Origin of the sequence: Phytobacter sp. MRY16-398, assembly GCF_003925915.1 — a bacterium.
Lineage (GTDB): Bacteria > Pseudomonadota > Gammaproteobacteria > Enterobacterales > Enterobacteriaceae > Phytobacter > Phytobacter diazotrophicus.
Genome location: NZ_AP018756.1, coordinates 4,874,816 through 4,932,486, shown reverse-complemented (window position 1 = coordinate 4,932,486; position 57,671 = coordinate 4,874,816). Strand labels below are relative to the sequence as shown.

The window sequence follows — 57,671 nt, the reverse complement described above, 5'->3', positions numbered from 1 at the left end:
ATGAATACACAACAACTGGCGAAACTGCGTTCAATCGTGCCCGAGATGCGTCGCGTCCGGCACATTCACTTTGTCGGCATTGGCGGTGCTGGCATGGGCGGTATTGCCGAAGTTTTGGCTAACGAAGGTTATCAAATCAGCGGTTCTGATTTGGCGCCGAATCCGGTAACGCAGCAGTTGGCGTCGCTTGGCGCGACAATCTATTTCAACCATCGCCCGGAGAACGTTAGCGATGCGAGTGTTGTCGTTGTGTCCAGCGCGATTGCAGCGGATAACCCGGAAATCGTAGCCGCGAATGAAGCGCGCATCCCGGTGATTCGCCGTGCCGAAATGCTGGCAGAGCTGATGCGCTTTCGCCACGGTATCGCTATCGCCGGTACGCATGGCAAAACGACAACCACGGCTATGGTTGCCAGTATTTACGCCGAAGGTGGGCTTGATCCTACCTTCGTGAATGGCGGTCTGGTGAAAGCGGCAGGCGTACATGCGCGTCTGGGCAACAGCCGTTATCTGATTGCGGAAGCAGACGAGAGTGATGCGTCATTCCTCCATCTGCAACCGATGGTGGCGATTGTCACCAATATCGAAGCTGACCATATGGACACCTACCAGGGTGACTTCGAGAATTTAAAAACGACGTTTATCAACTTCCTGCACAACCTGCCGTTCTATGGTCGCGCGGTGATGTGCGTTGACGATCCGGTTATTCGCGAATTATTACCGCGAGTGGGTCGTCAGCTCACCACATACGGCTTTAGCCAGGATGCGGATGTACGCATTGAAAACTATCAACAGAAAGGCGCGCAAGGGCATTTCACCCTGATTCGCCAGGACAAGCCGGAACTGCATGTCACGCTCAATGCGCCGGGCCGCCATAATGCGCTTAATGCAGCGGCTGCGGTCGCGGTGGCGACTGAGGAAGGCATCGATGACGAAGATATTCTGAGCGCGCTGGAGAGCTTCCAGGGCACCGGTCGTCGTTTTGATTTCCTGGGTGAGTTTCCGCTGGAACCCGTTAACGGTAAACCAGGGACTGCCATGCTGGTGGATGATTACGGTCATCACCCGACGGAAGTGGATGCCACCATTAAAGCGGCACGCGCGGGCTGGCCGGATAAAAATCTGGTGATGGTCTTCCAGCCGCATCGCTTTACCCGTACGCGCGATCTGTATGACGATTTTGCCAATGTTCTGACCCAGGTCGATTCGCTGCTGATGCTGGATGTTTACTCTGCGGGCGAAACGCCGATTCCGGGAGCGGACAGCCGTTCCCTGTGCCGTACCATTCGCGGCCGTGGAAAAATCGACCCGATTCTGGTGTCCGATCCGGCTCAAACCGCGGCAATGCTGGCTCCGGTTCTGACCGGTAATGATTTGATACTGATTCAGGGCGCAGGCAATGTCGGTAAGATTGCGCGTCAACTGGCGGAAGTGAAACTCAAGCCGCAACAGGAGGACGAGCGCAATGGCTGATAAAGTCGCGGTCCTGCTGGGCGGGGTTTCTGCTGAGCGTGAGGTGTCATTAAACTCCGGCGCTGCGGTGCTTGCGGGTTTACGTGAGGGGGGCGTTGATGCCCACCCGATTGACCCGCGTGATGTGGATGTCACTCGCCTGAAAGCGATGGGCTTCGATAAGGCATTCATTGCGCTGCACGGGCGTGGCGGCGAAGACGGTACGCTGCAAGGATTGCTGGAGATAACAGGGGTGCCCTATACCGGCAGCGGTGTTATGGCGTCGGCAATCTCAATGGATAAATTGCGCAGTAAATTGCTCTGGCAAGGTGCAGGGTTACCGGTCGCCCCGTGGGTTGCATTAACACGCAGCGAATTTGAATCGGGACTCAATAACGACGTTATTCAGCGCATTGATGCGTTAGGTTTACCGGTTATCGTTAAACCGAGCCGTGAAGGCTCAAGTGTCGGGATGTCAAAAGTTGAAGAATCTGGTGCGTTAACGGCTGCGTTAGCGCTTGCCTTTCAACATGATGATGAAGTTCTTATCGAAAAATGGCTAAGTGGACCCGAATTTACAGTTGCCATGCTCGGAAAAGAAATTTTACCGTCAATTCGCATTCAGCCCGCTGGAACCTTCTATGATTATGAGGCGAAGTATCTCTCTGATGAGACAAAATATTTCTGTCCGTCAGGTCTGGAAGCAGAAGATGAGGCCAATTTACAAAACCTGGTACTGAAAGCCTGGCGTGCGCTGGGATGTCGGGGCTGGGGAAGAATTGACGCTATGTTAGACAGTGATGGGCAGTTTTATCTGCTGGAAGCCAATACCGCGCCGGGTATGACGAGTCATAGCCTGGTCCCGATGGCAGCGCGACAGGCGGGGTTAACCTTCTCGCAGTTGGTCGTGCGAATTCTGGAACTGGCGGAGTGATATGTCTCAGGCTGCGCTGAACACGAGAAATCGCGATGTCGAGGAAATGCCTTCCTCCCGTCGTAATAATGGAACGCGTCTTGCAGGAATCCTGTTCCTGCTGACGGTGTTGTGTACCGTGTTGGCTAGCGGCTGGGTAGTCCTGGGCTGGATGGAAGATGCGCAACGTTTACCGTTGTCGAAGCTGGTGCTGACAGGCGATCGTCATTACACCCGCAACGACGACATTCGCCAGTCAATTCTGGCGCTTGGCGCACCCGGCACGTTTATGACGCAGGATGTCAATATTATCCAGAGCCAGATTGAACGTCTGCCCTGGATAAAGCAGGCGAGTGTCAGAAAGCAATGGCCTGATGAATTGAAGATTCATCTGGTTGAATATGTGCCCATAGCACGTTGGAATGATCAGCATATGGTGGACATGGACGGTAATTCGTTCAGCGTTCCTGCGGATCGAACCAGCAAGCAGGTTTTACCCATGCTGTATGGCCCGGAAGGGAGTGAGAGCGAAGTTTTACAGGGCTTCCATGACATGGGGCAGGTGCTGGCGAAGGATAAATTCACGTTGAAAGAGGCGGCGATGACTGCCCGGCGGTCGTGGCAGGTGACGCTAAATAACGATATTAAGCTCAACCTCGGCCGTGGCGATACGATGAAACGCCTGGCGCGCTTTGTCGAACTGTATCCGGTTCTGCAACAGCAGGCGCAGGCGGATCACAAAGAAATCAGTTACGTGGATTTACGCTATGACTCTGGCGCGGCGGTAGGTTGGAAGCCGGCCCCAGTTCAGGACCCTAATCAGCAACAGAATCAGGCACAGGCAGAACAATAATGATCAAGGCGACGGACAGAAAACTGGTAGTAGGACTGGAGATTGGTACCGCGAAGGTAGCCGCTTTGGTAGGGGAAGTTCTGCCCGACGGTATGATCAATATCATCGGAGTGGGAAGCTGCCCGTCCCGTGGTATGGATAAAGGTGGCGTTAACGACCTGGAGTCTGTGGTGAAATGCGTTCAGCGCGCCATCGATCAGGCCGAATTGATGGCAGATTGCCAGATTTCCTCTGTTTATCTGGCGTTATCGGGTAAACATATTAGCTGCCAGAATGAAATTGGTATGGTGCCGATTTCAGAAGAGGAAGTGACGCAGGAAGATGTAGAAAATGTGGTGCACACGGCGAAATCGGTGCGTGTGCGTGATGAACACCGCGTTCTGCATGTCATTCCTCAGGAATATGCCATTGATTACCAGGAAGGTATCAAAAACCCGGTAGGTCTTTCGGGTGTGCGTATGCAGGCGAAAGTACATCTGATCACTTGCCATAACGATATGGCGAAAAACATTGTTAAAGCCGTGGAACGTTGTGGTCTGAAAGTTGACCAACTTATTTTCGCCGGACTGGCGTCCAGTTATTCCGTATTGACGGAAGATGAACGTGAGCTGGGTGTCTGCGTTGTAGACATCGGTGGTGGTACAATGGACATGGCCGTTTATACAGGCGGAGCGCTGCGCCATACGAAAGTGATCCCGTATGCGGGGAATGTCGTGACCAGCGATATCGCTTATGCGTTCGGTACGCCACCCAGCGATGCAGAAGCCATTAAAGTTCGCCATGGTTGCGCACTGGGCTCCATTGTAGGTAAAGACGAAAGCGTCGAAGTACCGAGTGTAGGTGGGCGTCCACCGCGCAGTTTGCAGCGCCAGACGCTGGCCGACGTGATTGAGCCGCGTTATACCGAGTTGCTCAATCTGGTGAATGATGAGATTTTGCAGTTACAAGAGCAGCTTCGTCAGCAAGGGGTGAAACATCATCTGGCGGCGGGGATTGTGTTAACGGGCGGAGCAGCGCAAATTGAAGGTCTTGCGGCCTGTGCTCAGCGCGTATTCCATACGCAGGTGCGTATTGGTGCGCCGCTCAATATTACAGGTTTAACGGATTACGCCCAGGAGCCGTACTACTCAACGGCGGTGGGATTGCTGCACTACGGGAAAGAAACCCATCTCAGTGGTGAAGCAGAAGTGGAAAAACGTGCATCAGTCGGCTCGTGGTTTAAACGAATCAACAGCTGGCTGCGTAAAGAATTTTAATTTTCAGAGACCGAAAACATTAGCGGTCTCAGGCGACAGGCACAAAACGGAGAGAAATTATGTTTGAACCTATGGAACTGACCAACGACGCGGTGATTAAAGTCATCGGCGTCGGTGGCGGCGGCGGTAATGCCGTTGAACACATGGTGCGCGAGCGCATTGAGGGTGTTGAATTCTTCGCAGTGAATACCGATGCGCAAGCGTTGCGTAAGACTGCGGTGGGTCAGACCATTCAGATCGGTGGTGGTATCACCAAAGGTCTGGGCGCTGGGGCTAACCCGGAAGTCGGTCGTAATGCGGCTGAAGAAGACCGTGAAGCACTGCGCGCTGCGCTTGATGGTGCAGACATGGTCTTTATCGCAGCGGGTATGGGCGGCGGCACCGGCACGGGTGCGGCACCGGTCGTTGCAGAAGTGGCTAAAGATTTGGGTATCCTGACGGTTGCTGTCGTGACCAAGCCTTTCAATTTTGAAGGCAAGAAGCGTATGGCATTTGCTGAACAGGGTATCGCCGAGCTGTCCAAACATGTGGACTCGCTGATTACAATCCCGAACGATAAACTGCTGAAAGTTCTCGGTCGTGGTATCTCTCTGCTGGATGCATTCGGTGCGGCTAACGACGTACTGAAAGGCGCGGTGCAGGGTATCGCCGAACTGATTACCCGTCCGGGTCTGATGAACGTCGACTTTGCTGACGTGCGTACCGTGATGTCCGAAATGGGCTATGCCATGATGGGTTCTGGTGTCGCGAGAGGCGAAGACCGCGCGGAAGAAGCTGCGGAAATGGCGATCTCCTCTCCGCTGCTGGAAGATATCGATCTGTCTGGTGCGCGCGGCGTGCTGGTTAACATCACCGCGGGCTTCGACCTGCGTCTCGATGAGTTCGAAACGGTGGGTAACACTATTCGTGCATTCGCTTCTGACAATGCTACTGTTGTTATTGGTACATCGTTGGATCCGGATATGAATGATGAGCTGCGTGTGACTGTTGTTGCAACCGGTATTGGTATGGACAAACGTCCGGAAATTACTCTGGTGACCAACAAACAGCAGCAGCAACCGGTGATGGACCGCTACCAGCAGCATGGTATGTCGACGATGCAGCAGGAGCAGAAACCTCAATCTAAAGTGGTCAACGACAATACGCCGCAGACGACTAAGGAACCGGATTACCTGGATATTCCAGCGTTTTTGCGTAAGCAAGCTGATTAAGAATACGCTGGAAGTTGGGCATCTTCGCTCTTTGTGCTAAACTGCCCCACCGATTGTGTAGTACACTTCGGTTGGATAGTTAATTAGGCGAGATTATACGATGATCAAACAAAGGACACTTAAACGTATCGTTCAGGCGACTGGTGTCGGTTTACATACCGGCAAGAAAGTCACACTGACGTTGCGCCCTGCGCCGGCCAACACCGGGGTCATCTATCGTCGCACTGACTTGAATCCACCGGTAGATTTCCCGGCTGATGCTAAATCTGTGCGTGATACAATGCTCTGTACGTGTCTGGTGAACGAGCATGACGTGCGGATTTCAACCGTAGAGCACCTTAATGCTGCTCTGGCCGGTCTGGGTATCGACAACATTATTGTTGAGGTCGATGCGCCGGAAATCCCGATTATGGATGGTAGTGCTGCACCGTTCGTTTATCTTCTGCTGGACGCAGGCATCGAAGAGCTGCGCAGTGCGAAGAAATTCGTGCGAATCAAAGAGACGGTCCGCGTTGAAGACGGTGATAAATGGGCAGAGTTTAAACCGTTTAACGGTTTCTCTCTCGATTTCACCATCGACTTTAACCACCCGGCCATTGATGCCAGCACCCAGCGTTACGCGATGAACTTTTCTGCCGACGCGTTTATGCGCCAGATTAGCCGCGCGCGTACCTTCGGTTTCATGCGTGATATCGAATATCTGCAGTCCCGTGGTTTGTGCCTGGGCGGTAGCTTCGATTGTGCCATCGTTGTTGACGATTATCGCGTATTGAACGAAGACGGCCTGCGTTTTGAAGACGAATTCGTTCGTCACAAAATGCTCGACGCGATTGGTGACTTGTTCATGTGTGGTCACAATATCATCGGTGCGTTTACCGCATATAAATCTGGTCACGCGCTGAACAACAAACTGTTGCAGGCGGTCCTGGCGAAACAGGAAGCCTGGGAATTTGTGACCTTCGAAGACGATGCGGAACTGCCATTGGCGTTCAAAGCACCGACGATGGTTCTGGCGTAATACCAGACAATAAGTAAGACCTGAATTCGACTGGTCCGCCTGGCACACTCTCTCCTGCCAGGAGTGCCAGTCGTTTTTTATTTTAAAATCTGTACTTTTGCCTCGCTTTGGTTCATGAAGATTGTTTTTACCATTCAATGAGCGCGATCGCTGCTTTCCTGGCCGTTTTTATCCCTCAGAGCGCCTTATAATCGCTGTCCTCCCGCTGCATTAATGGTAATATCTTTGCGCAAAATAACGCGTACCGAAGTAAAAAACGGGCAACAGTGATTTTTTTGGTGGACTGAGTGAGCGGAATTCTGACGCGCTGGCGACAATTTGGCAGACGTTATTTCTGGCCGCATCTCTTATTAGGGATGGTCGCGGCAAGCTTTGGCATGCCTGCGCTCAGCAACAGCAACCACACTGAACCGGCCAAAGCGACGACGCGTAATCATGAAGGCGCTGGCAGCGTCAACTTCACCAACCTCGCGTTGCTTGAAGGAACTCGTCGCCCAAGCTTCACTGTTGATTACTGGCATCAGCATGCTATCCGTACCGTTATTCGACATCTCTCTTTTGCGATGGCACCGCAGGCATTACCCGTCGTGGAAGAACCGCTGCCTTTGCAGGCGCATCATCTCGCTCTGCTGGATACGCTCAGTGCACTGCTGACCCAGGAGCAGAGGCCGGCAGCAAGTGTTAGCCAGACATTTGATACTGATTTCCCCACCCATTCCGCGTTTAGCGTCCGGGCCTGGATTAGCCAGGTACAGGGCATCCGTGCGGGACCTCAACGCCTTAGCTGAAAAATTTATCCTTCAACTAATTTTGTGACTCCGCAGAGCGGGGCGTTTGAGATTTTATTATGCTTATCAAATTATTAACAAAAGTATTCGGTAGTCGTAACGATCGTACACTGCGTCGTATGCGCAAAGCAGTCGGCATCATCAATGCGATGGAGCCGGAAATGGAAAAGCTGTCAGACGACGAACTGAAAGCAAAAACAGCGGAATTTCGTGGCCGTCTGGAAAAAGGCGAAACGGTTGAAAGCCTGATCCCGGAAGCGTTTGCCGTCGTGCGCGAAGCCAGTAAACGTGTCTTCGGTATGCGCCACTTCGACGTCCAGTTACTCGGCGGCATGGTATTGAATGAACGCTGCATCGCAGAGATGCGTACCGGTGAAGGTAAAACGCTGACCGCGACGCTGCCTGCTTATGTGAACGCGCTGAGCGGCAAAGGTGTCCACGTGGTCACCGTGAACGACTATCTGGCGCAACGTGACGCCGAAAACAACCGTCCGCTGTTCGAATTCCTGGGCATGACCGTCGGTATCAACCTGCCGGGGATGCCGTCTGTGGCGAAGCGTGAAGCGTATGCCGCAGATATCACCTACGGTACTAACAACGAATACGGTTTTGACTACCTGCGCGACAACATGGCGTTCAGCCCTGAAGAACGCGTACAGCGCAAACTGCATTATGCGCTGGTGGATGAGGTGGACTCCATCCTCATTGATGAAGCACGTACACCGCTGATCATTTCCGGCCCGGCTGAAGACAGCTCGGAAATGTACAAAAAAGTGAACAAAATCATCCCGCATCTGATTCGTCAGGAGAAGGAAGATTCCGATACTTTCCAGGGCGAAGGCCACTTCTCCGTTGATGAGAAGGCGCGTCAGGTTAACCTGACCGAACGTGGTCTGGTGCTGATTGAAGAACTGCTGGTTAAAGAAGGCATCATGGATGAAGGCGAGTCACTGTACTCGCCGGGTAACATTATGCTGATGCACCATGTTACCGCAGCGCTGCGCGCGCACGCTTTGTTCACCCGTGACGTGGATTACATTGTTAAAGACGGCGAAGTTATTATCGTCGATGAACACACTGGTCGTACCATGCAGGGTCGCCGCTGGTCTGATGGTCTGCACCAGGCTGTGGAAGCCAAAGAAGGTGTGGATATTCAGAACGAAAACCAGACGCTGGCTTCTATTACCTTCCAGAACTACTTCCGTCTGTACGAGAAACTGGCGGGGATGACCGGTACTGCGGATACCGAAGCATTCGAGTTCAGTTCTATTTATAAACTCGACACCGTGGTGGTGCCGACCAACCGTCCGATGATCCGTAAAGATATGCCGGATCTGGTCTACATGACCGAGGCGGAAAAAATTCAGGCGATTATCGAAGATATTCGTGAGCGTACCGCCGCAGGCCAGCCGGTGCTGGTGGGTACGATCTCCATTGAGAAATCCGAAGTGGTTTCAAATGAGCTGACGAAAGCGGGTATCAAACACAACGTACTGAACGCGAAATTCCACGCCAAAGAAGCAGATATCGTTGCTCAGGCGGGTTATACCGCAGCGGTAACGATCGCAACTAACATGGCTGGTCGTGGTACCGATATTGTGTTGGGTGGTAGCTGGCAGGCAGAAGTCGCCGAGCTGACCGACCCGACGCCGGAGCAGATCGCGAAGATCAAAGCGGACTGGCAGGTGCGTCATGATGCCGTTCTGGCTGCGGGCGGCCTGCATATCATTGGTACCGAGCGTCACGAATCACGCCGTATCGATAACCAGTTGCGTGGCCGTTCTGGTCGTCAGGGTGACCCGGGCTCATCCCGCTTCTACCTGTCGATGGAAGATGCGCTGATGCGTATTTTTGCCTCCGATCGTGTTTCGAGCATGATGCGTAAACTGGGTATGAAACCGGGCGAAGCGATTGAACACCCATGGGTGACCAAGGCGATTGCCAACGCGCAACGTAAAGTGGAAAGCCGCAACTTCGATATCCGTAAACAGCTGCTGGAATATGATGACGTGGCGAACGATCAGCGTCGCGCAATCTACACCCAGCGTAACGAACTGTTGGATGTCTCTGATGTGAGCGAGACCATTAACAGCATTCGTGAGGATGTGTTCAAAGCGACTATCGACGCTCACATCCCACCGCAGTCGCTGGAAGAAATGTGGGATATTCCTGGTTTGCAGGAACGCCTGAAAAATGATTTCGACCTCGATCTGCCGATTGCTGAGTGGCTGGATAAAGAGCCGGAATTGCATGAAGAGACCCTGCGTGAGCGTATCCTTGCTCAGGCAGTTGAAGTCTATGCTCGCAAAGAAGAGGTTGTTGGCGCGGAGATGATGCGCCACTTCGAAAAAGGCGTCATGCTGCAAACGCTGGACTCATTGTGGAAAGAGCACCTGGCGGCGATGGACTATCTGCGTCAGGGGATCCATTTACGTGGCTATGCGCAAAAAGATCCGAAGCAGGAGTACAAGCGCGAATCTTTCTCTATGTTCGCCGCGATGCTGGAGTCGCTGAAATATGAAGTGATCAGCACCCTGAGTAAAGTTCAGGTACGTATGCCGGAAGAAGTTGAAGCAATGGAGCAGCAGCGCCGCGAAGAAGCAGAGCGTCTGGCGCAGATGCAGCAACTTAGCCACCGTGATGATGAATCTGAGGCGGCGGCAGCACTGGCTGCACAAACTGGCGATCGTAAAGTCGGTCGCAACGACCCTTGTCCTTGCGGGTCAGGTAAAAAATACAAACAGTGCCATGGCCGTCTGAGCTAAGGCACGAATAAATAAAGAAAGGCGCAGATATCTGCGCCTTTTTTATGGAGTAACGACAATGAAAATACTGCAAATCGCCGTCGGAATTATTCGCAATCCACAGGGAGAAATCTTTATTACCCAGCGCGCAGCCGATGCGCATATGGCGAATAAATGGGAATTTCCTGGCGGCAAGATCGAAGAAGGTGAAACACCTGAACAAGCGGTTATCCGTGAGCTGCACGAAGAAGTGGGTATCAAAGCTGGTGCGGCCAGCCTGTTCGATAAACTGGAATATCGCTTCCCGGATCGCCACATTACGCTCTGGTTTTATCTTGTTGAGCAGTGGGAAGGGGAACCGTGGGGAAAAGAAGGGCAGCCTGGGCGTTGGGTCCATCAGACTCAACTGCTGGCAGATGAGTTCCCACCCGCTAATGAGCCAGTCATCTCAAAACTGGCAAACGCCTGATGGCGCAAAGTGTGGCGGGGCTTCCCGCCACCTTGTCATTTACTGCTGTTCTTCACTCCAGTCGTCACTGTCGGAAAGATCCCCTGCACTCGGGATGCGCTTTTCTTCCGCAGCCCATTCACCCAGGTCTATTAACTGGCAGCGTTTTGAACAGAACGGGCGAAACGGGCTGGTTTCGCTCCATATCACGCTTTTGCCGCAGGTCGGGCAATTAACACGCGTTGCGTCTGACATCATTTCTCCTTAACAACAAGCCAGTTCGAAATCCAGGCGTTCCGGGATGATGCCATTTTCACTATCGAGCGGCAGGAAACGAATGGCGAAACGACTTTTATGCCCCGAAATCTGTGGGAATAACTGGCTGTCTAAATCCAGGTGCAGGCGAAGCAGATCGGCATCTTCACCATTATCCTGGTAAAAACCGTTCAGACTGGTTTGCTTACGGAACGGAGCTGAGTTGCGGATCAAATCCAGAATCAGTGACAACGTATGATTGAGTGGCGTCAGGCTGGACAGCCAGATATTCACCTGCTCGTCACGCTGAACCTGTGGCAAATGCAGCCAGACATGCAGGGTGGGCAAATCAAAGCTGCAACAGCCGCCCGGTATACTCAGACGCTGGCGGACCAGGCCGATGAGACGGTCTTCACGCAGCAACTGCCCAATCCGGGGGGCTGCCATCAGCATGGTGCTGGTCTCTTTTAACTGTTGGCGAATGGCATCGATACGTCCCTGATCAACACCAGGCACTTCGGCCCAGGCTTTTAATTTACGTTGCTGGCGTTCCAGCTCTTTAAGCAATTCGGTACGTGTGTCACCACGCTCGAAAATATCCAATAACTCACCGGCATTGCGGAAGAAATGCAGCGCATCTGCATGATCGGCAAGAGGAAGGCGGGCAGTGAGTTGCTGGAGCAGGAATTCGATACGCAGCCAGGTGCGCATCTTTTCATTGAGCGGGTGTTCAAATAGGACGTGGGTCTGCATTAAGGGTTTTCCTGTGAAACTGCCTGTGATGCATAGCTCAGATAAGCCGCATGCAGGCGGGCAACATCCGATGCAATTGCATCTGGTGCGCCATTATTGTCAATAATATCATCCGCAACGGCAAGGCGTGCTTCACGTGTCGCTTGCGCCGCCAGAATATGCTCAGCATTTTCACGGCTTACGCCGTCACGCTGCATCGTTCGCAAAATTTGCGTCTCTGGTGAGACGTCGATAATCAATACCCGGTCGGCTTTGCTCTGTAAGTGGTTTTCAACCAACAAAGGAACAACCCACAACACATAGGGTGAAGTAGCCCCGGCAATTTGTCGCTGGGTTTGCTGATGTATTAATGGGTGCAGCAAACCATTGAGCCAGTTTTTCTCGGCTGGGGAAGCAAAAATGCGTTCGCGTAATAAGCGACGGTTCAGTGAACCCTCAGGTGTGAGGATGTCTGAACCAAAATGTTCGGCAATGGCTTGTAATGCAACAGAGCCCGGTTCAACAACCTGGCGGGCAATAATATCTGCATCGACAATATCAACACCCAAACGGGCGAAGGCATCAGCGACCGTGCTTTTGCCGCTACCAATACCTCCGGTTAACGCGACCGTATACCCCATAGCGCCTGATCTCAAAATAGTCGGTAAAAAAAATCATAACCCACACATTTTTAATTTTGCCAGTTTGCTTTACGAAGGTCGTCAGTAAGCGAAACGCGGAAAAATAATAATGCATTTATCATGTGAATCAGTAGGTTATAATTTGAGCAAGATGAACTTTCGCAAATGCGGCTAATCTTGCCCTTTCACCAGGTAAATTTATAGGATTGTAGCGTAAAAAAAGAGAATTTCGCAGTCTTGCGGAGTCCTGATTAGTGCGTATGATAGCGTCACTGGAGTTGTGTGTTTGCAAGTCTGCGTTGTTCGCCATTAACCCCAGGAATCCGCACATGCGTATTGAAGAAGATCTGAAATTAGGCTTTAAAGACGTTCTTATCCGCCCTAAACGCTCTACCCTCAAAAGCCGTTCCGATGTTGAGCTGGAACGCGAGTTTACCTTTAAGCATTCAGGACAGAACTGGTCTGGCGTACCGGTAATTGCAGCCAATATGGATACCGTTGGCACCTTTGCTATGGCGAAAGCGCTGGCTTCGTTCGATATTCTGACCGCAGTACATAAACATTATTCTGTCGAAGACTGGAAAGCATTTGTTCAGCGCGAATCTGACGATGTATTGCGTCATGTAATGGTATCAACAGGTACCTCAGATGCTGACTTTGAAAAAACCAAACAAATTCTGGCGCTGCACTCCCAGTTGAATTTCGTCTGCATTGATGTCGCGAATGGTTATTCCGAGCACTTCGTACAATTTGTGTCGAAAGCGCGTGAAGCCTGGCCGAGCAAAACGATCTGCGCAGGTAACGTAGTAACAGGCGAAATGTGTGAAGAGCTGATTCTCTCCGGTGCGGATATTGTCAAAGTCGGTATCGGCCCGGGTTCTGTTTGCACCACACGTGTGAAAACCGGTGTCGGTTATCCTCAGCTTTCCGCTGTGATTGAGTGTGCCGATGCAGCACATGGCTTGGGCGGTCAAATCGTTAGCGATGGCGGCTGTACCGTGCCTGGCGATGTGGCGAAAGCCTTTGGCGGCGGCGCTGATTTTGTCATGCTCGGTGGAATGTTAGCAGGGCACGAAGAAAGCGGCGGTACCGTGGTTGACGAAAACGGTGAAAAATTCATGCTTTTCTATGGTATGAGTTCTGAGTCGGCGATGACCCGTCACGTTGGTGGGGTTGCTCAGTACCGTGCGGCAGAAGGTAAAACCGTTAAGTTGAAACTACGCGGCCCGGTCGAAAATACCGCGCGCGATATCCTTGGTGGCTTGCGTTCCGCCTGTACTTATGTGGGCGCATCTCGCCTGAAAGAGCTGACCAAACGCACTACCTTTATCCGCGTTCAGGAGCAAGAAAACCGCGTTTTCAATAGCCTTTAATCGGTTTACAGGCGCAGTTTGCTGCGCCTGTCTCATCCCATTCCACTCATCGCATCTCCCAGATGAAAAATCGGCAGATACATGGCCACGATCAGTGTGCCGACAATAATTCCTGTCACAACCAGCAGTAAAGGCTCCAGCATGGAGGCCAGCCCGTCGGCCTGATGTTGCGTCTGTTCACTATGATGCATCGCCAGATTAAATAACATTGCGTCCAGCGCGCCTGAGGCTTCCCCCGTACTGACCAGTTGAATGCAAAGTGGCGTAAAAACCCCTCTGGCGCTGAATGCCGCTGAAATCGACTGACCCTGTGTAATGTCCTGATGTATAGCATCAACAATATCTCGCCACCACGGGCATGTGAGCGTTTCTTTGACGCTCTCCAGACCTTGTAAGAAGGCGATGCCAGCACGCTGCGTCAGCGATAGCACGGTAAAGATCTGGCTGAGCTTCTGCCCAAGAACAAGTTGCCCTATCAGCGGGCACGCCAGCAGAATACGCTGCTGATAACGCAGCCAGCCTGACTGTTTCTGTAAACGCCCCAACAGAATTGCCAGAAGCAGGCTGATAATGGCTAACGGAAGGCTGGCTTGCTGCAGGATATCCGCACACGCAAGTACCCCACGCGTGAGGGCAGGCAACGGCGTGTTAAATGTCTGGTAAATGGTGGCAAATTCCGGGAGTACGAAATAGATCATCGCCAGTACTACGATGAAGGCTAATGTCAGCACAATAAGTGGATAACGCAGCGCTTTTTTCACTTTCCGCGCCAGGACAAGCTGTGTTTTTTGCTGCGCAGCGAGTTTAAAGCAGCACTCATCGAGCTTCCCCGTAAGCTCACCCGTTCGTATCATTGCCTGGTAAAGGGGCGGAAAAACCTCCGGCCAGCGCGATAGTGCACCAGAGAATGTCTCGCCCTGTGCCAGGTTTTCGGCCAGTGTCTGTAATAGCGCCTGCCACTGAACAGAAGGCTGCTGTTTGGCCAGCAACTGCAGGCCATCCGGCAGCGTCAGACCAGCCTGCAGCAATGTGGCAAGCTGGTGGATAACCTCGCTACTGTGTTCACCGCGCCACTGTGCCTGGCGTACAGGGCGACGGCGTAGAGAGAGGGGGTGAAGGCATTGCTGTTGCAAAGCGAACAGTGCATCGCTGCGCTGTTCTGCCCAGTAAGCGCCTTCGTGCCGTTCACCGTTATCGTCCAGCCCGGCCCACTGCCAGAGTTGTTTAGTCGCCATTGGGCATACCCAATACGCGAACCAGCTCTTCAAAAGTAGTGATCCCATTTTCTACCGCCATACAGCCGTTCTGGAACAGCGTCATCATGCCCGCCGAACGTGATTGCCTTTCAATGTCGCTGGCAGGGAGCCCACTGGCAATAGCCTGACGCAGTTCCCCGTCTACTTCCAGAACCTCAAAAAGCGCGACTCGCCCATAAAATCCGTGATAACAACGCTCACAGCCCTTTGATACCCAGCGCGGTAAGGGGCGCGGCCAGAGTGATGTCGGCAGGTTAATATTCTCGTGCTCCCGGCTGTGGCAGTGGGGGCACAACTTTCGCACCAGCCGCTGTGCGACAACCAACGAGAGCGCGGAGGAGATCATCCAGCGGGCAACCCCCATTTGCTGGATGCGTACCAGTGTTTCGGCTGTTGAGTTGGTGTGAAGTGTTGAGAGGACCAGATGCCCGGTTTGCGCGGCCTTAATGGCGATTTCAGCCGTTTCGCCATCGCGGATCTCACCGACCATAATGACATCCGGATCCTGTCGCAAAAGCGCCCGTAATACACTCTGGAAGGTCAACCCGGCGCGTGGGTTAATCTGTGTCTGATTCAGGCCAGTAAGCGGGATCTCAATCGGATCTTCCACGCTGCAGAGATTGATCTCAGGCTTATTGCGAGCCTGCAACGCACTGTAGAGGGTGACGGTTTTTCCACTGCCCGTGGGGCCGGTGACCAGTAGCAATCCCTGGGGTTTGTTCAAAGCCTGCTGGAATTGCGCCAGTTGGGAGTGGGTCATTCCTAGCTGATGAAGGTCGAGTGCCTGACTTACCTGATGTAACAACCTCAGTACCACTTTTTCACCGTGTCGGCACGGCAGGGTGGCAATGCGAAACGAGACATTCTGTCCGTTAAGCGTGGTGCTGAATTGCCCGTCTTGCGGCAGCCTGCGTTCGGCAATATCCAGATTACCTAATACTTTCAGTCGTGCGGTCAGCGTGTTGGCGAGCGCGCCGGGAATCAGAGGCAGCGCATGCAGTACGCCATCAACGCGCAGCCGGATGCGATAGGTATGTTCCGCGGGTTCAAAATGGATATCGGATGCCCTCTGGCTAAGCGCCTGTTGCAGCGTCTGGTCAAGTAATTCGACCGCTGAACCTGAATCCTCTACGGGGACGAGAGATTGCGCTTCTACAGACTGTTGATGATGGTTGTCCATCTGCTCCTGCGTCCAGCATTCGATATCAATGCGTTTTTGTGTCGCGAAACGTAGCGCTTCAAGTAGTTCCGATGAGGGATCGCCCACGACGGCAATGGTCAGTATCTTTTCATCACAGTTAAGCAGGCAGGCATGGTGGCGTTTGCACAGCGTGGTGAGTTTATCCTGGCGCATGGGCTGTCCCTTAGTTACTGTTTCCACGGAAGATATCTTCACAGGCCTGTTTCAGCGCGCCGTTATCGGCCACCGTGCAGCTACGTGCCCAGCCCGACATACCGTTGCCCGCATTCCACTGCGGCGTCATGACTACGCTCAGGCCCGTCAGGCTCTCCTGGCCGGTGAGGGTAATCACTCCTTTGCTGATGGTCATGGTTGAAACATAGCGGGTGGTGGTGGGGGCAGGGATGCCGTTAGTGCCACCCTCGCAAACTGTGACGCCGCCACGCTCCAGTGCGCATAGCTCAACGGCCGTACGATAGGGGATAAAGGTTTGCAGCATATCGGTGAGTGCGGCTTTGCGCAGGTAGTTCTGATACGCCGGAATGCCGATTGCGCTCAAAATAGCAATAATGCCAATGACCACCATCAGTTCGATAAGGGTGAAGCCTCGTTGCTTGTCCATTGTTCGCTCCTTGAGTTAGGTGGCGCTACTTTGGCAAACATAAGGGATGGCCTGCGAGGGTCGAAAAACGAAACGGGAACGGAGCTTCAGCCGTTTTTGAGCAGATTGCAGCATTGAACAACAGGTTTGCGAGGTTTTACGAAAAACGAGTCATAACATGGCGTAAGGGCTTTACCTTGCAGGGGAAAAAGAGAAGGATAAGCCCGACAGAGAGACGCCATCGGGCTATGGGGTATCAGCGAAAACGCATCGACAGGTCCAGCGCGTGGACATGCTTGGTTAATGCACCAACAGAGATAAAATCGACGCCCGTTTCGGCAAATTCACGGATAGTCTCGAACGTGACGTTGCCGGAAACTTCCAGACGCGCATGGCCATTGGTGCGTTTTACCGCTTCGCGCATCATCGGCGTATCGAAGTTGTCCAGCATGATGATATCGGCACCGGCTTTCAGGGCATCATCCAGCTCTTCCAGCGTTTCCACTTCCACTTCAACCGGAACGTCAGGATGCAGCCAGAAGGCTTTCTCGACGGCCTGTCGAACGGAACCAGCAGCGATAATGTGGTTTTCTTTAATCAGGAACGCGTCGGAGAGCCCCAGACGATGATTCGCGCCGCCGCCGCACAGAACCGCATATTTCAGCGCGGTACGCAGGCCGGGCAGGGTTTTACGCGTATCCAGCAACTGTGTTTTGGTTCCGTCCAGCAAGGCGACATAGCGGCTTACTTCGCTGGCAACACCCGACAGTGTTTGCACGAAGTTAAGCGCCGTGCGCTCTCCGGTGAGCAGAACGCGTGAGGGGCCTTCCAGTTCAAATAACGGCTGGTTTGGCGTCACCGCATCGCCATCGGCGACATGCCAGGTGACACGAACATCGTCGCCAGCTAGCTGAATAAAGACCTCTTCGACCCAACGCTTGCCGCAGAACACGCCTTTTTCGCGGGTAATGATCACCGCATGAGAGCGGTTATCCGGCGGCAATAATTGCGCGGTAATATCGTTGTTCGCATCCACTTCTCCACCCAAATCTTCGCGCAGGGCCTGCGCGACGGCAGCGGGGATGTCCAGTTCAATGCGTTGCAAAAGCGCGTCACGTCGAAGATCGGGGTTGTAACGGCGAGGCGGCATGATAAAACTCCAAAAAGGGTAACGAATCAGAAAGTTAGACAGTGTCCTGTCATTGCACGTTTCGTCAACATACAATGACCGGACAGCGTCTGAACATGCTACTCTAGAGCGTGTTTGAGCACCATAATTAAGGAGATCCTGCATGCAGTTAAATGAGGGCTGGCTGGCGGATGCGCGTCGCGTACCTTCTCCGCATTTTGATTGCCGCCCGGACGGTGAAACCCCTTCGTTGCTCGTGGTCCACAATATCAGCCTGCCTCCCGGTGAATTTGGCGGACCGTGGATCGATGCGCTGTTTACCGGTAAGTTGGATCCTGACGCTCATCCTTTTTTTGCTGAGATCGTTCATCTGCGCGTCTCCGCACATTGCCTGATTCGTCGTGACGGTGAAGTCGTTCAATATGTGCCGTTTGATAAGCGAGCCTGGCATGCGGGAGTGTCGCGTTATCAGGGGCGGGAACGCTGCAATGATTTTTCCATCGGCATTGAGCTGGAAGGCACAGACAATCAGCCCTATACCGACGCCCAATATCAGCAACTGGCGAACGTTACCCACGCTTTGATTTCGCTTTATCCCTCGATTGCCAGCAACATGACCGGGCACAGCGATATCGCCCCTGAGCGCAAAACCGATCCCGGTCCGGCGTTTGACTGGCCACGATTTCGCGGGCTGGTGGCGGGAGAATCAGATAAGGAGATGTCATGACACTGTTTACCATGCTGCTGGTTCTTATTGCCGAGCGGCTTTTTAAACTCGGAGAACACTGGCAACTGGATCATCGCCTGGAAGTGTTGTTCCGCCGGGTCAAACACTACTCTATGCTGAGAACGCTCCTGATGGCGGTGGTCGCCATGCTGGTGGCCTTCCTCATTTTGCAGGCGCTGGAGGGGCTCTTTTTCAATGTGCCACTGCTGGTGGTATGGATCCTGCTGGGGCTTTTGTGTATCGGTGCTGGAAAAGTGCGTCTGCATTACCATGCTTACCTCAAAGCGGCCGCGCGTAATGACAGCCACGCCCATAATGCCATGGCGAATGAGCTCACGTTGATTCATGGTATACCGCCGGGCTGTAATGAACGGGAGTACCTGTGTGAGCTGCAAAATGCGCTTTTGTGGATCAACTTTCGTTATTATCTGGCACCGCTGTTCTGGTTTATCGTCGGTGGAATATGGGGGCCTGTGACGCTGGTTGGCTACAGCTTTTTGCGTGCATGGCAATCCTGGCTGGCTCGCTATCAGACGCCGAATGAACGCCAGCAGTCCGGAATCGACGCGATTTTACACGTGCTGGACTGGATCCCGGTGCGCCTGGCGGGCGTGGTTTATGCGTTGATCGGCCATGGCGAAAAGGCACTGCCAGCATGGTTTGCCTCGCTGACCGACCGGCATTCTTCGCAATATCATGTACTAACGTGTCTTGCGCAGTTCTCGCTGGCCCGCGAGCCGCATATGGATAAAGTCGAGACACCAAAAGCCGCCGTCTCAATGGCCAAAAAAACCTCGTTCGTGATGGTGGTGGTGGTGGCGCTGTTGACGATTTACGGCACGCTGATGTAACCACGTGCCGTTATACTCGTCATACTTCAGGCTGCATATGCGCTGACGAAGTCGCGCCCCCCAGTCACATAGTTATCTATGCTCCTGGGGCTTACTGTCTTGCCGCCTTCCTGCAACCAGAATGATGTAGAGTATAAATTTATTGCGTGTCCGCAGGCGGGATGCCGAAGTCTGGCATCCCGTTTTCTTGCCAGCGAATCAGCTTCAGGCGGGTATGGCGGTTTGGATCGTAAAGCGGGTCGCCTTCAATCTCCGTATAGTTTCGGGCATGGTAGACCAGCACATCTTTACCGTCCGCGGTTTGGGTAAAGCTGTTATGACCGGGGCCATATTGCCGGTTCTCGTAACTGGTTCGGAATACCGGTTGCGGTGATTTATGCCAGCTGGCCGCCACTAGCGGGTCAGCGTTTACATCAATCCACAACAGTCCCATGCAGTAGTTCTCGTCCGTGGCGCTGGCAGAGTAACTGATAAACAATCTGTCGCCGTGAAACAGCACCGCCGGGCCTTCGTTTACCAGAAAACCCCTGCATTCCCAGTCGTACTCCGGCTTGCTCAGTAAGAGAGGTTCACCTTTTAACGTCCAGGGGTTTTCCATCTCCGCAATATAGAGGTTTGAATTACCGGCAATCTCCGGTGATTTCTGTGCCCACAGGTACCAGCGTTTACCCTGGTGAACAAAGGTCGTGGCGTCCAATGCAAAGGTGTCGAACGGGGTTTTCACCTGGCCTTTTTCGAGCCAGACCCCGCTAAGGGGATCGGCATCGGCGCACTCCAGCACAAACATACGGTGCTGGAACATGTTCAGCGCATCCAGCGCCTTCGTCCAGGTGGCGGCAAAGTAGAGATACCATTTACCGTCGATATAATGGAGCTCAGGCGCCCAGATGAGTTCGCTCATTGGTCCGGTAGCCGGTTTACGCCAGACGGTCACGCCTTGCGCTTTGCGCAGCCCCTCCAAAGTACTGGCCCGGCGGATTTCCAGCCGGTCATATTCCGGGACTGAGGCCACAAAATAATAGTTGCCATCATGACGCAAAATATACGGGTCGGCACGCTGCTCAATAAAGGGATTCGGCCAGTTCATTATGCTTTCCTTACATGTTCACCAACGGGAACGCCCTGGCTCTCGCTCAGTTCATGATAATTGACGCGGCGTTTTTCCAGGTCGGCCTGAATGGTTTTCATCAGTTCCCGATCCACTTTCAGCAGGCGTACGACTCCTGCGGTTATCAGATAGCCCACGCCCGGAATAACGGTAAACAGCAGCATGATGCCATTGATAGCGCTGGCACTCTGCGCTTTGGCACCTGCATCATAACCGTACCAGGAGAGTAAGAAGCCCACCATCGCACCAGCAACCGCCAGCCCCACTTTCAGGAAAAACAGGTTGCCAGAGAAGCTGATCCCGGTGATACGTTTGCCGGTTTTCCACTCGCCATAATCGTCCACATCCGCCATCAGCGACCAGTGCAGCGGGGAAGGGATCTGATGGAGAATATTCAACAGGAAGTAGAGCACCACAATCATGACCGTGGCTTTCGGATCGAAGAAGTAGAAGGCGCAGGAGAAAATCGCCAGCGCGATGTTAGTCCAGAAGAAGACTTTCAGCTTGCACCAGCGGTCGGTCAGGACTTTTGCCAGCATACTGCCGATCATCATGCCGACAACGCCCAGGCTGATAAAGAGAGTGGCGAAGTGAGTGCTTTGCCCCATGACCCAGGTCACGTAGTACATGGTGGCGGCCATGCGGATAAAGCCCGGACAGACGTTACACAACGTGAGCAGCAAAATCCGCACCCACTGGTCGTTTTTCCAGACATCCTTCATGTCCTTTTTCATATCGTCGTTGGTTGGGACCGCCGGGCGCACACGCTCGCGAACTGTAGCGAAGCAGAACAAGAACATACACATGCCGATAAACGCCAGAACCGTCATCGCCATTTGATAGCCTTTGGCTTTGTCTTCGCCACCAAACCATTCGGCCATGGGGAGTAACGTCAGCGACAGCAGCAGGGTGGCAATCCCTACCATCACAAAACGATAAGACTGGCAGGCCACACGCTCTTTTGGATCGTTGGTTATCACGCCGCCTAACGAGCAGTAGGGGATGTTGATCGCAGTGTAGGTCAGTGAGAGCAGGAAGTAGGTAATAAAGGCATAGATAACTTTGCTATGGTAGGTCCAGTCCGGTGTGGTAAACATCAGCACGCTGAACACGGCATAGGGCAAGGCTATCCACAAAAGCCATGGACGAAAACGTCCGTACTTGCTTTGGGTGCGGTCGGCTATCGCCCCCATGATCGGGTCGGTGATGGCATCTATCACGCGAATTGAGAGCAATAAGACGCCTACCAGTGCAGGTGCCAGACCGAAAATATCCGTGTAAAAGTAATTAACAAACAGCATGATGGCGCCAAAGATGATGTTGCATCCGGCATCGCCCATCCCATAGCCGATTTTCTCTTTAACAGAGAGTTTACTGTTGTCCATCGACGATACTCCCAGTGAGTTGTGGGAATAATTATTCGCCCGCTAAACATAATTTGCGTTACAGGATGTTGGCGGGAACATGGACAAAACAGCTACATAGGGGAAAGTGTGAGGTTGGTAACAATTGAATAACAACCCTCTCCCGGGCGGGAGAGGGGAGGAGGCAAAATCAGTGCGCTTTCACCGCTTTTGCACTTTTCTCTTTAAACATATAGCCGACGCCAAGGATGACCAGCCATACCGGGATCAGGTAGACGGAGATAGCCATGCCGTCAGTCATCAGCATAATGACCAGTACGGCTGCCATAAACAGCAGGCAAATCCAGTTACCTAACGGGTACAACAGCGCCGGGAAACGCGGCGTCACGCCCTGCTGCTGTTTGGCTTTTCGGAACTTCATATGCGCCAGGCTAATCATCGCCCAGTTGATGACCAGGGCAGAAACCACCAGTGCCATCAGCAGGCCAAATGCCGATTCAGGCGCCATATAGTTGATCAGTACGCACAGCGCAGTGACCACAGCGGAAACCAGAATGGTATTAACCGGAACACCACGTTTATCGACGGAGAGCAGCGCTTTTGGCGCGTTCCCCTGCTGTGCGAGGCCGAACAGCATACGGCTGTTACAGTATACGCAACTGTTGTAAACCGACAGCGCGGCAGTCAGCACGACGATGTTCAATGCATTCGCCACGAAGGTGTCACCCAGCTCATGGAAAATCAATACGAACGGGCTGGTATCCGCGGTGACGCGCGTCCACGGCAGCAGAGAAAGCAGGACAGCCAGTGAGCCCACATAGAAGATCAGGATGCGGTAGATAACCTGGTTGGTCGCTTTTGGAATGCTCTGCTCCGGGTTGTCCGCTTCTGCAGCCGTAATCCCTACCAGCTCAAGGCCACCAAAGGAGAACATGATGATAGCCATCATCATTACCAGGCCTGAGATACCGTGTGGCAAGAAACCGCCTTGCTCCCACAGGTTGCGTACTGTCGCCTGTGGACCTGCGCTGCCGCTGAACAGTAACCAGCCGCCGAACAGGATCATCGCCACTACAGCAACCACTTTAATAATGGCGAACCAGAACTCCATCTCACCAAACACTTTAACGTTGGTGAGGTTAATGGCGTTGATAATAACGAAGAAGGCCGCTGCAGAGACCCAGGTTGGGATTTCTGGCCACCAGAACTGGATATATTTACCAACGGCGGTGAGTTCCGCCATCGCAACCAGCACATACAGTACCCAGTAGTTCCAGCCGGAGGCAAAACCCGCGAAATTACCCCAGTATTTGTACGCGAAGTGGCTGAATGAGCCTGCAACCGGCTCCTCAACGACCATCTCGCCCAACTGGCGCATAATCAGAAAAGCAATGAAACCCGCAATGGCATAACCCAGGATAATCCCTGGCCCTGCAGAATTAATGACTGACGCGCTGCCCAGAAACAGGCCAGTCCCGATAGCGCCGCCCAGCGCGATAAGCTGAATATGGCGGTTCTTAAGGCCGCGCTTAAGCTGATCGCCGTGCTGTTGACCTTCCATCATGAAACCTCGTGTGTGGTTATTATGTCTACGCTGTTGTCTGCGTGTAAGGGAGAAATTCCATTTATTGTATTTTTTTATTTACGAAATGCTGACGTGAATTTGCACTCATCCCTTTCGTGAAGCTCAGAATAGTGGTAAGCGCTGGCGTTTGCACCTGCTTTATGAAGGGGATATGACGACTTGCATAAAAAGAAACCATTTGTAAATCGCCTCGGTTCAGTCTGTTTTTTGCTCAATCGACTATTTATGCATTTATTTGGTTTTGGTATGCAAATCTATTCACACTGAATCGGTTCAAATTTAAATGAGCGCGTTTCAATAAAGTTAAAACTGCCTCTTTGGGAGTAAACGAGTCATTTGTGCAAGGTTACATGTTTGAAACGTTATTTCTGTAACGTTGTTAAAATGTGCAGTGTTTACTGATTTCAATCAAAACCTGTATGGACATAAGGTGAATACTTTGTTACTTTAGCGTCACGAATATGAAATTGGTAAGACCAATTTACTCCGGGCGAATGGTAGAGACAGGGAACAATGGCCTACAGCAAAATCCGCCAGCCAAAACTATCCGATGTGATTGAGCAGCAACTGGAGTTTTTGATTCTTGAGGGGACCTTGCGCCCCGGTGAAAAATTGCCTCCAGAACGCGAACTGGCCAAACAGTTCGATGTTTCACGTCCTTCACTGCGTGAGGCCATCCAGCGCCTCGAAGCGAAAGGGCTTCTGCTGCGTCGCCAGGGTGGCGGTACGTTTGTTCAAAGCAGCCTCTGGCAGAGCTTCAGCGATCCGCTCGTTGAGTTGCTCTCCGACCATCCCGAATCCCAATTTGATTTGCTCGAGACGCGTCACGCACTGGAAGGCATTGCCGCTTATTACGCCGCATTACGCAGCACGGACGAAGACAAGGTACGCATTGGCGAACTGCATCAGGCGATTGAACTGGCGCAGCAGTCCGGCGACCTCGACGCGGAATCGAACGCTGTCGTGCAATATCAAATCGCTGTAACCGAAGCGGCACATAATGTTGTGCTTTTACATCTGCTTCGTTGCATGGAACCTATGTTGGCACAGAATGTTCGTGAGAATTTCGAATTGCTCTACGCGCGCCGCGAGATGCTGCCGCTGGTGAGCAAGCATCGCAGCAGTATCTTTGCAGCCATTATGGCGGGCGAACCTGAAGAAGCGCGTGAAGCCTCTCATCGCCACCTGGCTTTTATCGAAGAGATCCTGTTGGACCGCAGCCGTGAGCAGAGCCGTCGTGAACGTTCGCTCCGTCGGCTGGAACAGAGAAAGAATTAGCATTTTCTGGTGGAGTTTGTGCCGGAAGAGTTGTAACCAGAGCGCCAAAAATTTAGAGCGCGGCAACTAAACGCAGAACCTGTCTTATTGCTCTTTTAGTTGTTCAAAATAATTCGGGTTGTATCGCGGCGGCAAATGCGCGAGGCGCCAGCAGCATAGTGAACTATGTGGCTGGTGCGAGGAAGCGCAGCCAACAACGAGACAACCTGAGGTATGAAGAACAAAGAGGGCAATGGGACAGGTTCCAGATAACTCAACGTATTAGATAGATAAGGAATACCCCCCATGTCAGAACGTTTCCAAAATGACGTGGATCCGATTGAAACTCGCGACTGGCTACAGGCGATCGAATCGGTAATCCGTGAAGAAGGTGTTGAGCGTGCTCAGTATCTGATTGACCAGCTGCTTTCCGAAGCCCGCAAAGGGGGCGTGAAAGTTGCCGCTGGTACCGGAGCTAGCAACTATGTCAACACTATTGCCGTTGAAGACGAACCGGAATACCCGGGTAATCTGGAGCTGGAACGTCGTATTCGCTCGGCAATTCGCTGGAACGCTATCATGACGGTTCTGCGCGCTTCCAAGAAAGACCTCGAACTGGGCGGCCACATGGCGTCCTTCCAGTCTTCCGCAACTGTCTACGAAGTGTGCTTTAACCATTTCTTCCGTGCAGCCAACGAGAAAGACGGCGGCGATCTGGTTTACTTCCAGGGCCACATCTCTCCGGGCATCTATGCACGTGCCTTCCTGGAAGGTCGTCTGACTGAAGAGCAGATGAACAACTTCCGTCAGGAAGTTCATGGCAAAGGCCTGTCTTCTTATCCGCACCCGAAACTGATGCCGGAATTCTGGCAGTTCCCGACCGTATCCATGGGTCTGGGCCCTATCGGTGCGATCTATCAGGCAAAATTCCTGAAATATCTGGAACACCGTGGCCTGAAAGATACCTCTGAGCAGACCGTTTACGCCTTCCTGGGCGACGGTGAAATGGACGAACCGGAATCTAAAGGCGCGATCACCATCGCTACCCGTGAGAAGCTGGACAACCTGTGCTTCATCATCAACTGTAACCTGCAGCGTCTTGATGGCCCGGTAACCGGTAACGGCAAGATCATCAACGAACTGGAAGGCATCTTCGCAGGTGCTGGCTGGAACGTGATCAAAGTGATGTGGGGCGGTCGTTGGGATGAGCTGCTGCGTAAAGATACCAGCGGTAAACTGATTCAACTGATGAACGAAACCGTTGACGGCGACTATCAGACCTTTAAATCCAAAGACGGCGCCTACGTCCGTGAGCATTTCTTCGGTAAATACCCGGAAACTGCTGCACTGGTTGCCGACTGGACTGACGAGCAGATCTGGGCCCTGAACCGTGGTGGTCACGATCCGAAGAAAGTCTACGCTGCACTGAAAAAAGCGCGTGAAACCAAAGGTAAAGCGACTGTAATCCTGGCCCACACCATCAAAGGTTACGGCATGGGCGATACCGCTGAAGGTAAAAACATCGCGCACCAGGTTAAGAAAATGAACATGGACGGCGTGCGTTATATCCGCGACCGTTTCAACGTTCCAGTAACCGATGAGCAGGTTGAAAACCTGTCTTACCTGACCTTCCCGGAAGGTTCTGAAGAGTATAAGTACCTGCACGAACGTCGTCAGGCGCTGAAAGGCTACCTGCCTGCTCGTCAGCCTAAATTCACCGAGAAGCTGGAACTGCCTGCGCTGGAAGATTTCTCCCAACTGCTGGAAGAGCAGAATAAAGAGATTTCTACCACTATCGCCTTCGTTCGTGCCCTGAACGTGATGCTCAAGAACAAGTCGATCAAAGATCGTCTGGTTCCAATCATCGCTGACGAAGCACGTACCTTCGGTATGGAAGGTCTGTTCCGTCAGATTGGTATTTACAGCCCGAACGGCCAGCAGTACACCCCGCAGGACCGTGAGCAGGTTGCTTACTACAAAGAAGACGAAAAAGGTCAGATTCTGCAGGAAGGTATTAACGAGCTGGGCGCTGGCGCATCCTGGCTGGCTGCTGCGACCTCTTACAGCACCAACAACCTGCCGATGATCCCGTTCTACATCTATTACTCCATGTTCGGGTTCCAGCGTATCGGTGACCTGTGCTGGCAGGCTGGCGACCAACAGGCGCGCGGCTTCCTGGTAGGTGGTACTTCCGGTCGTACGACCCTGAACGGCGAAGGTCTGCAGCACGAAGATGGTCACAGCCACATTCAGTCTCTGACTATCCCGAACTGTATCTCTTACGATCCGTCCTACGCGTACGAAGTGGCGGTCATCATGCATGATGGTCTGACCCGTATGTACGGTGAAGCTCAAGAGAACGTGTACTACTACATCACCACGCTGAACGAAAACTACCATATGCCGGCAATGCCAGCAGGTGCCGAGGAAGGTATCCGTAAAGGTATCTACAAACTCGAAACTCTGGAAGGTAGCAAAGGTAAAGTTCAGCTGCTGGGCTCCGGTTCTATCCTGCGTCACGTGCGTGAAGCGGCACAGATCCTGGCGAAAGACTACGGCGTTGGTTCTGACGTTTATAGCGTCACTTCCTTCACTGAACTGGCGCGTGATGGCCAGGATTGTGAGCGCTGGAACATGCTGCACCCGCTGGAAACCCCGCGCGTTCCGTACATCGCTCAGGTGATGAACGATGCGCCGGCTGTGGCATCTACTGACTATATGAAACTGTTCGCAGAGCAGGTTCGTACTTATGTACCGGCTGATGATTACCGTGTACTGGGTACCGACGGCTTCGGCCGCTCTGACAGCCGTGAAAACCTGCGTCACCACTTCGAAGTTGATGCTTCTTATGTGGTTGTAGCAGCACTGGGCGAACTGGCTAAACGTGGCGAAATCGATAAGAAAGTGGTTGCGGAAGCAATTACCAAATTCAACATCGATGCAGAAAAAGTTAACCCGCGTCTGGCGTAAGAGGTAAAGAGATAATGGCTATCGAAATCAACGTACCGGACATCGGGGCTGATGAAGTTGAAATCACCGAGATCCTGGTCAAAGTGGGCGACAAAGTTGAAGCAGAACAGTCGCTGATCACCGTAGAAGGCGACAAAGCCTCTATGGAAGTCCCGTCTCCGCAGGCTGGCGTCGTCAAAGAAATTAAAGTTTCTGTTGGTGACAAAACCGAGACCGGCAAACTGATTATGATTTTCGATTCCGCCGACGGTGCAGCAGCCGCTGCACCTGCCAAGGCAGAAGAGAAGAAAGAAGCGGCTCCGGCAGCAGCACCTGCAGCCGCGAGTGCGAAAGAAGTTCACGTACCGGATATCGGCGGCGATGAAGTTGAAGTCACTGAAATCATGGTTAAACCAGGCGACACCGTTGCCGCTGAGCAATCTCTAATCACCGTTGAAGGCGATAAAGCCTCTATGGAAGTTCCGGCACCGTTCGCGGGCGTCGTGAAAGAGATCAAAATCAGCACTGGTGACAAAGTGTCTACCGGTTCCCTGATCATGGTCTTCGAAGTGGCGGGTGCTGCACCTGCTGCCGCGCCTGCACAGGCGGCGGCTCCGGCTCAGGCCGCGGCTCCTGCTGCTGCGGCTGGCGCAAAAGACGTTAACGTACCGGATATCGGCGGTGACGAAGTTGAAGTGACCGAAGTGATGGTGAAAGTGGGCGATAAAGTTGCCGCTGAGCAGTCACTGATCACCGTTGAAGGCGACAAGGCTTCCATGGAAGTGCCGGCGCCGTTCGCAGGTACCGTTAAAGAGATCAAAATCAGCACTGGCGACAAAGTGTCTACCGGCTCCCTGATCATGGTCTTCGAAGTGGAAGGCGCTGCGCCTGCGGCGGCTCCGGCTGCTGCAGCAGCCGCCGCTGCCCCGGCTCCGGCCGCTCAGGCTGCTAAACCTGCTGCTGCTCCTGCGGCGAAAGCAGAAGGCAAATCTGAGTTTGCTGAAAACGACGCTTATATTCACGCGACTCCGCTGATCCGCCGCCTGGCGCGCGAATTCGGTGTGAACCTGGCGAAAGTGAAGGGGACTGGCCGTAAAGGTCGTATCCTGCGCGAAGACGTTCAGACTTACGTGAAAGAGGCTATCAAGCGCGCAGAAGCTGCTCCTGCTGCTGCGACTGGTGGCGGTCTGCCTGGCATGCTGCCGTGGCCGAAAGTTGATTTCAGCAAGTTTGGTGAAATCGAAGAAGTGGAACTGGGTCGTATCCAGAAAATCTCTGGTGCTAACCTGAGCCGTAACTGGGTGATGATCCCGCACGTTACGCACTTCGACAAAACCGATATCACCGATCTGGAAGCGTTCCGTAAACAGCAGAACGCCGAAGCTGAGAAACGTAAACTGGACGTGAAATTCACCCCGGTTGTCTTCATCATGAAAGCCGTTGCTGCTGCGCTGGAACAGATGCCGCGCTTCAACAGCTCTCTGTCCGAAGACGGTCAGCGTCTGACCCTGAAAAAATATATCAACATCGGTGTTGCGGTTGATACCCCGAACGGTCTGGTTGTTCCGGTCTTTAAAGACGTGAACAAGAAGAGCATCACTGAGCTGTCTCGTGAGCTGACCGTGATCTCCAAAAAAGCGCGTGATGGCAAGCTGACTGCTGGCGAAATGCAGGGCGGTTGCTTCACCATCTCCAGCATCGGTGGCCTGGGCACAACCCACTTCGCCCCGATTGTTAACGCGCCGGAAGTGGCTATTTTGGGTGTCTCCAAGTCTGCGATGGAGCCGGTCTGGAACGGTAAAGAGTTCGTTCCGCGTCTGATGATGCCGATCTCTCTGTCCTTCGACCACCGCGTGATTGACGGTGCTGATGGTGCTCGCTTCATTACCATCATCAACAACATGCTGTCAGACATCCGTCGTCTGGTGATGTAATCGAAAAGCCGGCCTGACGGCCGGCTTTTTCCTTTTAACCTCATAATGTCTGTGAGGTTATTAGCGAAACGAGAATTCGTGAGCCGTTTGTTGTTTCAAAATTGTTAACATTTTTGTAAACTGCGGGCGGATAGAACGTCCCGGTGGATAAAGGGCGACAAGTACCTGACTGCCGGAAATCAATAAGAGGTCATGATGAGTACTGAAATCAAAACTCAGGTCGTGGTACTTGGGGCAGGCCCGGCAGGTTACTCTGCTGCCTTCCGTTGCGCTGATTTAGGTCTGGAAACCGTCATCGTAGAACGTTACAACACCCTCGGCGGTGTTTGTCTGAACGTCGGTTGTATCCCTTCTAAAGCGCTGCTGCACGTAGCGAAAGTTATTGAAGAAGCTAAAGCGCTGGCGACTCACGGTATCGTATTTGGTGAGCCGCAGACTGATATCGATAAAATCCGTACCTGGAAAGAGAAAGTTATCACTCAACTGACCGGCGGCCTGGCAGGCATGGCGAAAGGTCGTAAAGTTAAAGTGGTCAACGGTCTGGGTAAATTCACCGGTGCGAACACCCTGGAAGTTGAAGGCGAAAACGGCAAAACCGTGATCAATTTCGACAACGCTATCATCGCAGCGGGTTCCCGTCCGATCGAACTGCCGTTTATTCCGCATGAAGATCCGCGCGTATGGGACTCCACCGATGCACTGGAGCTGAAAACCGTTCCTAAACGTCTGCTGGTTATGGGCGGCGGTATCATCGGCCTGGAAATGGGTACCGTTTACCATGCGCTGGGTTCACAGATTGACGTGGTTGAAATGTTCGACCAGGTTATCCCGGCTGCCGATAAAGATATCGTGAAAGTCTTCACCAAACGCATCAGCCAGAAATTCAACCTGATGCTGGAAACCAAAGTGACTGCCGTTGAAGCGAAAGAAGACGGTATTTACGTTTCCATGGAAGGCAAAAAAGCGCCTGCCGAAGCACAGCGTTATGATGCAGTGCTGGTCGCTATCGGTCGTGTACCGAACGGTAAACTGCTGGACGCAGGCCAGGCGGGTGTTGAAGTTGACGAGCGTGGCTTTATCCGCGTTGACAAACAACTGCGTACCAACGTACCGCACATCTATGCTATCGGCGATATCGTCGGTCAGCCGATGCTGGCGCACAAAGGTGTTCATGAAGGTCACGTTGCTGCCGAAGTTATCGCTGGCAAAAAACACTACTTCGATCCGAAAGTTATCCCGTCTATCGCATACACCGAGCCAGAAGTTGCATGGGTTGGTCTGACTGAGAAAGAAGCGAAAGAGAAAGGCATCAGCTACGAAACCGCCACCTTCCCGTGGGCTGCTTCTGGCCGTGCTATTGCTTCTGACTGCGCAGACGGTATGACCAAACTGATTTTCGACAAAGAGACTCACCGCGTCATCGGTGGTGCGATTGTCGGTACCAACGGCGGCGAGCTGCTGGGTGAAATCGGTCTGGCTATCGAAATGGGCTGTGACGCAGAGGACATCGCGCTGACTATCCACGCGCACCCGACGCTGCACGAGTCTGTTGGCCTGGCTGCCGAAGTGTTCGAAGGTAGCATCACCGACCTGCCGAACCCGAAAGCGAAGAAAAAATAATTTCGCTTCATACTAAGCGCCTCTTCGGAGGCGTTTTTTTTGCCTGTCTTTCGCGAATAAATTCATAATTTCTCCATTTTGGTATAAATAATGCGCGCGATCTGCCGATGTATATAGTCCACACCTTATCGATGGGAGAGGGAGTTTCATCGTCATGATCACTGGCATCAACAACAAGACGTTTCTGACCACGCTGTCGCATCTGGCTTCCTCTGTCGGGAACTCCTCACCGACAGTAAAATCCAACGGCACGGCGCTGCCCGCTGCGGCATCTGCCTCTGCGAAGGTGATTTTTGGCAGTCAGACGGCAGAAATTGCCGCCGTGTACTCCATGTCGCCAACCAAAATCAGCGATGCTGCGAAAGCATCAACGCAAGCGGATAGTGCGCTTTCGGGCCTGATGCAACTTGGGTTGAGCAGTGAAGGCGTATCCTCGCTAAGCGGGCTGGGGGGGTTACTCCTCAGTAACTACGCCGATAATCAGGGCGATGTGAGTCAGGCGCTGACCAGCCTCGGGCTGGACACCAACACGAATTTCCCAACCAAATCTGCCGTGTCGCTGAATATCACGACGCAATCGGGTTCTGTTGTACATCTGAATCTGACGCGTCAGAGTGATGGTATTGCGGTAGAGCTCACGACCGAAGGCGGCAAAGCCAGCGATGAGGAAGCGGCAGAAATCGCAAAATTGGGAAATGCCTTCCAGTCTGCGCTTAACGGTCTGAGCGAGAAGCCTCCGAGAATGGACGTTTCCGGCCTGACGCAGTTTGACAGCTCACTCATCAAATCCGTCGATCTGAAAACTGACCTCAGCCGTGGCGATCTGTCGCAGCAATCCCTTAACTTCCATGCTGACGATAAAGAACGCTGGATTGGTTATCAGGACAATAATTTCTCGCTGAAAATGACCAGCGATACGTCTAATCCGTCTCTGGTGGGCACTGCGGCTGAACAACAGGCGGCATTAAACGCCTGGGATAGCAAGTTTGATAAAGCGCGTCGTGATGGTCATGGCGATAGCGATCAAATGGCGATGCTTAAGACTGCGTTCCATGCGTTGAATAAGACGCAGCCAAAAGAGAGCAGCAAGGCGAGCTCACCGAGCGCTATCCAGATGGGCGGTGACGGCAAGGTACAGGTCCGTGGTCTGAGTGATTTCTCCCTGTCGCTGACAGAAACGGAGAAAGCCATCAACCCGTATCGTATGGATGAGAAAGAGAGCTTCGCGTACCAGGCATCGCAATCGACACAAGAGAGTACGTCGCATGATGGTTCGCTAAGCGTTAAGCAGACGCTGCATACGCATCTGACCGCGTCCTGGTATCAGGCGCTGGATCCGGCCACGCCGCTTTCACTTAACTCGAGCAAAAATTCACAGAATTATCTGTACCATACGGTGGATAATGAAGAAACCAACGCCACCACCTTCAATTACAATGCGAAAGGCCTCCTCACCAGTATTGGTAACCATACGCAGGTGAATAATGTCGAAACGGTGCGTAAGTATGTTTTGGGCGAACTGGTGGATAAAACCATCACCCCAGAAAAGTATGAGCGCAACAACTTACTCTCTATGTCAAAAGACAAGTAACGTTTCTTCTGATACGGCCCTGCGGGGCCGTATTGCGTGGTTTCTACCGTTTTTTCTCTGTCTTTAAAAGACGATTTCCTCTGCTTTATCCTGCCCTTAACGATTCAGCCAATTTTTAATGTTGCTTTTTTGTAAACAGATTAACACCCCCTGAAAATCCTGCTATCCTGCCCGTTGCGGTATTGCGGATTTACCCTACAAACTGCTGTCTCACAGGAGCGTGAAGAGAATCGCCTGCCGCATTATGACAATGAGAGCGAGGAGAACCGTCGTGCTAGTAGAATACCGTAAGCACGTAGCCGAACGTGCCGCTGAGGGAATTGCGCCAAAACCGCTAGATGCAACCCAGATGGCAGCACTTGTTGAGCTGCTGAAAAACCCGCCTGCTGGCGAAGAAGATTTCCTGTTAGACCTCCTGACCAACCGTGTCCCGCCGGGCGTTGATGAAGCTGCCTATGTAAAAGCGGGTTTCCTTGCTGCGATTACCAAAGGTGAAGCCACTTCTCCGCTGGTTACCCCGGAAAAAGCCATCGAATTGCTGGGTACCATGCAGGGTGGTTACAACATTCATCCGCTGATTGACGCGCTGGATAACGACAAACTGGCGCCCGGTGCTGCGAAAGCGCTCTCCCACACCCTGCTGATGTTCGATAATTTCTACGACGTAGAAGAAAAAGCGAAGGCGGGCAATGCATACGCGCAGCAGGTACTGAAATCCTGGGCCGATGCTGAGTGGTTCCTGAGCCGTCCGGCGCTGGCGGAAAAAATTACCGTTACCGTCTTCAAAGTGACCGGTGAAACCAACACCGATGACCTGTCTCCGGCACCGGATGCCTGGTCGCGCCCGGATATCCCGCTGCATGCACTGGCGATGCTGAAAAACGCCCGTGAAGGTATCGAGCCGGATCAGCCAGGCGCTGTCGGCCCGATCAAACAGATCGAAGCCCTGCAACAGAAAGGTTTCCCGCTGGCCTATGTCGGTGACGTTGTGGGTACCGGTTCTTCCCGTAAGTCCGCCACCAACTCCGTGCTGTGGTTTATGGGGGATGACATCCCTCATGTGCCGAACAAACGCGGCGGTGGCCTGGTGCTGGGCGGTAAAATTGCGCCGATCTTCTTCAACACGATGGAAGATGCGGGCGCACTGCCGATTGAAGTGGACGTGAATAACCTGAATATGGGGGACGTGATCGACGTTTACCCGTTCAAGGGTGAAGTTCGCAACCATGACACCAACGAACTGCTGGCCACTTTCGAACTGAAAACCGACGTGCTGATCGACGAAGTGCGCGCCGGTGGCCGTATTCCGCTGATCATCGGCCGTGGTTTGACGACCAAAGCGCGTGAAGCGCTGGGTCTGCCGCACAGCGATGTCTTCCGTCAGGCGAAAGACGTGGCGGAAAGCAGCCGCGGTTATTCACTGGCACAGAAAATGGTCGGTCGCGCCTGCGGCGTTGCGGGTATCCGTCCGGGTGCTTACTGCGAGCCGAAGATGACCTCTGTAGGTTCTCAGGATACCACCGGTCCGATGACCCGTGATGAACTGAAAGACCTGGCGTGCCTGGGCTTCTCTGCCGACCTGGTGATGCAGTCCTTCTGCCACACCGCGGCGTATCCGAAGCCGGTTGACGTGACCACGCACCACACGCTGCCGGACTTCATTATGAACCGTGGCGGTGTATCGCTGCGTCCGGGCGATGGCGTTATCCACTCCTGGCTGAACCGTATGCTGCTGCCCGATACCGTAGGTACCGGTGGTGACTCCCATACCCGTTTCCCGATCGGCATCTCCTTCCCGGCAGGTTCTGGCCTGGTGGCGTTTGCTGCGGCGACTGGCGTGATGCCACTCGACATGCCGGAATCTGTTCTGGTGCGCTTTAAGGGCAAAATGCAGCCGGGCATCACCCTGCGTGACCTCGTGCATGCGATTCCGCTGTACGCCATCAAACAGGGCCTGCTGACCGTTGAGAAGAAAGGCAAGAAAAACATCTTCTCTGGCCGTATCCTGGAGATTGAAGGTCTGCCGGATCTGAAAGTTGAGCAGGCATTTGAGCTGACCGATGCCTCTGCTGAACGTTCTGCTGCGGGCTGTACCATCAAGCTGAACAAAGACCCGATCATCGAGTACCTGAACTCCAACATCGTTCTGCTCAAGTGGATGATCGCAGAAGGCTACGGCGATCGTCGTACGCTGGAACGTCGCATTCAGGGTATGGAAAAATGGCTGGCGGATCCGCAACTGCTCGAAGCCGATGCGGATGCAGAGTACGCGGCCGTGATCGACATCGATCTGGCAGAAATCAAAGAGCCGATTCTCTGTGCGCCGAACGATCCGGATGACGCACGTCTGCTTTCTGATGTTCAGGGCGCGCAGATCGATGAAGTCTTTATCGGTTCCTGCATGACCAACATCGGTCACTTCCGTGCTGCCGGTAAACTGCTGGATGCCCACAAAGGCCAGTTGCCGACCCGCCTGTGGGTTGCGCCGCCGACCCGTATGGATGCCGCGCAGTTGACCGAAGAGGGCTACTACAGCGTGTTTGGTAAGAGCGGTGCGCGTATTGAGATCCCGGGTTGCTCCCTGTGTATGGGTAACCAGGCGCGCGTAGCGGACGGCGCGACGGTGGTCTCCACCTCGACCCGTAACTTCCCGAACCGTTTAGGTACCGGTGCAAATGTTTATCTGGCGTCTGCTGAACTGGCGGCGGTGGCTTCTCTGCTTGGCAAACTGCCGACGCCGGAAGAGTACCAGACCTATATTGCTCAGGTTGATAAGACGGCGGTGGATACCTACCGTTATCTGAACTTCGACCAGTTGAACCAGTATACGGACAAAGCTGACGGCGTGATTTTCCAGACAGCGGTGTAAGGGGTTCCCCTCACCCTAACTCTCTTCCTAAAAAGTGAAGAGACTGTCCAGACCACCCTTTCCCTGTGGGAGAGGGGCTGGGGGTGAGGGCATCAGACCGCACCATATTCCAAAGCGGAGATCTTCTCCGCTTTTTATTGCTTCCTTCCCGCCGTTACGCTTTTTTTCTTCCGTTGTGCTGCGATAATTACCTTATGGGCTGACGATAAGCCTGCATGAGGAAGAGATTATGGATTACGAATTTTTGCGTGATATTACCGGTGGGGTAAAGGTACGCATGTCGATGGGCCACGAAGCTGTCGGGCACTGGTTTAATGAAGAAGTGAAAGATAACCTGGCCCTGCTTGATGAAGTGGAACAGGCGGCGCATACCGTGAAAGGCAGCGAGCGTTCCTGGCAGCGCGCCGGGCATGAATATACGTTGTGGATGGATGGCGAAGAGGTCATGGTACGCGCCAACCAACTGGAATTCTCAGGTGATGAGATGGAAGAAGGGATGAGCTATTACGACGAAGAGAGTCTGTCGATGTGCGGCGTGGAAGACTTTCTCAATGTGGTAGCGGCATACCGCGAATTCCTTAAACAGCGTTAATTTTCCCCCTTGTTTCACCGGGGCCGGTCTTCCGCAATGTCGGGAACCGGCGCTCTGTCCTTACAAATGCGCGTAGTGAAAAACCTCAGCTGTTTTTCATATTTCCCTTTGTCGAATTTTTACGCTGGAATGGTCTTCCGGACACCTTACGGAGACTGAGATGAAAGCGTTTATTTCCCGTTATTTTTTGCGCAGTTCAGCGCGCGCTCAGCGCCATGATGCGGAACATAACAGCAGACGAATGATGGAATCGCTGCTCGCCGTTGCCAGCCTGTACGGTGTTGATGTCGCCAACGTGGACGTGGAATGGTTCCATGACCAAACAACACGCTGAACATCGCGCGACCCGCGAAACCTACTGGAATGAGCGATGCGCTCTGGCAAACAGACCGGAGCATCCTTGCTCCGTTGTAGATCACACGGCCGGAATGTTGCGACCGTAGTAAATCTCACGCATCTCTTTCCATAAGGCTTCTGTAATCTCTTTGCGTTCCTGCGCGGTCAGCTCTTCTGGCCTGGTATGGAACATGTAGTGCTTAAGATCGAATTCTTTAAGCAACATCTTGGTGTGGAAAATGTTTTCCTGGTAAACATTCACATCCACCATGTCATACAGCGACTTCATATCCTCTGACATAAAATTCTGAATGGAATTGATCTCGTGATCGATAAAGTGCTTCATGCCGTTCACGTCACGGGTAAAGCCACGCACGCGATAATCGATCGTCACAATGTCCGACTCAAGCTGGTGAATCAGATAATTCAGCGCTTTCAACGGCGAAATCACCCCACAGGTCGACACTTCTATATCCGCGCGGAAAGTGCACAGCCCGCCTTCCGGATGGCTTTCCGGATAGGTATGCACACAGATATGGCTCTTATCGAGATGGGCGACCACGGCTTCCGGTAGCGGGCCCGGGTGCTCGGTTTTATCTATAAGCTGCGGGTCGACCGGTTCTTCGCTGACCAGGATAGTCACGCTCGCACCCTGCGGCTCATAATCCTGACGGGCGATATTAAGAATATTGGCGCCAATGATATTGCAGGTTTCCGTCAGGATTTCTGTCAGACGATTGGCGTTATAGAGTTCATCGATATAAGCGATATACCCGTCACGCTCTGCTTCCGTCTTGGCATAGCAGATATCGTAAATACAAAAACTCAGGCTCTTGGTCAGGTTGTTAAAGCCATGCAGTTTGAGTTTTTTCAATTTCGTATCTCTCCTTAGGACGACTGTGAAGAGAGTGCGTCTTGCAGATATTGTGGCAGAGCAAATGCCGCCGTATGAATGGCCGGATTGTAATAACGGCACGTCAGGCCTGCATTGTGGAAACGCGCCTGAATAATTTCGCTGGAAAGGTGACGTAGCGCTTCATTATCCGTCGCCCAGGCAAAAGTCATAATGCCACCGTAATAGGTGGGAATGGCAGCCTGGTAAAAACCGACATCGGCAAAGTAATGACCGAGCTTACGGTGGCTGTCCAGCGCTTCATCCTGTTGCAAGAAGCAGACGCCATTCTGTGCCACAAAGATCCCGCCGGGATTCAGGCAACGTTTGCAGCCTTCGTAAAACGCCGAGGTAAACAGACTTTCGCCGGGACCGACCGGATCGGTACAGTCGGAAATGATCACGTCAAACGTTTGTGTGGTTTGCGTTACAAAGTTTACGCCATCATCGATAACCAGCTGGAAACGGGGATCATCGTAAGCGCCAGCGTTGTGTTTTGGCAGGTACTGACGACAGAAAGAGACGACGCCGGCATCAATTTCGACCATGGTAATGGTCTCGATGTTTTTATGGCGGCTGACTTCACGCAGCATAGCGCCATCACCGCCGCCGATAATCAACACATGTTTCGCGCGGCCATGGGCGAGCAGCGGAACGTGAGTCATCATTTCATGATAGATAAATTCGTCGCGTTCGGTGGTTTGCACCACGCCATCGAGCGCCATTACGCGGCCAAAAGCGGCGTTTTCGAAAATGATGAGGTCCTGGTGCCCGGTTTTCTCGTGGTACAGCACCTTATCAACGGCAAAGTATTGCCCAAACTGATCGTGCAGCGTTTCGTGCCACAACGTGTTATCGGCCATAGGTTGCTCCTTTGTTAACACCTGCTCAAAACAGGCGCAACATCATAGCTAACTCTGACCGTGGATGCACGGTCAGCGTCCCTCGCTGGAAATAACTTATTTCACGTAGGCGAGCAGGCTGAGCGAATCTCGTGCCAGCGCTTTGCATTTTTTGGCGGTAGGAATGCGGATGCCGCTCAGGTCGCGATAGCTTGCTTCACCGAGCGATTTCATATCCCAGGAGTCGTAATTGCTCAGATCCCACTTGTTCTGCTGTGCGAAGAAAACCAGCGCCCGGCGAATCTGACCATTAGGTAAGTTATTATAACCGCAGTCATTTTTCAGAAAAACAAACACAGCCGTAAGGTCGGCCATATCTTCCGCTTCGGATTCATTCAGGGCGTAGCTATTAGCGGAGACAGCCAGCAGGCTGCCGAATAAAATTGTTCTGAAAAGCGTCTTCATTATTTCTACCACGGCATAACGGAAATTAAACGTTAGCACACTGTTGGCGAGGCGACGATATTTATTATTGTCCTATTACAGCCACTTTTCTTGACCTTCCGGCAAGGGGAGGGTTTATGCTCAAATTTCGGGCTGATAACCGTAAGGAAAGGGACATGCAACGTCGTGATTTTTTGAAATACTCTGCTGCGCTGAGCGTGGCGAGTGCACTGCCGCTCTGGAGTCGTTCTTTGCTGGCGGCGGAAAGGCCTGCGCTACCGATACCCCCGTTAGTGAGCGCCGATGCACAAAACCATATTCAACTTACGGTTCAGGCAGGGTCATCAATGTTTGCGGGCAAACAGGCGACAACCTGGGGTTATAACGGCAGCCTGCTGGGGCCGGCGATTCAATTGCGTCAGGGGAAAACCGTTAACGTAACCATTCGCAATGCGCTGGCGGAAGAGACAACCTTACACTGGCACGGTCTGGAAGTGCCGGGCGACGTTGACGGCGGGCCGCAGGGCGTGATTAAGCCCGGCGATAGCCGTACGGTCTCGTTTACCCCGGATCAGCCTGCATCAACCTGCTGGTTTCACCCCCATCAACATGGGAAAACCGGCCATCAGGTGGCGATGGGGCTGGCCGGGCTGTTACTGATTGAAGATGATAACAGCCGTAAGCTACGCCTGCCGCAACAGTGGGGCATTGATGATATTCCGGTCATCATGCAGGACAAACGTTTTACCGCTGACGGGCAGATTGACTATCAACTGGATGTGATGAGCGCGGCGGTTGGGTGGTTTGGCGATACGTTACTGACGAACGGTGCGGTTTATCCACAGCACGCGGCCCCCCGTGGCTGGCTGCGTTTACGCTTACTCAATGGTTGTAACGCTCGCTCGCTCAACGTGGCTGCCAGCGATAATCGCCCGCTGTATGTTATTGCCAGCGACGGTGGCTTGTTGAATGCGCCAGTGAAAGTCAGCGAGCTGGCCATGTTGCCGGGTGAGCGCTTTGAGGTGCTGGTGGAGACCCGGGATAATAAAGTCTTCGATCTGGTCACGTTGCCCGTACAGCAAATGGGTATGACGGTGGCGCCTTTTGATAAGCCCTATCCGCTGTTGCGTATTCAACCGGTGGTGGTAACGGCATCTGGTATTTTACCCGATACACTGGCGACGCTGCCCGGGCTGCCAGCGCTGGATGGATTAACACAGCGGACTTTGCAGCTCTCCATGGATCCCATGCTGGACATGATGGGGATGCAGGCTCTGCAGCAAAAATACGGCGATGCCGCAATGGCAGGGATGGGGATGCAACATGGCAATATGAACCATGGTCAGATGCAGATGAACCACGGCGGAATGAATCATGGCGGAATGAATCATGGCGACATGGGGCAGATGAATCACGGCGATGGCGGGATGGCGTTCCATAGCGCCAATCGAATCAACGGCAAGGCGTTCGATATGCAAGTGCCTGCGTTTGCCGCGCAGAAAGATACCTGGGAGCGCTGGGTCATTTCTGGGGAAGGCGATATGATGCTGCATCCGTTCCATATTCACGGCACACAGTTCCGCATTCTGTCAGAAAACGGTAAGCCGCCTGCCGCACATCGCGCAGGCTGGAAAGATATTGTCAGCGTTGAAGGGGCGAAAAGCGAAGTGTTGGTCCGCTTTGCGCATGATGCGCCGAAGGAGTATGCCTATATGGCACACTGCCATCTGCTTGAGCATGAAGATACGGGCATGATGCTTGGATTTACGGTGTAGGTTTACGGTAAAAAGTGTTACCCATGTTCCCGGTTCATACCGGGAGCAGACATTAAAAAAGGCAACTTGCGTTGCCTTTTTGCTTTTACATTGTGCGGTCTGAGGGGACGGTGCCTTACTTCTCGTCCGGCAGGGCGTAGGCAACGATATAGTCACCCATCTTCGTACCAAACGAACCGTGACCACCCGCAGAGATGACAACGTACTGCTTGCCATTCACTTCATAGGTCATCGGCGTTGCCTGGCCACCTGCTGGCAAACGGCCCTGCCACAGTTTCTCGCCGTTGCTCATATTGTACGCGCGCAGGTAATTATCTGCGGTTGCAGCAATGAACAGCACATTACCGGCAGTAGAGATTGGGCCGCCTAGCATCGGCATCCCCATATTGAACGGTACCGGAACGGGCATCGGGAACGGCATGCTGTCCTGCGGCGTACCAATACGTTTTTTCCACACTACCTGGTTGGTTTTCAAATCCAGCGCGGAAATATAACCCCATGCTGGCTGCTTACACGGCAGGCCAAACGGAGAGAGGAACGGATTCAGGGTTACGCCGAACGGCACGCCATACTGCGGCTGAATCCCCGCCTCTGTACCGCTACCTTTCGCATCTTTCGGCTGCTCCATCGGGTTGCCCGGACCGCGTGGGATCAGTTTAGAGACAAACGGCAGGGCCATCGGGTTGGCGATCGCGACCTGGCGGTTCGGATCAACGGAGATACCCCCCCATTCGAACATCCCCAGGTTACCCGGGAACACCAGTGTGCCTTGCTCAGATGGCGGAGTGAAGATGCCTTCATAGCGCAACTGATGGAACATCACGCGGCAGACCAGTTGGTCGAACATGGTCGCGCCCCACATATCCGCCCCGCTGAGATCTTTCTTCGGACGGAAGCTCAGATCTGAGAACGGCTGAGTTTTGGTGACGTAATCGCCTTTGGCCGCGCCCTGCGGAACCGGTTTTTCCGGTGCCGGGACAACCAGCTTACCGTTGCTGCGATCCAGCACGAAGATGTTGCCGGTTTTCGCTGGAGCGTAAATCACCGGAACCGTTTTGCCGTTAACCGTGATGTCTGCCAGCGTCGGCTGGGACGGCATATCCATATCCCACAGATCGTGGTGGACGGTCTGGTAACTCCACGCCAGTTTACCGGTTGTAGCGTTCAGCGCCACGATAGAGCTGGCATAGCGTTCCTGCTCCGGCGTGCGGTAGCCGCCCCAGATATCCGGGGTAGTCACACCCATTGGCAGATAGACCAGGTCCAGCTTCGCATCATAGGCGGCTGGCGCCCACGAGTTGGGCGAGTTGAACGTAAAGCTGTGTTGGTCAGACGGAATAGCGTTGGGATCTTTCGCGCCTGGATCAAAAGCCCAGAGCAACTTGCCGGTATTCACGTCAAAACCACGAATAACACCGGAGGTTTCACGGGTAGAGAAGTTGTCCGTTACCGAACCGGCAATCACAATCACCTTATCGGTGATGATCGGCGGTGAGGTAGGTTCATACAGACCTGGCGTGGTGTCCGGCATATTGGTCTGCAGATTCAGAATACCTTTGTTGGCAAAGGTTTCGCACAGTTTGCCGTTGTCGGCGTTGATGGCAAACAGGCGGCCATCGTTAACCGGCAGCATAATGCGACGCGGGCAATCCGCGACAACATCCGGGCTGGCGTTTTCTGCACGTGCTTCATGATAAGAAACACCGCGACAAGTGACATGCTGGAAGGACTGGTTGGCATTTAACTGCGGGTCAAAGTGCCATTTCTCTTTACCGGTCGAGGCGTCCAGAGCGAACAGGCGCTGGTGAGCGGTACACAGATAAAGCGTGTCACCCACTTTAATCGGCGTCACTTCGTTGGTCAGTTCACCCGGGTCTGTTGGCAGTTTCAGGTCTCCGGTACGAAACACCCAGGCTTCTTTCAGGTTCTTAACGTTATCCGCATTGATCTGTTTGAGCGGTGAAAAACGCTGACCTTCCTGGTTGCGGCCATAAGCTGGCCAGTCGCCGTCAGCAACCTGAGAAATCGGGGCAGCCGGCGTGGCATCCGCATTCAGCGTACCGTTCACTTCTTGCGGGTCATTAAAGCCCGCCCAGGTGAGAATGCCGCCGCTAATCAGCAGCGCAACCACCAGTGCGGCAACCGCACCACCGGAAGGGAAAATCAGTCTGCGCCAGACAAAAGGCAGAATAAGCCAGATACCGAAGAAGACCAGGATATCGCTGCGAGGCGTGAGCGCCCAAAAGTCGAAGCCCACTTCCCACACGCCCCAGATCATGGTCGCCAGCAGCAACGCGGCATACAGCCATAATGCTGACTGCTTACGCCGCCAGAGCAGTGCAGTGACGCCAAGCATTACCACCCCGGCAATAGGGTAGTACCAGGAACCACCAAGGGAGACCAGCCATACTCCGCCGATCAGTAAGTACAGTCCGCAGAATGCTGCGAACAGCGCGGTCAGTATCACAAGGATACCTGAGCGTTGCGTTTTTGTTTCAGCCATAAAAAGACACTCATCAAATTCATTAATGTTTTAGTAGCAACTAATTATAGGATTTAACAAGTGTGATCGTCATCACAAAATGAGCTTTATCGACAGATAAGCATCGGAAATGCGTTTGCTGGTATACTGCACGCCTTGCGCTTCAATAACCAAAGCAAAACGCGGGTTATTGAGTGATTTAGTATTTAAATCATATGGTTATTTAAAATGAAACATATTGTTGAAGCAAAAAACATCGTGTTTTCATGCTTTTGCATGGTTTCGTGATTTCACCTTTTTGATTTTTGTTATCAGTAAGATACGATGAAAGTTGTTCACATGCTTATGCGGTTTTTTTGACTGTAGCAACGAACGGTGTATCACTCGGTGTATCACTCGCAATTACGAACATAGGCAGGACGGGCTATGGTGGGCACTAACAAGCTAAGTGATAAAAAACTTAAAGCACTCCAGAACACGGAACGCGATGCGCCAGCAATGTTTGCTGATGGCGAAGGCCTGAGTGTTAAGGCTTCAAAGCAGGGACAATTAAGCTGGATATTTTCTTATCGGTTAGGTGGTCGAGGAAGCAAACTTGAGCGCATGACGCTTGGTCGCTATCCGGATATGTCGCTCAAATCTGCCAGGGAAAAACGCGAGCAGTGTCGCCAGTGGCTTGCTGGTGGACTGGATCCGAAAACAGAAATCGAACTGAGTATTCAGGAAACGCTTAAGCCGGTTACGGTTGAAGATGCGCTGGAATACTGGTTAGTAAACTACGCCAGGAAGAAGCGCAGCGATGAAGAACTGGCTCGAGCACAACTTCGTAAGCATATTTATCCCCGATTGGGTCGCTATCCTCTGGCCCGCTGTGATGACCTGCTCCCCGTTGATTAGTACACCCCGATGTTAGTAATGTCTTCATAAGCCACATGAGGACATCCCCATGAAGAAGCGTTTTTCCGACGAACAGATCATCAGTATTCTCCGCGAAGCCGAAGCTGGGGTACCCGCCCGTGAACTCTGCCGCAAGCATGCCATTTCCGATGCCACGTTTTACACCTGGCGTAAGAAGTATGGCGGTATGGAGGTGCCTGAAGTTAAGCGCCTGAAGTCGCTTGAGGAAGAGAACGCCAGACTCAAGAAGCTGCTTGCCGAAGCCATGCTGGATAAAGAGGCGCTTCAGGTGGCTCTTGGGCGAAAGTACTGACGACAGACCAGAAGCGGGAAGCCGTGATGTTGATGTGTGATGCGACCGGTCTGTCGCAACGTCGTGCCTGCAGGCTTACAGGTTTATCCCTGTCGACCTGCCGCTATGAGGCTCACCGTCCGGCTGCTGATGCGCATTTATCAGGGCGCATCACTGAGCTGGCACTGGAGCGCAGGCGTTTTGGCTACCGTCGTATTTGGCAGTTGCTGCGCCGTGAAGGGCTTCATGTTAATCATAAGCGCGTGTACCGGCTTTATCACCTCAGTGGCCTGGGCGTAAAACGCAGAAGACGTCGTAAAGGGCTGGCAACAGAACGTCTGCCGCTGCTCCGTCCGGCGGCGCCCAATCTGACCTGGTCGATGGATTTCGTCATGGACGCACTTTCCACCGGTCGCAGGATCAAGTGTCTTACCTGCGTCGATGATTTCACAAAGGAATGCCTGACGGTCACTGTTGCCTTTGGGATTTCAGGCGTTCAGGTCACGCGTATTCTGGACAGCATTGCACTGTTTCGAGGCTATCCGGCGACGATAAGAACTGACCAGGGGCCGGAGTTCACTTGCCGTGCACTGGATCAATGGGCCTTTGAGCATGGTGTTGAGTTGCGCTTAATCCAGCCGGGCAAGCCAACGCAGAACGGATTTATTGAGAGCTTTAACGGACGATTTCGCGATGAATGTTTGAATGAGCACTGGTTCAGCGATATCGTTCATGCCAGGAAAATTATTAATGACTGGCGGCAGGATTATAACGAATGCCGCCCGCACTCCACGCTGAATTATCAGACACCGTCTGAATTTGCAGCGGGCTGGAGAAAGGGTCATTCTGAGAATGAAGATTCCGACGTTACTAACTGAGTGTTGTATCTAATCGTGGGGGCAGGTCAGTGAAACCCGACATTGGGTGGTTTGTTTTGATGAGATAAACCAGACGAAACCTATGACCGCCGGACGCATGTTCCAGATCTGCAAACAGGCGCTGCGGTTCTGCAAGGTTCGCCGTTATGCGTCCAGTGATGCCCTGGCTATTCTCACTATTCAGGATGTGGGGCAGCCAGCAGGGCAACGTGATCGCGTTCTCTCTGATAGTGAACTGGCGGACGTGTGGCGATGTACCTTCACGGAGGACCAGAAACCATATTATTTGCGGCTGCTCAAATTGCTGGTGCTGTTTGGTGCCCGAACGATGGAAGTACGCCTTTCACGCTGGACTGAATGGGATTTTACTTCGTGGATCTGGACAGTACCCAAAGAGCACAGCAAAACCCGTGAGAAAATCGTGAGGTCAATCCCCGAAGCGATTCGCCCGTGGCTGGAAGAGTTAAAACGCGAAACGGCCAAAACGGGGTTATTGCTGGGTGAAGACCGTACCCGGCAGGCGGTATCACTGAAAGGGCGCAGGCTTTATAAAGACTTCCATCATAACGAGCCGTGGACATTGCATGATTTACGCCGCACGTTCTCCACAGGGCTGAACAATATGGGTATAGCACCGCATATAGTCGAGCTGCTGCTGGGCCATGCCTTGCCAGGCGTTATGGCGATTTATAACCGTAGTCTGTACTTGCCTGAGAAGTTGGACGCTTTGAATAAGTGGTATGACCGATTAGAACTTCTTGCAGGTAATCATCAAAATGTGGTTATTTTACCTGTAGTGAATAGAGATTAAACTGATATTGCGGGTCTAGGTCGGCCAACCGAAAAGCGGGAAACCCTACCCGTCTGGCTCGCAAGTTATTTAGGGGCGTTAAGGGTGGCGTCATGAATATTCCAATACCAGAATATTGTACTTTAGAGCGAGCATCAAAGTTAATTGGCTGTGAGATTGGCGACTTACTACATTTTGGTGAGATTGGTACGGTAACTATTTGTATTAAAGTACCTTCATCAACAAAGGCAATGGTTCATGTTTTCAAAAAAGATGAAGAAACCGTTTATGATATTGAAGCAGAGTGGTCTTCTCGCGGAAAATACTCTGAGTTTGTGACTGTTGATGAACCAATGGAACATGCAGAGGATTATGAGTATGAGTTTAGAATTCCTGCTTTTATCAGTGGCCTGTGGGGTATGTTGCGTTGTTCTGATTTTGGTCAACCATTTACACAAATTCCCTGTGAAGGTATGGTGGTCTTAACTGGTACTGACAGACCATTTCTTGCAATTCTAGATTTTCCCGGTTCGGAGTGGGGCGTTGATCAATTATTAAAAATACAACCGGAAGATATGTATATATTAGGTGCTGACATCGAAAAAATTATAAATTATGCAGGAAAGAGATTGCCTGATAGATCGGATGAACATATCGATAATATCAATGTTAAGCCCAATGGTGAATTATTGGTAAGACATGAAGATAAATTATCGACCAAAACAATAAATAGCCGTGCGCAATTTATCAAGTCACTTTTATACACAATGTACGATTCTGATGTTGCTGAAAATCCAAGGAAATACTTTGATAATCCAGATAGTGAGATAAGTGAGCTTTTTAAAGCAAAAGGAATAAAGGCTCCCAATGGCAGGACTGTGCAAGCTTGGTTAAGCATGGTTGATATTCCCTTCATTGAAGGAAAATCATAACTGGAAAATCCAGTAATTTTCCGGAAAATTCCAGCAGCGCATTTTTCTAGGCGTAACAATGGCCTCCACAAAACGCAGAAACAGTGGAGGCAACATGCCAAATATCATCTTTACCCCGCCAAATCCTGAGCAACGCCGCACCCTTCTGGAAGAGTACGGATTCAAGTTCGATCGCCGTATTCGTGAAGAAGAATGTAGCGAGATCACCAGTCTTTCCCGTTCCAGTCGCTGGAAGATGGAGCAGCAAGGCCGCTTTCCTCCGCGCTGTCATTTTGGTCGCAACAGCTGCGCCTGGCTTCTTTCAGATGTGCTCTGGTGGGTTCGCAATCCTCCGGCCGTGGAAAACGTCAATAACCCGTACAGCCGCAAAACGGCTTAACAGAAACCCAATGCAAATACTCGCAACTTCGTCGGATCAACGAAAATAAAATAATTTGCGAGGACTTGCGCTCGAATTATTGCAGCATACCTAACGCTGTCGCGGCGGCTCTGAATAAATAACTTATTGGAGCATTGGAAATGAACCAGAAAAAAATTACTGCCTTAACTGGCAGCGACCAGACTCAATCCAAACCCAGCCAGGAAGATAATGCTGATAACAACTTTGCAGCCCGTATTCCTGTAATCATGAGCAATATCGGCGGGAAAGAAATTCAGTCTGTAAGCGCTCGTAAACTGCATACGTTTCTGGCTGTAGGGCGGGACTTTACCAACTGGATCAAAGGGCGCATTAAGCAGTATGGGTTCGCCGAGGGGGTGGATTATGTGATTGTCGAATATTTGACCTCGCCAAAACGGGCGAGCTCAAAATCTCGCCAGCGTATTGAGCACGATTACATTCTCAGCCTGAATATGGGTAAAGAGCTTTCGATGGTCGAACGTAACGATCAGGGCAAGGCAGCTCGTCAGTATTTTATCGACTGTGAAGAACGTCTGCGCCGTGTCGCGCCAGAGGAACACGAGGCGGCATTGCTGGCCTGGCGTAAAAATCGTGTTGCTGCTTGTGAAGATCACAAAAGCATGGCCGACGCGATGAAGGGCTATATCGAACGCACCGGCGACAGGCAGCACGGCTTTGCCTACAGCAATGAATGCTCGTTCCTGAATAGCCTTGTGTTGGGTATGCACCCACGAGTGTGGGCGAAACAGAAAGAAATTCCAGTAAAGCAGGTGCGTGACCATATGAACGCCGATCAGCTGGCGCTGCTGGCTTATCTGGAAAGTCGCGATTGTGCTCTGCTGGATCTGGATACCCGGACGGCAATCCGCAAGACCAAACTCACCGAACTGGCGCAACGCTGGTTGGTTAAGCGTGTGGGAGGTGCTGCATGATCGCGCATAAAACAAAGGCGGCCATGCAGGGCCGCCCAAGTCATCACATCAAATCTAAACAGGATCAGCATACCAGGCCTTGCGCTGGTGGTCAAAGGATGAGCGTTCCTGTGATGTCAGGTGCGCGTATCTTTAAGCGCTGCGCAAATCCGACTATCTCAAAGCTAGTTGGATGCCTACCCAATATCGTTGTGCTGGTTTTGCACAACTCTTTAAGAGTTGCACGCTTGCGCTCCCCCAAACTGGAGCGCTCAAATATCCGTGTTGCTAATTTGCAACTCACTGCTGATATTTTAAGCGCGCCGTTGGCGCACACCCCTATCTCCCCAGTTCTGGGGAAATGTCGACGGTTGGGTTATGTCTACCGTTACCCGGATATTGGGTATCGATACGGGAATCCCCGTAACGCTCGGTGCCTAAGCTCGACAAATAGCTTTGGTCAAACGCCTGGTGTTGGGGATCGGACCTACATAAAAAGTGTAGGTCAACCATTAGGCTCTGCCTTGGCCTTTTTACGCTGCTCTGCTTTCAGCTTGCGACCGCAGGCATCCAGCACCCATGCAGAGAAATTAGCGCCTGAGTTTTCGGCTTTCTCTCGCTCTACGCTGGCGTCGATCTCTTCGATAATGTCATGTGGAAAGCGTATTTTTTTCGTCGCTGATTTTGCATTAACTGACTTTGTAGCCATAACTCTTCCTCAAATTGGTGTGGGAACACCATACATCAAAAAAGAGTACAAAAACAGCCTTGACGTGTGGCCGCACTATAAACTAGATTGGTGTGGCCGCACCTTGTTTTGCCGATGCGGAAATAGCGAAGCCCGGCAGTGCGCGAACACTAACCGGGCCTCTTACCACAAACCGTTAAGTGAGGTAACAGTTATGGCTGATATCCAGTCTATCCAAACTCGCCCTGAATTTACATGGCTATTCCTTGCCACTCCCAAGCATTACCCGGAGTGCTCTCCTGTCGTCCTGCGTTTTGATGCTGACACCGAAGAGGCTGCCCGTGATGCATTTCCCGGCTGGAACTTGGTCTTTGCCGCCAAAATCCGCGCTCATGCCCCTTGCCGTGTTGCCTTCTTCGATTACACCACACGCCGCGGGTGGGAGTTCGACAGTGCTGTCCTTCAGGAGGTGCGTCATGGCTAAGTACGCAATCCGGTACATCGGGGACAACAAAACCATTGAACATCATGAAGAGGCTTTACGTATCGCAGCATTAAGCGCAGCACAGGCGAAATTCATTTCTACGCTGCTGGTGTGTTATCCGAATCAGATAGAAAACGAATCTATGGTCACTCCCGTTTTTGCAACACCGATTTTGACGATAAGTTGGCTTGCTTGAATCTATCCGGCGTCTGAATGGGATTTTATTCCCGCGCCTCGATGAGTTCCGCGCCTGATGAACCTCCAGAAAATATACGGCTTCAGCGAGCCTTTCCGTTTTACAGGTTCCTCAACAGGCCGGTGGGCCGTTTGTATCATCAATATCAGTATTCGCAAAACCAGATGAATGATTGTTTAAACTGGTGTATTTCTGCCTTTATGCTTCGTAAGTTTGCTGTCGCGCCGTCAGTGCCCAGGCTATTCTGGCCAGCTTGTTTGCCAGAGCACAGGTGACGACAAAGTTGCTTTTCCGACACAACAACTCCCTGACCCAGTCGGCCAACTTGCCAGACTGGTGTTCCAGTTTTTGTATGAATACCCTGGCACACTGAACCAACAAAGTTCGGATCTTTTTGTTGCCCCGCTTGCTAATCCCTAACAATGTCGTCCGACCTCCCGTGCTGTACTGTCGGGGTACCAGCCCTGTTGCCGCCGCAAAGTCACGGCTGCTGGCGTACTGCTTCCCGTCGCCAATCTCAGTTGAAATAGTACTGGCAGTCAGCGTTCCAACGCAGGGAATACTCAGCAAGCGCTGTCCAACCTCATCTTCGTCCAACTTTCGTTTCAACTGAGATTCCAGATCTTTAATCTGCTCAACAAGATAGTGATAATGCTGTTGTAATTTCAGCAGTAACTGGCTGAGATAAAGAGGCAAACTACTGTCCTCAAGAAGGGTACTCAGTCGACTAATAACGGCAGCACCTCGCGGAACGCTGATACCAAATTCCAGCAGAAAAGCATGCATCTGATTAGTTGTTTTCACCTTATCCTGAACCAGGGATTCACGGACACGATGCAGAGCTCGCATTGCCTGCTGAGATTCGGTTCTGGGCTGCACGAAACGCATAGATGGACGTGATGCTGCTTCACAGATAGCTTCAGCATCAACGAAGTCATTTTTGTTGCTTTTAACGAATGGGCGGACAAATTGCGGTGATATCAGCTTTGGAAAATGCCCTAACTCTGCCAGCTTGCGTGCCATAAAGTGAGAACCGCCACAGGCTTCCATCGCGATGGTTGTTGCTGGGCATGTCGCCAGAAATTCGATTAGCTTTGGTCGGGTGAATTTTTTACGGTAAACGGCCTTCCCACGATGATCCTGACAATGAATATGGAAAGAGTTCTTACCCAGATCGATACCAATAAGCGCAATGTTTTCCATGATGGTTCTCCGAATGAAAGCCTGTCCTCAGCATAGTACTGGGAAGGAGGGAGTGACCATCTCATTAAATATCCGCGCTTGGACAGCTGTTTGAGAGTCTGGCCTACAACGTCGATGAGTTTCTTAAAGCCGAACGTGAGCGTTTTGATAGCAATAGCGAGGTGCGCCCATGATCAGCAACGTCAAATTCAACGAACTGGAAAAACGCTTCGATCTGCTGGTGGATAAAGTCACTGTTCTTGAAGAGAAGGTCAGAGTGCTGACCGATAGCCAGGGAGGTGAAATTCCACCCGGTATGACTCCTGTCGCAACACTGGCGGCTGAGTATGGCATTTCTACCAAAAAGGCCGAGGAACTGGCGAAAAACACGGGCGTTATGCTGGTCAAACTTAAATCAGGTGGCTTTGTCGCGCCTGATGAGAAATTCAGGGAAGCGGCCCGACTTGTTCTGCGCAGTGCCAAGCGTAAATACGGTTCGGCGTACTGGTTTCATCCCTTGCTTGGCAAGTTCCATATGAGCGGAGGGATCCCGAAATGAGAAGCAAAAACGCGCCAAATGTTAAGTGCCTGCCAAAGGATAAATTCACAGAGGCGATTATTTTTGCTGGTGCAGATGCATTTGCCCATGCACAACACTGGATCGAGAGTGAGGGTAAAAAAGCAGGTGATGATATACCGCCTGTTTACCTTGGTAAAAAGCAACTGGTGGAGCTTGAGAGCCTAAAAATCGTTGATGGTGGACGCCAGTGTGTGCGAGTAATTCGCGCCGGGGAAATTGGAGAAGCTTACCTTACCCTTATTGCCCGCAAGCTGGCTCTCGCTGGTGTAAAGGAGGCCCGTCTCTTCAATGGCATGTATGAGCCAAAGCCCGTGGAGGACTGGTCGCCGCGTTTGCCTGGGTTACGTGAAGAATCTAAGCGTGGTGATAACGTCGTAGTTAATCTGCCTGTCAGCAAGAAGGATCCCATGAGGGAATGGGTAGCTCCGGCACTCAACCAGATGGGGGCCAGCCAGCGGGGTGAGGTGTTGCTGGCTCACTATGATGGCAACCTGGCTATTCATGCTGATTCCGATACTGTTCACTACTACAACGGAGTGGTATGGGTTCCGTTGCCGGATAAGGAGTTACAGCGGGATATGGCTCAAATTTTTATTGAGGCTGACGTGGCCTACTCGCAGAACGCTATTAAATCAGCAGTTGAAACTATGAAGTTAAGCCTCCCTGTAATGGGAGTAACGGCCAGAAACCTGATTGGGTTCAGCAATGGGGTATTTGATACCCGCGCTGGGCTATTCAGAAAGCACAAGAAAGATGACTGGTTGCTCATTGCGAGTGAACTGCCGTTCAGCCCACCAGCCGAAGGTGAAACGCTGGCCAGCCATGCGCCGAACTTCTGGAGGTGGTTACGCCGATCTGTTGCTGACAATGACCGTAAGGCTGATCGCGTACTGGCCGCATTGTTCCTTGTACTGGCGAACCGGTATGACTGGCAGTTGTTCCTTGAGGTTACGGGGCCGGGGGGAAGCGGTAAAAGTGTGATGGCTGAGATATGCACTATGTTGGCGGGTAAGGCCAATACGGTATCGGCCAGCATGAGGGCACTGGAAGACCCACGAGACAGGGCGCTGGTGGTGGGGTACTCGCTTATCATCATGCCAGATATGACCCGTTATGCCGGAGATGGCGCAGGGATTAAGGCGATTACTGGCGGTGATAAGGTGTCTATCGACCCGAAACACAAAGCTCCTTATTCGACACGTATCCCCGCAGTGGTACTGGCCGTAAACAACAATGCCATGACGTTCAGCGACCGTAGCGGTGGTATTTCTCGACGCCGGGTTATTTTCAATTTCTCGGAAGTTGTGCCCGAAAACGAGCGGGATCCTTTGCTGGCAGAGAAAATAGAGGGGGAACTGGCGGTAGTTATTCGCCACCTTCTTACCCGGTTCGCCGATCAGAGCGTGGCAAAACAGATGCTGCATGAGCAGCAGAAGTCAGAGGAGGCGCTGGCAATTAAGCGTGAGGGGGATTCGCTGGTGGACTTCTGCGGCTATCTGATGGCGTCAGTTGTCTGTGATGGCATGTTTATCGGAAACGCCGAAATAGTTCCATTCAGCCCACGGCGCTACCTGTATCACGCGTATCTGGCATACATGCGTGCCAATGGCCTTAACAAGCCGGTATCGCTGATGCGGTTCGGTACTGATATGCCTGGCGCTATGGCTGAATATGGCAAGGAATATCAGAAGCGGAAGACTAAGCAAGGGATTAGGTCCAACGTGACCCTGCACGATGATTCAGAGGACTGGATGCCGATGTGCACAACGGATACCGGAGAAAATCAAAAGTAATAGGATAAGTGTTCACCAGTATTCACCCTGTTAAAAAGCGTATCTATAACAGTTAGTTAAATGGTGAACACTTACTATTAAAGTATTCACCAAGTGTTCACCCTGTTCACCTCTTTCAAATTGTCCAAAGGTGAAGGGTAGGGTGAACACTTGTGAACACCTGAAAGAATAGTGTTCATCATATAACCTAATGAATTTACTGATGAATACTCGGAAGGTGAACAGGTGAACACTTAAACGTACATTTTAAAATTTTACAGGAGGGGCAACATGCCAATCACTCATGATGAACGCAGGGAACACCTGGAAAAGTTTGGTTTGACCAGTCTTGATACAATGCACACTGCTGATTACCGTAAAGCTCTCGAAGAGGAAGCGTTCTTTTGGGATGACCCACACGGCTTTGTAATGCACACCCTTTCTGGGGAGCGAATTGTCACCAATACTGAACAGCTTGATGCATTGCTGGAGCATCTGGAAGGATACAGAGTGTTGTTATCTGAGCCGCCTGGTTGGATGTCAGAAAAGTAATCATTGTTATAAATATGATATTTCGTGACCTGCCTTCTGTACCCATCTTTTGATTTGTTATATTGTGTTTTCCTATAGAAACATATGCTCGACTTTACCAATACAAGAATCGCGGTGGGCGCACAGTAGGTAGGTTTTGCTGATGGATAAAAAGAAGCAGATGGAGCAATTCAATATTGCTTATATACGTTCCCTTGCTGCACATGCAGGTTTTAAAGTATCTAGTTGTGAAGTGGATGATGATAGTATTGATATAACCATTGAAGGTACGGGATTTAATAACTCGCTTTTTCGCAACCCGAAAATAGACATTCAATTAAAATCTACCAAAAATTTCAAATTAAAAAACAATATAATTACATATCCACTGGTAATGACTCCAACTTACTGATAGTGTTTTATGTTCAGATAATGCCCGATGACCTTGTCATGCAGCTCCACCGATTTTGAGAACGACAGTGACTTCCGTCCCAGCCTTGCAAGATGTTGTCTCAGATTCAGATTATGTCGCTCAATGCGCTGAGTGTAACGCTTGCTGATAACGTGCAGCTTTCCCTTCAGGCGGGGTTCATACAGCGGCCAGCCATCCGTCATCCATACCACGACCTCAAAGGCCGACAGCAGGCTCAGAAGATGCTCCAGTGTGGCCAGAGTGCGTTCACCGAAGACGTGCGCCACAACCGTCCTCCGTATCCTGTCATACGCGTAAAACAGCCAGCGCTGACGTGATTTAGCACCGACGTAGCCCCACTGTTCGTCCATTTCAGCGCAGACAATCACATCACTGCCCGGTTGTATGCGCGAGGTTACCGACTGCGGCCTGAGTTTTTTAAGTGACGTAAAACCGTGTTGAGGCCAACGCCCATAATGCGTGCACTGGCGCGACATCCGACGCCATTCATGGCCATATCAATGATTTTCTGGTGCGTACCGGGCTGAGAGGCGGTGTAAGTGAACTGTAGTTGCCATGTTTTACGGCAATGAGAGCAGAGATAGCGCTGATGTCCGGCAGAGCTTTTGCCGTTACGCACCACGCCTTCAGTAGCGGAGCAGGAAGGACATCTGATGGAAATGGAAGCCACGCAAGCACCTTAAAATCACCATCATACACTAAATCAGTAAGTTGGCAGCATTACCATATCCACTAAAAGCAAAGAATTATTCCGATCTTATTGGTGATAATGTATTATCTCCAAGATATTTAGTTCTTCTTCATTTGCCTGTTAATATATCTGACTGGTTATATCACGGCGTTAATGGTATTACATTAAGGAATAGATGTTATTGGTTTTCACTCAGGAATTTACCTCCAAGCGCAAACAAGAATAGTATAACTCTTAATATACCTGCTAATCAGGTGTTGACTTCATCTTTCCTAAAGGACATGATGAGGGCGGCTAGCAATGGGGTGAGCGTATAATATGAAATTATACAATGAACAGTTTATAACGACAGAAAATTTTTCGAAATATCTCATTTTGAAAGGCTGGGTGTTATTCACTGAATTACCTCAGGTCGCTAATGTTTGGCGTTACGGGAAGAATAATGATTATGAAATATTGCAACCAGTCAACGCCAGCTTGAAGGATTTCTCCAATAGAGTTAATGACATCATTAATGCCCTAAGTGAAAGTGAGAATAAATCAAAAGCAGAGATTATCAGAGAGTTAGATAATATTAGTAATGACATTATTAGCTTGAGGGTGATACATGATGATGTTGCTAATGGGGAGATTCCTTTCGCTGATGGAATTCTTTTGTTTTCCAAAACTAAAGAACTAATGCTTTCGGCTGCAAGATCTGTTGTTAACCCTCAGAGAGGGCGATATTCGGGTAAAAATCCAGAGGTGGTTGAGCGCTTTTTTAATAGTTTAAAACTAGGACAAACAGAGGTTGGGAGTTATGTTCTTAATTTGGTAGCGCCAATATACTGGGACGAAGGCTCTCAAGAGGATTACTGCAAGGTTCCATTTTCACGAACTGTTACAGAACGGTTGATGTATAGCATTGAAAAACTTAACGATGCTGTAGGGAAATATAAAGAACGCGGTGATTTGAAAATATTTGAGGCTATTATCAAAGATGGTGTTAACGCAACACTTTGCTCTGCCATTATTGGATTGAGCGGGCTCAATAGATCAAGGGTTGTAGAGATTAAAGTTTTCAAGTCATTGATTGCTGAAAATGAATTTGGCGAAAATAAAAAAATATCAATAACTCCTGAAAAAATAAAGTATATAGAAGAGGCTGAAAGGTTTTATTCAAACGATTACACAGTGAAAAGTTATAGTCTCGTTGGCTCTGTTATCCGTTTGAATCGTGATGTGAATTCATTGGGTGGTGTTGTGACTATAGTTGAGTTTTCTGAGAATAATCGTAAGGTGACGGTTGAGCTTGACGAAGAACACTATAATGAAGCAATTAAAGCGCATGAGAATAAATATGAAAATGTTCGTCTGATTGGGGTGTTAATAGTAACTCCCAAAAAAACAAGGCTTGTCGATGTTAGTGATTTTCACATACATCACCATTCCATTAAGTAGCATTGTAAATTTTTCGTTTTCATGTTTTTCCATTTTAAGCCCGATTGATTTCGGGCTTTTCTTTAAGTATTCCATGTATATCTTAAGGAGTGGCACTCAGACGTGAGCCGCCATTGGCCGTTAAATAAAGCTGTAGCGAGTACAGCCTGTGGGATGCAGAAAAAGATTTAACGGCCATCCCTCCCGCGCTGGTTTCACGTCTCAACGTTAATTGTTACGGAAACCACTCCATGAAGAAATTACTCGAATTACGCCAGCAGAAAGCCGTACTCAAAACTCAGATGCGTTCCATGCTGGAAAAAGCCGACAGCGAAAAGCGCAGCCTGAATGAAGAAGAAGGTAAACAGTTCGACGAGCTCCGCGCCCAGGCTGATGCGCTTGAAGTTGAAATTACCCGCCTTGAAGCCGTCGCCGACGATCAGCGCAATCTGCCTGGCACTTCTGTTGAAGGTAAAGGCGTGACCAATGATGAGCTGCGCCACTACATCATGACCGGCGACACCCGCTCGCTCACCACGCTGGTGCAGGGTGATGGCGGCTATACCGTTATCCCTGAGCTGGACAAAGAGATCATGCGCCAGTTGCAGGATGACAGCGTTATGCGCTCCATCTGTACGGTTAAAACCACTAAAACCAATGAATACCAGAAACTGGTCTCTGTTGGCGGCGCTACCGTTAAGCGTGGTACTGAGGGCGAAGCCCGCACCGAAACCAGCACCCCGAAAATGGAACGCGTTGATATCAAACTCAACCCGATCTATGCCTACCCGAAAACAACCCAGGAGATTCTCGACTTCTCCGAAGTGGATATTCTCGGCTGGTTGTCCTCCGAAATCTCCGACACCTTTACTGAGACGGAAGAAAACGACCTTGTTAACGGTGACGGGGATAAAAAATCCAAAGGCTTTTTGGCCTATCCCCGCGCTGCCACTGGTGACAGAGCCCGTCCGTTTGGAACGCTGGAGAAAATGGTCACTGCCGCTGTTACCTCAGATGGTCTGATCGATCTGCTCTACAAACTGCGAGCCAAATACCGCAAAAATGCCGTATGGGTGATGAACTCCAACACCGCCGCTACGCTGCAAAAGCTGAAAAACGGCAACGGTGATTATATCTGGCGCGATCGTCTGGTTGCTGATTCCCCTGATACTTTGCTGGGCCGCCCGGTTCAGTATCTGGAAACCATGCCTGATGCAGCTGCGGGTGAAGCGTTCCTGGCTGTGGGTGACTTCAAGCGCGGTTACTTCATCGTGGATCACACCACTGGAGTGCGTACCCGTCCCGACAACATTACCGAGCAGGGTTTCTACAAAGTACATACCGATAAATATCTGGGCGGTGGCGTGGTGGACTCCCGTGCCATCAAGGTGCTTGAGCTTTCCGGCTCTGGTTCCTGATTTGACGTGTAAGGGGCTGCGGCCCCTTTTGCCCTCTGTGGAGTCCAGACAATGAAAACAATCGATTTTGAAATCCGCACTTCCGACTTGAGTGCCAGCAATAAAAAGC

At 51.8% G+C, this 57,671-nt stretch carries 52 protein-coding genes and 2 pseudogenes (1 of these 54 cut by a window edge); 37 read left to right on the top strand and 17 right to left on the bottom strand.

The window, feature by feature from the left end:
* From murC to mutT, 9 genes are all read left to right on the top strand, one after another.
* Complete coding sequence (gene murC, locus MRY16398_RS24110; RefSeq protein WP_039078368.1) at window positions 1-1,473, top strand: UDP-N-acetylmuramate--L-alanine ligase; 1,473 nt, start codon at window positions 1-3, stop codon at window positions 1,471-1,473.
* Window positions 1,466-2,386 (top strand): D-alanine--D-alanine ligase, encoded by a 921-nt coding sequence (locus MRY16398_RS24105; RefSeq protein WP_108702036.1) that lies wholly within the window; start codon window positions 1,466-1,468, stop codon window positions 2,384-2,386. Before murC ends, MRY16398_RS24105 begins: the two co-directional genes overlap by 8 nt.
* A gap of 1 nt (window position 2,387) precedes the next feature.
* Window positions 2,388-3,218 carry a cell division protein FtsQ gene (gene ftsQ, locus MRY16398_RS24100; RefSeq protein WP_039078370.1) on the top strand — a complete coding sequence of 277 codons (831 nt, stop codon included), beginning with the start codon at window positions 2,388-2,390 and terminating at the stop codon, window positions 3,216-3,218.
* Window positions 3,218-4,474, top strand: a complete 1,257-nt coding sequence (gene ftsA, locus MRY16398_RS24095; RefSeq protein ID WP_039078371.1) for a cell division protein FtsA — start codon at window positions 3,218-3,220, stop codon at window positions 4,472-4,474. The genes ftsQ and ftsA overlap by 1 nt, the downstream gene beginning before the upstream one ends.
* A gap of 59 nt (window positions 4,475-4,533) precedes the next feature.
* Window positions 4,534-5,685 (top strand): cell division protein FtsZ, encoded by a 1,152-nt coding sequence (gene ftsZ / locus MRY16398_RS24090; RefSeq protein WP_039078372.1) that lies wholly within the window; start codon window positions 4,534-4,536, stop codon window positions 5,683-5,685.
* Between the two features lie 100 nt (window positions 5,686-5,785).
* The gene (lpxC, locus tag MRY16398_RS24085; RefSeq protein ID WP_039078373.1) at window positions 5,786-6,703 is read left to right on the top strand and encodes a UDP-3-O-acyl-N-acetylglucosamine deacetylase; all 918 of its coding nucleotides are present in this window, start codon (window positions 5,786-5,788) and stop codon (window positions 6,701-6,703) included.
* 287 nt (window positions 6,704-6,990) lie between these two features.
* On the top strand, window positions 6,991-7,491 hold the full coding sequence (gene secM, locus MRY16398_RS24080; RefSeq protein WP_039078374.1) for a secA translation cis-regulator SecM: 501 nt from the start codon (window positions 6,991-6,993) through the stop codon (window positions 7,489-7,491).
* A 59-nt stretch (window positions 7,492-7,550) separates the two neighbouring features.
* Entirely contained in the window at window positions 7,551-10,256 is a 2,706-nt protein-coding gene (gene secA / locus MRY16398_RS24075; RefSeq protein ID WP_039078375.1) for a preprotein translocase subunit SecA, read from the top strand.
* A gap of 58 nt (window positions 10,257-10,314) precedes the next feature.
* Window positions 10,315-10,704, top strand: a complete 390-nt coding sequence (gene mutT / locus MRY16398_RS24070) for an 8-oxo-dGTP diphosphatase MutT (protein WP_039078376.1) — start codon at window positions 10,315-10,317, stop codon at window positions 10,702-10,704.
* Between the two features lie 39 nt (window positions 10,705-10,743).
* On the opposite strand, the gene yacG is transcribed toward mutT, so the two are convergent.
* The 3 genes from yacG to coaE are packed head-to-tail and all read right to left on the bottom strand — an operon-like array spanning window position 10,744 to window position 12,311.
* Entirely contained in the window at window positions 10,744-10,938 is a 195-nt protein-coding gene (yacG, locus tag MRY16398_RS24065) for a DNA gyrase inhibitor YacG (RefSeq protein WP_108702035.1), read from the bottom strand.
* A gap of 9 nt (window positions 10,939-10,947) precedes the next feature.
* Window positions 10,948-11,691 carry a cell division protein ZapD gene (gene zapD, locus MRY16398_RS24060; RefSeq protein ID WP_039078378.1) on the bottom strand — a complete coding sequence of 248 codons (744 nt, stop codon included), beginning with the start codon at window positions 11,689-11,691 and terminating at the stop codon, window positions 10,948-10,950.
* The gene (gene coaE, locus MRY16398_RS24055) at window positions 11,691-12,311 is read right to left on the bottom strand and encodes a dephospho-CoA kinase (RefSeq protein ID WP_125125332.1); all 621 of its coding nucleotides are present in this window, start codon (window positions 12,309-12,311) and stop codon (window positions 11,691-11,693) included. Before coaE ends, zapD begins: the two co-directional genes overlap by 1 nt.
* 329 nt (window positions 12,312-12,640) lie before the next feature.
* On the opposite strand from coaE, the gene MRY16398_RS24050 reads away from it, so the two are divergent.
* Complete coding sequence (locus tag MRY16398_RS24050) at window positions 12,641-13,684, top strand: GMP reductase (RefSeq protein WP_108702033.1); 1,044 nt, start codon at window positions 12,641-12,643, stop codon at window positions 13,682-13,684.
* Between the two features lie 32 nt (window positions 13,685-13,716).
* On the opposite strand, the gene hofC is transcribed toward MRY16398_RS24050, so the two are convergent.
* From hofC to nadC, 4 genes are all read right to left on the bottom strand, one after another.
* Window positions 13,717-14,919 (bottom strand): protein transport protein HofC, encoded by a 1,203-nt coding sequence (gene hofC, locus MRY16398_RS24045; RefSeq protein WP_125125331.1) that lies wholly within the window; start codon window positions 14,917-14,919, stop codon window positions 13,717-13,719.
* The gene (gene gspE / locus MRY16398_RS24040) at window positions 14,909-16,294 is read right to left on the bottom strand and encodes a type II secretion system protein GspE (RefSeq protein ID WP_125125330.1); all 1,386 of its coding nucleotides are present in this window, start codon (window positions 16,292-16,294) and stop codon (window positions 14,909-14,911) included. Before gspE ends, hofC begins: the two co-directional genes overlap by 11 nt.
* Before the next feature lie 10 nt (window positions 16,295-16,304).
* On the bottom strand, window positions 16,305-16,742 hold the full coding sequence (gene ppdD / locus MRY16398_RS24035) for a prepilin peptidase-dependent pilin (protein ID WP_125125329.1): 438 nt from the start codon (window positions 16,740-16,742) through the stop codon (window positions 16,305-16,307).
* A gap of 235 nt (window positions 16,743-16,977) precedes the next feature.
* Window positions 16,978-17,871, bottom strand: a complete 894-nt coding sequence (gene nadC, locus MRY16398_RS24030; RefSeq protein WP_125125328.1) for a carboxylating nicotinate-nucleotide diphosphorylase — start codon at window positions 17,869-17,871, stop codon at window positions 16,978-16,980.
* Window positions 17,872-18,013: 142 nt separating this feature from the next.
* On the opposite strand from nadC, the gene ampD reads away from it, so the two are divergent.
* Complete coding sequence (gene ampD, locus MRY16398_RS24025) at window positions 18,014-18,577, top strand: 1,6-anhydro-N-acetylmuramyl-L-alanine amidase AmpD (RefSeq protein ID WP_125125327.1); 564 nt, start codon at window positions 18,014-18,016, stop codon at window positions 18,575-18,577.
* The gene (gene ampE / locus MRY16398_RS24020) at window positions 18,574-19,428 is read left to right on the top strand and encodes a beta-lactamase regulator AmpE (RefSeq protein ID WP_125125326.1); all 855 of its coding nucleotides are present in this window, start codon (window positions 18,574-18,576) and stop codon (window positions 19,426-19,428) included. The genes ampD and ampE overlap by 4 nt, the downstream gene beginning before the upstream one ends.
* A 139-nt stretch (window positions 19,429-19,567) precedes the next feature.
* Here the strand turns inward: ampE and MRY16398_RS24015 are convergent, their stop codons facing one another.
* The 3 genes from MRY16398_RS24015 to aroP all read right to left on the bottom strand — a co-directional run bounded on the left by MRY16398_RS24015 (window position 19,568) and on the right by aroP (window position 23,464).
* Entirely contained in the window at window positions 19,568-20,518 is a 951-nt protein-coding gene (locus MRY16398_RS24015) for a glycoside hydrolase family 43 protein (RefSeq protein ID WP_125125325.1), read from the bottom strand.
* Window positions 20,515-21,921, bottom strand: coding sequence for a glycoside-pentoside-hexuronide (GPH):cation symporter (locus MRY16398_RS24010; RefSeq protein ID WP_125125324.1), 1,407 nt, complete (start codon window positions 21,919-21,921; stop codon window positions 20,515-20,517). The genes MRY16398_RS24015 and MRY16398_RS24010 overlap by 4 nt, the downstream gene beginning before the upstream one ends.
* A 169-nt stretch (window positions 21,922-22,090) precedes the next feature.
* On the bottom strand, window positions 22,091-23,464 hold the full coding sequence (gene aroP, locus MRY16398_RS24005) for an aromatic amino acid transporter AroP (protein WP_107224044.1): 1,374 nt from the start codon (window positions 23,462-23,464) through the stop codon (window positions 22,091-22,093).
* A 534-nt stretch (window positions 23,465-23,998) separates the two neighbouring features.
* Here aroP and pdhR point away from each other — a divergent pair.
* The 8 genes from pdhR to MRY16398_RS30710 all read left to right on the top strand — a co-directional run bounded on the left by pdhR (window position 23,999) and on the right by MRY16398_RS30710 (window position 36,631).
* Entirely contained in the window at window positions 23,999-24,763 is a 765-nt protein-coding gene (gene pdhR / locus MRY16398_RS24000; protein WP_039078390.1) for a pyruvate dehydrogenase complex transcriptional repressor PdhR, read from the top strand.
* A gap of 285 nt (window positions 24,764-25,048) precedes the next feature.
* Window positions 25,049-27,712, top strand: a complete 2,664-nt coding sequence (gene aceE, locus MRY16398_RS23995) for a pyruvate dehydrogenase (acetyl-transferring), homodimeric type (protein ID WP_039078391.1) — start codon at window positions 25,049-25,051, stop codon at window positions 27,710-27,712.
* Between the two features lie 14 nt (window positions 27,713-27,726).
* Complete coding sequence (gene aceF / locus MRY16398_RS23990; protein WP_125125323.1) at window positions 27,727-29,625, top strand: pyruvate dehydrogenase complex dihydrolipoyllysine-residue acetyltransferase; 1,899 nt, start codon at window positions 27,727-27,729, stop codon at window positions 29,623-29,625.
* A gap of 195 nt (window positions 29,626-29,820) precedes the next feature.
* Window positions 29,821-31,245, top strand: coding sequence for a dihydrolipoyl dehydrogenase (gene lpdA, locus MRY16398_RS23985; protein ID WP_039078471.1), 1,425 nt, complete (start codon window positions 29,821-29,823; stop codon window positions 31,243-31,245).
* 154 nt (window positions 31,246-31,399) lie between these two features.
* Window positions 31,400-32,836: a hypothetical protein gene (locus tag MRY16398_RS23980; RefSeq protein ID WP_232034361.1), complete on the top strand. Its 1,437-nt coding sequence runs from the start codon at window positions 31,400-31,402 to the stop codon at window positions 32,834-32,836.
* Between the two features lie 271 nt (window positions 32,837-33,107).
* Window positions 33,108-35,705 carry a bifunctional aconitate hydratase 2/2-methylisocitrate dehydratase gene (gene acnB / locus MRY16398_RS23975; RefSeq protein WP_107224042.1) on the top strand — a complete coding sequence of 866 codons (2,598 nt, stop codon included), beginning with the start codon at window positions 33,108-33,110 and terminating at the stop codon, window positions 35,703-35,705.
* 229 nt (window positions 35,706-35,934) lie between these two features.
* A complete protein-coding gene (yacL, locus tag MRY16398_RS23970; protein ID WP_039078394.1) occupies window positions 35,935-36,297 on the top strand; it encodes a protein YacL in 363 nt (120 codons plus the stop codon).
* A 160-nt stretch (window positions 36,298-36,457) separates the two neighbouring features.
* Entirely contained in the window at window positions 36,458-36,631 is a 174-nt protein-coding gene (locus MRY16398_RS30710; protein WP_165159226.1) for a hypothetical protein, read from the top strand.
* A gap of 81 nt (window positions 36,632-36,712) precedes the next feature.
* Here the strand turns inward: MRY16398_RS30710 and speD are convergent, their stop codons facing one another.
* From speD to MRY16398_RS23955, 3 genes are all read right to left on the bottom strand, one after another.
* Entirely contained in the window at window positions 36,713-37,507 is a 795-nt protein-coding gene (speD, locus tag MRY16398_RS23965) for an adenosylmethionine decarboxylase (RefSeq protein WP_125125322.1), read from the bottom strand.
* A gap of 14 nt (window positions 37,508-37,521) precedes the next feature.
* Window positions 37,522-38,388 (bottom strand): polyamine aminopropyltransferase, encoded by an 867-nt coding sequence (gene speE, locus MRY16398_RS23960; protein ID WP_039078396.1) that lies wholly within the window; start codon window positions 38,386-38,388, stop codon window positions 37,522-37,524.
* Window positions 38,389-38,484: 96 nt separating this feature from the next.
* The gene (locus tag MRY16398_RS23955) at window positions 38,485-38,832 is read right to left on the bottom strand and encodes a YacC family pilotin-like protein (RefSeq protein ID WP_039078397.1); all 348 of its coding nucleotides are present in this window, start codon (window positions 38,830-38,832) and stop codon (window positions 38,485-38,487) included.
* Between the two features lie 155 nt (window positions 38,833-38,987).
* Between MRY16398_RS23955 and cueO the strand changes: the two genes are divergently transcribed.
* Complete coding sequence (gene cueO, locus MRY16398_RS23950) at window positions 38,988-40,586, top strand: multicopper oxidase CueO (RefSeq protein WP_125125321.1); 1,599 nt, start codon at window positions 38,988-38,990, stop codon at window positions 40,584-40,586.
* A 115-nt stretch (window positions 40,587-40,701) separates the two neighbouring features.
* Here cueO and MRY16398_RS23945 read toward each other — a convergent pair whose 3' ends face one another.
* A complete protein-coding gene (locus MRY16398_RS23945; protein ID WP_039078399.1) occupies window positions 40,702-43,089 on the bottom strand; it encodes a glucose/quinate/shikimate family membrane-bound PQQ-dependent dehydrogenase in 2,388 nt (795 codons plus the stop codon).
* Between the two features lie 405 nt (window positions 43,090-43,494).
* On the opposite strand from MRY16398_RS23945, the pseudogene MRY16398_RS23940 reads away from it, so the two are divergent.
* The 6 genes and pseudogenes from MRY16398_RS23940 to MRY16398_RS23915 all read left to right on the top strand — a co-directional run.
* A pseudogene (locus tag MRY16398_RS23940) lies at window positions 43,495-43,944 on the top strand (Arm DNA-binding domain-containing protein); the annotation flags it as partial.
* Window positions 43,945-44,014: 70 nt separating this feature from the next.
* Window positions 44,015-45,135, top strand: a protein-coding gene (locus MRY16398_RS23935; RefSeq protein ID WP_087451024.1) for an IS3-like element ISSen4 family transposase whose coding sequence is annotated in 2 segments (ribosomal slippage) — window positions 44,015-44,273 and window positions 44,273-45,135 — 1,122 coding nt in all. Because the reading frame shifts where the segments join, the coding sequence is not laid out codon by codon here.
* A 31-nt stretch (window positions 45,136-45,166) separates the two neighbouring features.
* Window positions 45,167-45,946, top strand: a pseudogene (locus MRY16398_RS23930) (site-specific integrase); the annotation flags it as partial.
* Window positions 45,947-46,038: 92 nt separating this feature from the next.
* The gene (locus tag MRY16398_RS23925) at window positions 46,039-46,857 is read left to right on the top strand and encodes a hypothetical protein (RefSeq protein WP_125125320.1); all 819 of its coding nucleotides are present in this window, start codon (window positions 46,039-46,041) and stop codon (window positions 46,855-46,857) included.
* A gap of 94 nt (window positions 46,858-46,951) precedes the next feature.
* The gene (locus MRY16398_RS23920; protein ID WP_125125319.1) at window positions 46,952-47,236 is read left to right on the top strand and encodes a helix-turn-helix transcriptional regulator; all 285 of its coding nucleotides are present in this window, start codon (window positions 46,952-46,954) and stop codon (window positions 47,234-47,236) included.
* 140 nt (window positions 47,237-47,376) lie between these two features.
* Entirely contained in the window at window positions 47,377-48,189 is an 813-nt protein-coding gene (locus MRY16398_RS23915; protein ID WP_125125318.1) for an antA/AntB antirepressor family protein, read from the top strand.
* 484 nt (window positions 48,190-48,673) lie between these two features.
* Here the strand turns inward: MRY16398_RS23915 and MRY16398_RS23910 are convergent, their stop codons facing one another.
* Complete coding sequence (locus tag MRY16398_RS23910) at window positions 48,674-48,877, bottom strand: YlcI/YnfO family protein (protein WP_071194406.1); 204 nt, start codon at window positions 48,875-48,877, stop codon at window positions 48,674-48,676.
* A gap of 193 nt (window positions 48,878-49,070) precedes the next feature.
* Here MRY16398_RS23910 and MRY16398_RS23905 point away from each other — a divergent pair, with 193 nt between their 5' ends.
* Window positions 49,071-49,340, top strand: coding sequence for a host cell division inhibitor Icd-like protein (locus tag MRY16398_RS23905; RefSeq protein WP_125125317.1), 270 nt, complete (start codon window positions 49,071-49,073; stop codon window positions 49,338-49,340).
* Entirely contained in the window at window positions 49,333-49,536 is a 204-nt protein-coding gene (locus MRY16398_RS30465) for a hypothetical protein (RefSeq protein ID WP_145986170.1), read from the top strand. Before MRY16398_RS23905 ends, MRY16398_RS30465 begins: the two co-directional genes overlap by 8 nt.
* A 198-nt stretch (window positions 49,537-49,734) precedes the next feature.
* Here the strand turns inward: MRY16398_RS30465 and MRY16398_RS23900 are convergent, their stop codons facing one another.
* The gene (locus MRY16398_RS23900) at window positions 49,735-50,739 is read right to left on the bottom strand and encodes an IS110-like element IS5075 family transposase (protein WP_000427614.1); all 1,005 of its coding nucleotides are present in this window, start codon (window positions 50,737-50,739) and stop codon (window positions 49,735-49,737) included.
* Window positions 50,740-50,908: 169 nt separating this feature from the next.
* Here MRY16398_RS23900 and MRY16398_RS23895 point away from each other — a divergent pair, with 169 nt between their 5' ends.
* The 4 genes from MRY16398_RS23895 to MRY16398_RS23880 all read left to right on the top strand — a co-directional run bounded on the left by MRY16398_RS23895 (window position 50,909) and on the right by MRY16398_RS23880 (window position 54,013).
* Window positions 50,909-51,277: a hypothetical protein gene (locus MRY16398_RS23895; RefSeq protein WP_125125316.1), complete on the top strand. Its 369-nt coding sequence runs from the start codon at window positions 50,909-50,911 to the stop codon at window positions 51,275-51,277.
* Window positions 51,274-53,091 (top strand): DNA primase family protein, encoded by a 1,818-nt coding sequence (locus MRY16398_RS23890; RefSeq protein WP_125125315.1) that lies wholly within the window; start codon window positions 51,274-51,276, stop codon window positions 53,089-53,091. Before MRY16398_RS23895 ends, MRY16398_RS23890 begins: the two co-directional genes overlap by 4 nt.
* 270 nt (window positions 53,092-53,361) lie before the next feature.
* Window positions 53,362-53,622, top strand: coding sequence for a hypothetical protein (locus MRY16398_RS23885; protein ID WP_125125314.1), 261 nt, complete (start codon window positions 53,362-53,364; stop codon window positions 53,620-53,622).
* A 142-nt stretch (window positions 53,623-53,764) separates the two neighbouring features.
* Window positions 53,765-54,013 (top strand): DUF4365 domain-containing protein, encoded by a 249-nt coding sequence (locus tag MRY16398_RS23880; RefSeq protein WP_125125313.1) that lies wholly within the window; start codon window positions 53,765-53,767, stop codon window positions 54,011-54,013.
* Here the strand turns inward: MRY16398_RS23880 and MRY16398_RS23875 are convergent.
* Window positions 54,007-54,704, bottom strand: a protein-coding gene (locus MRY16398_RS23875; RefSeq protein ID WP_232034360.1) for an IS1 family transposase whose coding sequence is annotated in 2 segments (ribosomal slippage) — window positions 54,007-54,455 and window positions 54,455-54,704 — 699 coding nt in all. Because the reading frame shifts where the segments join, the coding sequence is not laid out codon by codon here. The genes MRY16398_RS23880 and MRY16398_RS23875 overlap by 7 nt on opposite strands.
* Before the next feature lie 41 nt (window positions 54,705-54,745).
* Between MRY16398_RS23875 and MRY16398_RS31320 the strand changes: the two genes are divergently transcribed.
* The 4 genes from MRY16398_RS31320 to MRY16398_RS23855 form a co-directional block, all read left to right on the top strand.
* Complete coding sequence (locus MRY16398_RS31320) at window positions 54,746-55,042, top strand: DUF4365 domain-containing protein (RefSeq protein ID WP_172600683.1); 297 nt, start codon at window positions 54,746-54,748, stop codon at window positions 55,040-55,042.
* A 1-nt stretch (window position 55,043) separates the two neighbouring features.
* Window positions 55,044-56,165 (top strand): hypothetical protein, encoded by a 1,122-nt coding sequence (locus MRY16398_RS23865; RefSeq protein WP_125125312.1) that lies wholly within the window; start codon window positions 55,044-55,046, stop codon window positions 56,163-56,165.
* Window positions 56,166-56,395: 230 nt separating this feature from the next.
* Window positions 56,396-57,562: a phage major capsid protein gene (locus MRY16398_RS23860; protein WP_125125311.1), complete on the top strand. Its 1,167-nt coding sequence runs from the start codon at window positions 56,396-56,398 to the stop codon at window positions 57,560-57,562.
* 51 nt (window positions 57,563-57,613) lie between these two features.
* A protein-coding gene (locus MRY16398_RS23855) for an HK97 family phage prohead protease (protein ID WP_125125310.1) crosses the window boundary here: on the top strand, window positions 57,614-57,671 show its beginning. The gene runs 503 nt beyond the window's last position; 58 of the gene's 561 nt are visible here — the first part of the coding sequence; its start codon is at window positions 57,614-57,616; the stop codon falls past the right edge of the window.

Excerpts from the sequence above, each read along its gene's own strand:
- MRY16398_RS23925 (WP_125125320.1), top strand. The coding sequence starts at position 46,039 with ATGAATATTCCAATACCAGAATATTGTACTTTAGAGCGAGCATCAAAG.
- MRY16398_RS30710 (WP_165159226.1), top strand. The coding sequence starts at position 36,458 with ATGAAAGCGTTTATTTCCCGTTATTTTTTGCGCAGTTCAGCGCGCGCT.
- MRY16398_RS23905 (WP_125125317.1), top strand. The coding sequence starts at position 49,071 with ATGGCTGATATCCAGTCTATCCAAACTCGCCCTGAATTTACATGGCTA.
- aceF (WP_125125323.1), top strand. The coding sequence starts at position 27,727 with ATGGCTATCGAAATCAACGTACCGGACATCGGGGCTGATGAAGTTGAA.
- zapD (WP_039078378.1), bottom strand. The coding sequence starts at position 11,691 with ATGCAGACCCACGTCCTATTTGAACACCCGCTCAATGAAAAGATGCGC.
- MRY16398_RS23915 (WP_125125318.1), top strand. The coding sequence starts at position 47,377 with ATGAACCAGAAAAAAATTACTGCCTTAACTGGCAGCGACCAGACTCAA.
- MRY16398_RS24010 (WP_125125324.1), bottom strand. The coding sequence starts at position 21,921 with ATGGACAACAGTAAACTCTCTGTTAAAGAGAAAATCGGCTATGGGATG.
- ppdD (WP_125125329.1), bottom strand. The coding sequence starts at position 16,742 with ATGGACAAGCAACGAGGCTTCACCCTTATCGAACTGATGGTGGTCATT.
- MRY16398_RS23980 (WP_232034361.1), top strand. The coding sequence starts at position 31,400 with ATGATCACTGGCATCAACAACAAGACGTTTCTGACCACGCTGTCGCAT.
- ftsA (WP_039078371.1), top strand. The coding sequence starts at position 3,218 with ATGATCAAGGCGACGGACAGAAAACTGGTAGTAGGACTGGAGATTGGT.
- MRY16398_RS24050 (WP_108702033.1), top strand. The coding sequence starts at position 12,641 with ATGCGTATTGAAGAAGATCTGAAATTAGGCTTTAAAGACGTTCTTATC.
- coaE (WP_125125332.1), bottom strand. The coding sequence starts at position 12,311 with ATGGGGTATACGGTCGCGTTAACCGGAGGTATTGGTAGCGGCAAAAGC.
- murC (WP_039078368.1), top strand. The coding sequence starts at position 1 with ATGAATACACAACAACTGGCGAAACTGCGTTCAATCGTGCCCGAGATG.
- yacG (WP_108702035.1), bottom strand. The coding sequence starts at position 10,938 with ATGTCAGACGCAACGCGTGTTAATTGCCCGACCTGCGGCAAAAGCGTG.
- pdhR (WP_039078390.1), top strand. The coding sequence starts at position 23,999 with ATGGCCTACAGCAAAATCCGCCAGCCAAAACTATCCGATGTGATTGAG.
- aroP (WP_107224044.1), bottom strand. The coding sequence starts at position 23,464 with ATGATGGAAGGTCAACAGCACGGCGATCAGCTTAAGCGCGGCCTTAAG.
- MRY16398_RS23900 (WP_000427614.1), bottom strand. The coding sequence starts at position 50,739 with ATGGAAAACATTGCGCTTATTGGTATCGATCTGGGTAAGAACTCTTTC.
- yacL (WP_039078394.1), top strand. The coding sequence starts at position 35,935 with ATGGATTACGAATTTTTGCGTGATATTACCGGTGGGGTAAAGGTACGC.
- secA (WP_039078375.1), top strand. The coding sequence starts at position 7,551 with ATGCTTATCAAATTATTAACAAAAGTATTCGGTAGTCGTAACGATCGT.
- MRY16398_RS23910 (WP_071194406.1), bottom strand. The coding sequence starts at position 48,877 with ATGGCTACAAAGTCAGTTAATGCAAAATCAGCGACGAAAAAAATACGC.
- cueO (WP_125125321.1), top strand. The coding sequence starts at position 38,988 with ATGCAACGTCGTGATTTTTTGAAATACTCTGCTGCGCTGAGCGTGGCG.
- ampE (WP_125125326.1), top strand. The coding sequence starts at position 18,574 with ATGACACTGTTTACCATGCTGCTGGTTCTTATTGCCGAGCGGCTTTTT.
- MRY16398_RS23860 (WP_125125311.1), top strand. The coding sequence starts at position 56,396 with ATGAAGAAATTACTCGAATTACGCCAGCAGAAAGCCGTACTCAAAACT.
- MRY16398_RS23945 (WP_039078399.1), bottom strand. The coding sequence starts at position 43,089 with ATGGCTGAAACAAAAACGCAACGCTCAGGTATCCTTGTGATACTGACC.
- MRY16398_RS24105 (WP_108702036.1), top strand. The coding sequence starts at position 1,466 with ATGGCTGATAAAGTCGCGGTCCTGCTGGGCGGGGTTTCTGCTGAGCGT.
- ftsQ (WP_039078370.1), top strand. The coding sequence starts at position 2,388 with ATGTCTCAGGCTGCGCTGAACACGAGAAATCGCGATGTCGAGGAAATG.
- aceE (WP_039078391.1), top strand. The coding sequence starts at position 25,049 with ATGTCAGAACGTTTCCAAAATGACGTGGATCCGATTGAAACTCGCGAC.
- nadC (WP_125125328.1), bottom strand. The coding sequence starts at position 17,871 with ATGCCGCCTCGCCGTTACAACCCCGATCTTCGACGTGACGCGCTTTTG.
- hofC (WP_125125331.1), bottom strand. The coding sequence starts at position 14,919 with ATGGCGACTAAACAACTCTGGCAGTGGGCCGGGCTGGACGATAACGGT.
- MRY16398_RS23885 (WP_125125314.1), top strand. The coding sequence starts at position 53,362 with ATGCCAATCACTCATGATGAACGCAGGGAACACCTGGAAAAGTTTGGT.
- ftsZ (WP_039078372.1), top strand. The coding sequence starts at position 4,534 with ATGTTTGAACCTATGGAACTGACCAACGACGCGGTGATTAAAGTCATC.
- mutT (WP_039078376.1), top strand. The coding sequence starts at position 10,315 with ATGAAAATACTGCAAATCGCCGTCGGAATTATTCGCAATCCACAGGGA.
- lpxC (WP_039078373.1), top strand. The coding sequence starts at position 5,786 with ATGATCAAACAAAGGACACTTAAACGTATCGTTCAGGCGACTGGTGTC.
- MRY16398_RS23890 (WP_125125315.1), top strand. The coding sequence starts at position 51,274 with ATGAGAAGCAAAAACGCGCCAAATGTTAAGTGCCTGCCAAAGGATAAA.
- MRY16398_RS30465 (WP_145986170.1), top strand. The coding sequence starts at position 49,333 with ATGGCTAAGTACGCAATCCGGTACATCGGGGACAACAAAACCATTGAA.
- MRY16398_RS23895 (WP_125125316.1), top strand. The coding sequence starts at position 50,909 with ATGATCAGCAACGTCAAATTCAACGAACTGGAAAAACGCTTCGATCTG.
- gspE (WP_125125330.1), bottom strand. The coding sequence starts at position 16,294 with ATGCGCCAGGATAAACTCACCACGCTGTGCAAACGCCACCATGCCTGC.
- MRY16398_RS23920 (WP_125125319.1), top strand. The coding sequence starts at position 46,952 with ATGCCAAATATCATCTTTACCCCGCCAAATCCTGAGCAACGCCGCACC.
- MRY16398_RS23880 (WP_125125313.1), top strand. The coding sequence starts at position 53,765 with ATGGATAAAAAGAAGCAGATGGAGCAATTCAATATTGCTTATATACGT.
- speE (WP_039078396.1), bottom strand. The coding sequence starts at position 38,388 with ATGGCCGATAACACGTTGTGGCACGAAACGCTGCACGATCAGTTTGGG.
- MRY16398_RS23955 (WP_039078397.1), bottom strand. The coding sequence starts at position 38,832 with ATGAAGACGCTTTTCAGAACAATTTTATTCGGCAGCCTGCTGGCTGTC.
- ampD (WP_125125327.1), top strand. The coding sequence starts at position 18,014 with ATGCAGTTAAATGAGGGCTGGCTGGCGGATGCGCGTCGCGTACCTTCT.
- lpdA (WP_039078471.1), top strand. The coding sequence starts at position 29,821 with ATGAGTACTGAAATCAAAACTCAGGTCGTGGTACTTGGGGCAGGCCCG.
- MRY16398_RS23865 (WP_125125312.1), top strand. The coding sequence starts at position 55,044 with ATGAAATTATACAATGAACAGTTTATAACGACAGAAAATTTTTCGAAA.